The organism is Cryobacterium zongtaii (genome assembly GCF_002909375.1).
Taxonomy (GTDB): Bacteria; Actinomycetota; Actinomycetes; order Actinomycetales; family Microbacteriaceae; genus Cryobacterium; species Cryobacterium zongtaii.
Genome location: NZ_PPXD01000005.1, coordinates 282,105 through 339,537, shown reverse-complemented (window position 1 = coordinate 339,537; position 57,433 = coordinate 282,105). Strand labels below are relative to the sequence as shown.

Below are 57,433 nucleotides of genomic sequence, written 5' to 3'. Positions count from 1 at the left end.
CGAGCGTGAGTCCGAGCACAGTATCGGTTCGCGTCGGTTCGCGAATCGGCTCGGTTGAAGTAGTCAGGCGGGCCTCCTGATGTCTGTTGGCAGCAATTCTTTGTCAATGCCCGCCGACAGTCAAGGCCGTCCAGCCCCTACTCGCAGTCGTCCTTCTTCTCGCAGGCTTCGGTTCCGGTTTTGTCGGTGCCGGGCTTTTCGGGTGTGGCCGGAGCAGGAGCCGGCGTTACAGAAGGCGTCGGCGTGTCGATGTCCTCGCTGTCGTCGCTGTCCTCCTCGTCGTTCTTTTTGTCCTTGTCTTTGTCCTTCTTGTCGTCGTCGTCGTTGCCCTCGTTAGGCGTGCTGACAGGCTCTGGCGTCGGCGTCTCCACCGGCACCTCCACGGGGGTGCTCGCAGCGATCGAGGCCGCAAGGTCGGCCCCGACGAGGTCGATGGCAGTCTGGATCTCGGCGGCCCGGGCCGCGGTGACGGCATCTTCGGCCGACGCGGCGGTCAGGGCGGTCTGCACGCTGCCGAGCTCGGTCTGCGCCGTGAGGAAGTCTCCGGCGGCAGCGGCCGAGGTCACCTTGAGGACTCCGTCCTGCAGGTCGGCCGCCGCGGCGGGATCCAGCGCGGCGGTGGTGCCTGCGCAGCCGGTGAGCAGGCTGCCGGCGAGGCCCAGGCCGGCGACGGTCAGGACGAGCCGGGTGCGGATGGTCCGAGTGGCGGTCATGGGTTCACGCTCTCTTGCAGCTGCTGGAGGTGGGTGCCGAGGTCGCCGTCGACCGCGGGATACGTGGGTGCCTCCGGGGCCGGATCGCCCGGTTGCACCAGGAACACCAGCGCGATCACCGCGGCCAGCGCGACGAGCACCCCGATGATCAACGGTCGCCGGCCGACCTTGGGCTGACGACGGGCCGGCCGTTGGCCGGCGGCCGGCACGCTGGCCCCGGCCGGTTGGAACACCGCCGTGCGGTCCAGCGGTGCGGCCGCGTTCAAACGCTCGGTCTTCGCGGTGTGCTCCGCCATGCCTGCGGAGGGGAGCACCCGGGTGGGTTCGTCGCCGGTGGCCGCGGGCAGCCTCTCGGTGGGGGTCAGCGGTGCGGTCTGCAGGGGCGCCGCATTCATGGGTGCAGTGCCGGCCGCCATCAGCTCGGTTGAGTCGTCTGCCGATGCCGGGATTGCCGCGAGGGAGGACTCAGTCGACCCGGCCGGAACGAGTTCGCGCAGGCGCACCGCGGCATCCGCCGAGGTGAGACGGTCGGCCGGCTCGCGGGCGGTCATGCCGGCGAGCACGGCGCACCACTCGGCGCCGAGCTCCGCGGGGAGCTCCGGCTGGCGCTGCAGCCTGGCCATGGCCGACTCGATCGCTGTGCCCGGGTAGCTGCGAGTGGCGGTGAGGCTTTCGAGCAGAACCAGGCCGAGCGAGTACACGTCGCTGGGCGGCCCGATCGGCTGGCCCAGCGCCTGCTCCGGACTGAGGTAGCCGGCGGTGCCGAGCACCGAGCCGGTTCGGGTGAGGTGAGTGGCGTCGAAAAGCCGGGCGATGCCGAAGTCGGCCAGCTTGGCGTGCGAAACTCGGCCGGGAAAATCCGACGGGGCCAGCAGCACGTTGGCGGGCTTGATGTCGCGGTGGATGATGCCCTTCGCGTGCACGTAGTGCAGCGCCTCGGCCAGGTCGGCGCCCATCCGGGCCACCTCGGCGGGGGCCACAACGCCCTGGTTGATGCGGCTGCGCAGGTCGGAACCATCGACGTATTCCATCACGATGAACGACCGGGTCACGCCGTCGACGTGTTCGGTGCCGGCATCGAACAGGGTCACCAGTGCGAAGTGGTTGAGGCTGGCGAGCACCATGACCTCGCCACTCTGCCGCTGCGGGCCCGAATCGTCGGCGGTGTCCATCCTGAACAGCTTGAGCGCGACAGTGCGCCCCAGCGCCAGGTCGGCGGCTTCGTAAACGGTGGCCATGCCGCCGGTGCCGATCAGCCTGACCAGACGAAACCTGTCGGCGAGGACCAGCCCGATCAGGCTGTCTGACCGCGACGGATCACGAAGCGGTTCGGTCGGTGCAGACAGGGGGAGCCTCCGGGGCGGTGAATCGGGATGCTGGCGGGTGGGTGGCAAATCTTGCGGATAGCCTGCTGCCGGTCAACGGCCAGCCGACTTGCAGCAAGAGAAGGCTAATCTACCGATGTGGAAACCGTGCTGTTATATATCTTGGGCGTAGCCGTGGTCGTCGTGGGCCTTGCGCTGTCCATCGGCCTGCACGAGATCGGCCATCTGGTGCCGGCCAAGCTGTTCGGGGTCAAGGTCACCCAGTACATGATCGGCTTCGGGCCCACTCTGTGGTCCAAGCGTAAGGGCGAGACCGAGTACGGCGTCAAGGCGCTTCCCCTCGGCGGTTACATCTCGATGATCGGCATGTTCCCGCCCTCGAAGGACGGTGCCGCCCGACCCAACAGCACCGGTTTCTTCAACCAGCTGGTGCAGGAGGGTGAACCCGCCAAGAAGCCCGGCGCCCTGAGCACCATGGTCGACGACGCCCGTCAGGCCAGCGCGGACACCATCGGCGAGGGCGAAGACCACCGCGCGTTCTACAAACTGCCGGTTTTCAAGCGCATCATCATCATGCTCGGCGGGCCCACCATGAACCTGCTCATCGCGGTGGTGCTCTTCGCCGTGCTGCTGATGGGCTTCGGCACCACCCAGTCCAGCACCACCGTCGGCAGTGTCAGCGCGTGCGTGCTGCCCGCCACCAGCGACCGGCAGACCTGCGCGGAGGGCGACGAGGTCGCACCCGGCGCCGCCGCCGGCCTCAAGCCCGGCGACCGTCTGGTGAGCATCGACGGCACCGCGATCACCAGCTGGGACCAGTCCACCGAGATCATCCGCGCGTCATCGGGCACGCCCCTGCAGGTGATCGTCGAACGCGACGGTGCCGAGCAGACCCTGGTCATCACCCCGAAACTCACCGAACGCTACGTGACGGATGACGCCAATCAGATCGTCACCGACGCCAACGGCGACCCGCAGACCATCGATGTCGGCTTCGTCGGCATCGGCCCGGCGGGTGAACTCGTGCAGCAGCCCATCACGGCGGTGCTGCCCGCCGTCGGCGAGAACATCTCCGGTGTGTTCCACATGATCCTGAACCTGCCCCAGCGTCTGATCGACGTGGCCAACGCCGCGTTCGGGCCGGGGGAGCGGGACCCGAACGGCCCGATCAGCGTGGTGGGCGTCGGCCGGGTCGCCGGCGAGATCGCCAGCATCGACACCATCCCGTTCAACAGCAAGGCCGCGAGCCTGATCGGCTTGCTCGCCTCGCTCAACATCGCCCTGTTCGTCTTCAACCTGGTTCCGCTGATGCCACTGGACGGCGGCCACGTCGCCGGAGCCCTGTGGGAAGGCATCCGCCGGTGGTTCGCCAAGCTGTTCAAACGCCGCGACCCGGGCCCCGTCGACACGGCCAAGCTGATGCCGCTGACCTTCGCCGTCGTGGTCGTGCTCGGCGGCATGAGCCTGCTGCTCATCTACGCCGACATCGTCAAGCCGATCAACCTGTTCGGCTGAGCCCACGCCACACCATCGGGGCGTTCGGGAAGGGTTCAGCTTCACGGGATCGCGCACGCGTAAGCTACATTCGTGGCCGCTATAAACCTGGGTACGCCCAAAGTCCCCGTAACTCTCGCTCCCCGACGTAAGTCCCGCCAGATCAAGGTCGGTAAGGTCCTCGTCGGCGGCGACGCGCAAGTCAGCGTGCAGTCGATGACCACGACTCCGACGACGAACATCAACGCGACCCTGCAGCAGATCGCCGAGCTCACCGCCTCCGGCTGTGACATCGTGCGCGTCGCCGTGCCGAGCCGCGACGACGCCGAGGCGCTGCCGATCATCGCCAAGAAGAGCCAGATCCCGGTGATCGCCGACATTCACTTCCAGCCGAGCTACGTGTACGCGGCCATCGACGCCGGCTGCGCGGCCGTGCGGGTGAACCCCGGCAACATCCGCAAGTTCGACGACCAGGTCGCCAAGATCGCCGCCGCCGCCAAGGCCGCGGACGTCTCCATCCGCATCGGCGTCAACGCCGGCTCGCTCGAGCCCAGCATCCTGCAGAAGTACGGCAAGGCCACCGCGGAGGCTCTCGTGGAGAGCGCCGTTTGGGAGGCCAGCCTGTTCGAGGAGCACGACTTCCACGACTTCAAGATCTCGGTCAAGCACAACGACCCTGTGGTCATGGTCAAGGCCTACCGCCTGCTCGCCGAGCGCGGCGACTGGCCGCTGCACCTCGGCGTCACCGAGGCCGGCCCGTCCTTCCAGGGCACCATCAAGAGCGCCACGGCGTTCGGCATCCTGCTCGGCGAGGGCATCGGCGACACCATCCGGGTGTCCCTCAGCGCCCCGCCGGCCGAGGAGATCAAGGTGGGCCTGCAGATCCTGCAGTCGCTGAACCTGCGCGAACGCAAGCTCGAGATCGTCTCCTGCCCCAGCTGTGGTCGGGCTCAGGTGGATGTCTACAAGCTCGCCAACGACGTCACCGACGGCCTCGAGGGTATGACGGTGCCGCTGCGTGTGGCCGTGATGGGCTGCGTCGTGAACGGCCCCGGTGAGGCGCGCGACGCCGACCTCGGCGTGGCATCCGGAAACGGCAAGGGCCAGATTTTTGTGCGCGGCGAGGTTATCAAGACCGTGCCGGAGTCCGAGATCGTGCAGACCCTGATCGAGGAGGCCAACCGGATGGCCGCCGAGATGCCTCCCAGCGAAGACTCCCTCGGCGCCCCCGTGGTGACCGTCGGCTCCCGCTAGCCGCACCCGACCCAGCCGCGCGCGCCGCAACTGTTGCCCGTTTTCGAGGCCAGCCCGCGCCGACGGGTGGTCTCCGCGCGCCGTAAAGTAGGTGCGTGCCTATTCGTATGTCGAACTACTTCCTCCGAACCCTTCGCGAAGACCCCTCTGATGCCGAGGTCACCAGCCACCGCCTGCTTGTGCGGGCCGGCTACATCCGTCGTCAGGCGCCGGGCATTTTCGCCTGGCTGCCGCTGGGCCTGAAGGTCAAGGCGAAGATCGAGACCATCATCCGCGAGGAGATGGCCGCCGCGGGCGCCTTCGAGGTGCACTTCCCGGCCCTGCTTCCGCGCGAACCCTACGAGATCACCGGCCGTTGGGACGAGTACGGCGATGGGCTGTTCCGCCTGCAGGACCGCAAGGGCAGCGACCTGCTGCTGGCCCCCACCCACGAAGAGGTCTTCACCCTGATGGTGAAGGACCTCTACAACAGCTACAAGGACCTGCCGCTGTCGATCTTCCAGATCCAGGACAAGTACCGCGATGAAGCCCGCTCCCGCGGTGGCCTGCTGCGCGGCCGCGAGTTCACCATGAAAGACGCCTACTCCTTCGACCACACCGACGCCGGCCTCGAGACCAGCTACCAGGCTCAGCGCGACGCCTACGAGCGCATCTTCACCCGACTCGGCCTCGAATACGTCGTGGTGCAGGCGGATGCCGGCGCGATGGGCGGTTCCAAGAGCGAAGAGTTCCTGCACCCCACCCCGGTGGGTGAAGACACCTTCGTGCGCTCGGCCGGCGGTTACGCGGCCAACGTCGAGGCGTTCCGCACCCTGGCACCCGAGCCGATCGACTTCGCCGGCTTCCCCGCCGCGCAGGTGCACGACACCCCGGACACCCCCACCATCCAGACTCTCGTCGATTCGGCCAACGCCAACCAGCCGCGCCCGGATGGCCGCGACTGGACCGCCGCGGACACCCTCAAGAACGTTGTGCTCGCCCTCGTGCAGCCCGATGGCAGCCGCGAGATCGTGGTCATCGGCCTGCCCGGCGACCGTGAGGTCGACCTCAAGCGCGTGGAGGTGGCCTTCGCCCCCGCCGAGGTCGAGGCCGCCAACGACGGCGACTTCGCCAAGCTCGCGAAGATCCCCGGCCGCCCCGGCCTGGTCAAGGGCTACATCGGCCCGTGGACCGCCGCCGGCGCGATGCTGGGCGCCGAATCGGCCACAGGCATCCGCTACCTCGTCGACCCGCGCATCGTCGACGGCACCGAGTGGATCACCGGCGCCAACGAGGCCGGCCGCCACGTATTCGGCCTCGTCGCCGGCCGTGACTTCATCGCGGACGGCACCGTCGAGGCCGCGGACGTGCGCGCCGGCGACCCGGCCCCCGACGGCTCCGGCCCGGTGGAGTTGGCCCGCGGCATGGAGATCGGCCACGTGTTCCAGCTCGGCCGCAAGTACGCCGAGTCGCTGGGGCTCAAGGTGCTCGACGAGAACGGCAAGCTCGTCACCGTCACGATGGGTTCATACGGCATCGGCGTCACCCGCGCCCTCGCCGTGATCGCCGAACTCAACAACGACGCGAAGGGCCTGATCTGGCCCGAGGCGGTGGCACCGTTCGACGTGCACGTGATCGCCACCGGCCGCGACGAGATCGTCTTCGAGACCAGCGAGGCCGTGACCGCCATGGTCGAGGCATCCGGTCGCGACGTGCTCTACGACGACCGCCGCAAGGTGTCGCCCGGGGTCAAGTTCGGCGATGCCGAGCTGATCGGCATCCCCACCATCGTGATCGTGGGCCGCGGCGCGGCCGACGGCATCGTGGAGCTGTGGGACCGCCGTTCGGGCGAGCGCACCCAGGTGGCCGTCTCGGAGCTGGCCGCCCACTTCGCCTGACCCGCAATCGCGAAAGCGGTCATCCGGTTGCCTCAGCGACGCTGAAGCAACCGGATGACCGCTTTCGCGCGCCGGTGTGGTTAGAGTCGGGCGAAGCGGGCCCTGAAGAAGCAGTAGATGCCGTATGCGATCAGGCCCAGGCCGACCAGCACCAGGATGGCCACCCCGAACGGCAGGGCGGCGAGCGAGCGCAGCGCCCCGTCCAGGCCGGTCGACTGGCTCGGGTCGACCGTGAAGCCTGCCACGATCACCAGGATGCCCACAACACCCACGGCGATGCCCTTGGCGATGTACCCGGCCACGCCGAGGCCCACCGTGACAGTGCCCAGGGTGCCGGCGGGCACGGCGAGGTCCTCGGTGAACTTCTTCGCAACACCCTTGTAGACGAAGTATCCGCCGATCACCAGAATCGCGAGCCCGGCGATCATGAGCAGCACCGGCCCGCCGGGCAGGGCGAGCACGGATGCGCTGGCCGACGCCGTGCTCCCCGATGAGTCCGCCGACCCCGTCAGCGCCACCGTCAGGGCCGTGCCGGCCACGAACAGGTACGCCACACCCTTGCCGATCTCCTTGAGCCGGTGCGCCCAGACCTTCTTCGGATCGGTGCCCGGCACCAGGAAAGCCTGCAGAACCTGCCAGAGGCCCAGCGCCGTCAGGCCGACGACGATGATCCAGATGACGAAGACGCCGCCGGGGGACTGGGCGAGCTGGCCCAGGGCGCCGGACTGATCGGCGCTCTCACCGCCGGCACCGACAGCCAGCCCGATCGCGATGGCGCCGATCAGGCCGTGCAGCAGGCCGTTGACCGCATAACCGGCCTTGGCCAAGGTCTTCAGGTGCGGGTTGTTACCGGCGCTCTGCGCGGCATGACCGGCCGAATTGGCGGCGGACTCTGCATTGGATCGAGTAATCATCGGGATAGCGTAACCGCGCAGGCTGCTGCGGGCACCTGAGCGCCCTCGGTGAGTCCCTGCGGTACCACCCGGGCGGGTGACGGGCGCGCTGGGATTCCGGTACCGTAGGGAGAAGCCCGCTGCGCGGTTTCGCGGCGGCAAGATCTGAATAGAGGAGGCCGGCCATGGACATCGACCTCAGCGTGTTGCGGCTGATGGAGCGCGAGAAAGAGATTCCCTTCGAGGAACTCGTGCAGATCATTGAGCAAGCAATTCTGACGGCCTACCTCAAGCACACCCACCAGGGTGAGCCGCTGAAGCAGGCTGCGGAAGAAGAACCCGGAGCTCGCGTCGTACTCGACCGCAAGTCCGGTCACGTCGACATTTACATTCCTGAGCACGACGAAGAGGGCAACATCATCGGCGAGGCCGTTGACAACCCCGACGACTTCGGTCGCATTGCCGCATTCGCGGCCAAGCAGGTCATCAATCAGCGTCTGCGCGACATCGCGGATGACGCGGTGCTCGGCGAATTCAAGGGCCGCGAAGGCGAGATCGTCGCCGGCGTGATCCAGCAGGGCCCCAACCCCCGCATGATCCACGTCGACCTCGGCACCATCGAGGCGATCCTTCCCCCCGAAGAGCAGGTGCCCGGCGAAAGCTACGTGCACGGTTCGCGCATCCGGGTGTATGTCACGGCCGTCGGCCGCGGCATGAAGGGCCCGCAGATCACCGTCTCGCGCACCCACCCGTCGCTCGTGCGTCGGTTGTTCGCGCTGGAGGTCCCCGAGATCGCCAGCGGTGTCGTGGAGATCGTGTCGCTGGCCCGCGAAGCCGGCCACCGTACCAAGATCGCCGTGCGCGCCACCGAGCCCGGTGTCAACGCCAAGGGTGCCTGCATCGGCGAGCTCGGCCAGCGCGTGCGCGCGGTGACGTCGGAGCTCAACAACGAGAAGATCGACATCGTCGACTACTCGCCGGACCTGGCCACCTTCGTGGCCAGCGCGCTGTCGCCCGCCAAGGTCACCAGCGCTTACGTCATCGACGAGTCGATCAAGGCAGTTCGGGCCCTCGTGCCCGACTACCAGCTGTCGCTCGCGATCGGCAAGGAGGGTCAGAACGCCCGCCTCGCCGCCAAACTGACCGGCGCAAAAATCGACATCCAGCCGGACAGCATTCTGGAGGACGACGAATAGGGGGTACGATGGATCCCGTTAGAACGTGCATTGGATGCCGTTCCCGCGCCTCACGCTCCTCACTTCTGAGGATCGTCGCCCAGAATTCGGACCTGGTGGTTGATGAAACCGCCACCCTCCCTGGGCGAGGTGCGTGGATTCATCCCACCATCGCGTGCTTCCAGGAGGCCGTGAGGCGGCGCGCTTTCGGGCGTGCTCTTCGGGTGACCAGCCCCCTGGACGCAAAACAACTAGAGAACAGGCTGACTTGGCTAATGGATAACTAATGAGCGGCTCGAAATGAGAACCGTCCGTTACTAACGGTCTGCCCCTTTCCGGGTGCAGGCCCGGAACAGGAGAATTGTGGCTGCGAAACCACGCGTACACGAGATCGCAACTGAACTCGGTGTCGACAGCAAGGTAGCCCTTGCGAAATTGAAAGAGATGGGCGAGTTCGTCAAGGGACCGTCTTCCAGCGTTGAACCCCCCGTTGCCCGCCGTCTGCGTGCAGCACTCGAGGCTGACGGAGTCGCCACCGGCGGCGCCGCTGCCACCCCGGCGGCCCCTGCCGCCGCCGCGAAGCCCGCGTCGACCACCACGGCCAAGCCCGGTGGCGCACGTCCGTCCCCGGCACGTCCCGCCGCACCGGTGCCCGCACCCGTGGTCGAGGCTCCTGCAGTGGATGCACCGCCGATGCCCGCCGCGCCGCTCACCGTAGCGGAGCGTCAGGCCGCCGCGACCGAGAAGGCCGCCGCTGCCGAAAAGGCTGCAGCGACCGAGAAGGCCGCCGCCGAGTCCGGCACCGCCGCGACCGAGAAGACGACCACCGAGGCAGCCACACCGGCCGCCAAGGCTGACGGCGACGCGGCTCCGACCGCCAAGCCCGGCGGCAGCGTCCCGCGTCCGGGAGCCCGTCCGGGCAACAACCCGTTCGCCAGCAACCAGGGCATGGGCAAGACTCCCACCCCGCGTCCGGGCAACAACCCGTTCGCGAGCGCGCAGGGCATGGGGCAGCGTCCGCCGTCCACGTCCTCGCCCAGCAACATCCCCCGCCCCGCCGCACCCCGTCCCGGCGCCCCGCGTCCGGGCGGACCCGGCCAGGCACCCCGCCCGACCGGTTTCGGCCAGCGCCCGGGTGGCTTCCAGCGTCCCGGTGGCGCTCCGGGCGGCGCCGGTGGCGCACGCCCCGGCTTCACCCGCCCCGGCGCACCTGCCGGTGCCCCCGGCTTCGGCCCGCCCCGCCCCGCCGGTGGCGGCGGCGCCGGTGGTCGTGGCCGTGGTCCCGGCGGTGGAACCGCTGGTGCATTCGGTCGCGGTGGTGGCAAGAACAAGGCGCGCAAGTCGAAGCGGACGAAGAGGGCCGAGTTCGAGCTGCGCGAGGCTCCGTCGCTGGGTGGCGTCAGCGTCCCCCGTGGCGACGGCGGAACCGTGGTGCGTCTGCGCCGCGGTGCCTCGATCACCGACTTCGCCGACAAGATCGACGCGAGCCCGGGCAACCTGGTCACCGTGCTGTTCCACCTCGGTGAGATGGCAACGGCAACGGAGTCACTCGACGATGCCACATTCGACGTTCTGGGCAGCGAGCTGGGTTACAAGATCCAGATGGTCTCGCCCGACGACGAGGACCGCGAGCTGCTGCTCGCCTTCGACATCGACATCGACCAGGAGCTGGCCGACGAGACCGACGAAGAGCTCGAAGTTCGTCCTCCCGTCGTCACCGTCATGGGTCACGTCGACCACGGTAAGACCGCGCTGCTTGACGCCATCCGTAACGCCAAGGTCGCTGCCGGTGAAGCCGGTGGCATCACCCAGCACATCGGTGCCTACCAGGTCGTCACTGAGCACGAGGGCAAAGAACGCGCCATCACCTTCATTGACACCCCCGGTCACGAGGCGTTCACCGCCATGCGTGCTCGTGGTGCGCAGGTCACCGACATCGCGATTCTCGTGGTCGCCGCCGATGACGGCATCATGCCGCAGACGATTGAGGCACTCAACCACGCACAGGCCGCCAACGTGCCGATCGTGGTCGCGGTGAACAAGATCGACAAGGCAGGTGCGAACCCGCAGAAGGTGCGCCAGCAGCTCACCGAATTCGGTCTCGTCGCCGAAGAGTACGGCGGAGACGTCATGTTCGTCGACGTGTCAGCTAGGAACAAGGTCGGCATCCAGGAAATCCTCGACGCCGTCCTGCTCACCGCAGACGCCGGACTCGACATGCGCGCCAACCCGAACAAGGATGCCCGCGGTGTGGCCATTGAGGCCAAGCTCGACAAGGGCCGCGGTGCAGTCGCCACGGTGCTCATCCAGTCCGGGACGCTGCACGTCGGCGACTCGATCGTTGCCGGTACCGCCTACGGCCGCGTTCGTGCGATGGCCGACGAAAACGGCAACGCCGTTCTCGCCGCCACGCCGTCCCGTGCCGTTCAGGTGCAGGGCCTCTCGAGCGTTCCCCGCGCCGGTGACACCTTCCTCGTTATCGAGGAAGACCGCACCGCGCGTCAGATCGCCGAGAAGCGCGAAGCCGCCGAGCGCAACGCACTGCTGGCCAAGGCCCGCAAGCGCATCAGCCTCGAGGACTTCACCCGTGCACTCGAAGAGGGCAAGGTCGAATCGCTCAACCTCATCATCAAGGGTGACGTTTCCGGTGCCGTTGAGGCCCTGGAAGAGTCGCTGCTCAAGATCGAGGTCGACGACTCCGTTCAGCTGCGCATCATCCACCGTGGTGTCGGTGCGGTCACGGAGAGCGACGTCAACCTCGCCACCGTCGACAACGCCATCATCATCGGCTTCAACGTTCGCCCCGACACGAAGGCGCGCGAACGTGCGGCTCGTGAAGGCGTGGACGTGCGCTTCTACTCCGTCATCTACAACGCACTCGAGGACATCGAGTCTTCCCTCACCGGAATGCTCAAGCCCGAGTTCGAAGAAGTGCAGAGTGGTATCGCCGAGATCCGCGAGGTCTTCAGCTCGTCCAAGTTCGGAAACGTCGCCGGTGTCATCGTGCGTTCGGGAACGATCACGCGAAACGCCAAGGCGCGGGTCATCCGCGACGGCATCGTGGTGGGCGACAACCTGGCCATCGAGTCGCTGCGTCGCTTCAAGGATGACGTCACCGAGGTGCGTACGGACTTCGAGGCCGGTATCGGTCTTGGTAAGTTCAACGACATCCAGATCGGCGATGAGATCGAGACGATCGAATTGAAGGAAAAGCCGCGTAGCTAATAGCTATGGTGGCAAGGGGTCTCCGCTTGATCCCCCCTCAGGGGAAGAGCGGGGACCCCTACCCCGATTCCCCTGAGGGGGGATCAAGCTACGACCCCACTCCCCGAGAAACGCTTCCGTCAATACGATGGTTGGGGAGGGCTTAAGAGCGTTAAGAAGTACCCCGAAATTTTAGGTTCATGAGGAGTTCGACATGGTAGACCCGGCACGCGCTCGTAAGATGGCGGACCGCATCAAGGTCATCGTGGCCAAGCGGCTTGAACGCGGCATCCGCGACCCGAGGCTCGGCTTCGTCACCATCACCGACGTCAAGGTCACCGGCGACCTGCAGCACGCCTCGGTGTTCTACACGGTCTATGGCTCCGAAGACGAGCGCAAGGACAGTGCCGCAGCGCTCAAGGCCGCCACCGGCATGATGCGCAGCGAAGTGGGCAAGAACATCACCGCACGGTTGACGCCGTCGATCGAATTCATCGCCGACGCCATCCCGGAGAACGCCGCACTCATCGACGACCTACTGCGTGAAGCGCGTGAGCGCGACACCCAGGTGGGCGAGATGGCCCGCACAGCCGTGTACGCCGGCGACGAAGACCCGTACGTCAAGCCGCGCGAATACGCCGAGGACGACGACGCCGACGAGGACGGCGTTGCCACCGAAGCGGATGAGCCTGAAGCTGCACCGGCACCGGCACCGACCGGCCGCCACGCCGCCGCGACGGAGCCCGACGCTCAGTAACCTCAGCACTCTGACTTGCCGCAAAAGGCCCCTTGACGAGCTGTCAAGGGGCCTTTTGCGGCAAGTCGGCGACCTGGCTGGCGGATGATGTTGTGGGCGGGCCGCTGCAGACGCTGGAGAAGGGGAGCCGCGGGTCAGGCCTCGGTGGCGGCGATGGTCCAGCCGGCCGAGTGGGACTGGCCGGGGGCGAGGAGCACCAGGTCTTCACCGGTGGAGAAAGCGTCCGGTGGGCAGGTCATCGGTTCGACCGCCAGGCCGATGCGGCTCGGCTCGGGCGCCGGACGGTCAGCGGTGTGCACCTGCAGCCAGGGCAGCTCGGCTCCGAAGCTCATGCGCACGCCGGTGCCGCCCGGGCTGGTCACGGTGACGGATGCCGACCCATCCGCGTCCCGCGCAATCGCGGTGAACGCGTGGTCGATGAAGGTGTCGCCGATCACCCTGGGCGTGCGGAAATCGAACTCCGGCGTGGTCTCGACCGGCACCGTGGCCACGGGGCTGAGCCGGTCCGGGGTGACCGTGAGATAGGCAGCGGCCGGGAACTCCAGTGTCCAGTCGTCGACGATGCCGGGACCGGCCACGAGGTAAGGGTGCGGGCCGGTGCCGTAGGGGGCCGTGGCGGCGCCGACGTTCTCGGCGGTGACCGTGCTGGTGAGGCCGTCGTCGGTGAGGCTGTACGTCACCAGGAGAGCAATGCGGTGCGGATAGCCGTCGCTGGGCACGATGGTGGTGCCCAGGGTCACCGACTCGGCAGTACGCGCCTGCAGGGTCCAGTCAGCCCAGCAGACCAGGCCGTGCAGGGCGTGGGAGCGGCTGGGTTCGGTGAGCGGCAGTTGGTAGTCGACGCCGTCGAAGGTGTAGCTGCCGTCGACCACCCGGTTCGGCCAGGGCGCCAGGACCGCGCCCCGGTAGCCGGGACGCACCTCGTCCTCGGCGAACGGCACAACCAGGTCGCGGCCGTTCCAGGTGAGCAGGCGCAGGCTCGCACCGACGCTGGCGATGGTGGCCGAGTAGCCGTCGTGGCTGATCGTGTACTGCAGCCCGGAGAGAGGCAGGACGGACGCATCCGTGCCAGTGGTGGTGGGGGAAGTGACGGCGGCGTCAGTCATGGGGAAGGACTCGTTTCAGGTAGGCGTTCTGGAACCGTGCGTCGGGATCGACCCGACTCAGGTGGGCGGCGAAATCGTCGAGGCGGGGGTAGGCGCGGCGCAGGCCGGCCGGGGACATCGTGGACACCTTGCCCCAGTGCGGGCGGGGCGCGAACGGCTCCAACGTGTGTTCGATCAGCGGCAACACCGCGAGAATCTCGTCCGTCATCGGCTTCCAGGTGAAGTGGATGGCGAGCGAGTCGCGAGCGTAACTGGGGCTGAGCCAGGCGGTGTCCGCGGCCACGCTGCGGAGCTCGGAGATGTGCAGCAGCGGTGCGATGCGGTCGCCGATCACGCGCAGGGCGGTGATCGCGGCGACGGCGTGCTCGGCCGGGATCAGGTATTCGGACTGGATCTCCTCGCCGTGGCTGGGCTGGAACTCGCTCCTGAAGTGCGCGAGACGCTCATTCCACGGCCCGGGCTCGCGCAACTGCCCCGTCACGCTCTCGGCGGTGACACCGGGCAGCGGGTGCAACGCCACCATGGCCTCGGTGGCGCCGAGAGCGGCGAGGTCCAGCTCGGGGCCGTCCACATCCAGCCGGCGCTTGGACCAGACCTGGTGAGTGTTCTCGCCCCGGAAGGTGGTGAACACGCTGACGCTGTAGCCGCTGGCCATGATGGCGGCCCAGTTCGCCAGGGCCGCGGTCCAGGACAGTCCCTCGTGCACGTACTGGGAGATCTGGAAGTGCGGCTGCACCCTCAGGGTCACCGCGGTGACGATGCCGACGGCGCCCAGGCCCACCACGCAGGCGGCGAAGTCCTGGTCGTGTTCCCGCACGATTTCGACCTGCCCCGAGGCACGCACGATCTCCAGCGCCACGACCGAGGACGCCAACGACCCGTTGCGCACGCCGGAGCCGTGGGTGCCGGTCTGGATGGCGCCGGCGACCGAGATGTGCGGCAAGGACGCGAGGTTCGGCAGGGCCAGGTCGTGTTCGGCGAGGTATGCGCCCACCTGGGCGTAGGTGCTTCCCGCGCCCACCCGCACGCTCACCGCTGCGCCGTCGTCACCGAACTGGAGCGACGGTTCGATGTCCAGCCGGTCGAGGGCGATCAGGGTGCCGACGCTGTCGGCGATCGTGGAGAAGGAATGCCGGGAGCCCAGGGCCTTGATCTGCCCGGCCCCGGCGTCGACCGCCGCGACGATTCGGGAGACCTCTTCGGTCGTCGTCGGGTGCCTGATGTCGTCCGTTGAATACTCGACGTTGCCGGCCCAGTTCTTCATTGAAACCATTTCTGTTGGAGAGAGCGCGGGGGTTCACCCCTGCGAAAGAGCGTACCGCCCGGGTTCGACGAGTACGGCGAGACCGTCGGCGAGGAGCCCGGCCAGGGCCCTGTCGCGCTGCACGGCATCCGGCCACACGGTGTCGATCTCAGCGGCGGTCACCGGATGGTGTGTGGCCCGCAGCTCGGCCATGATCAGTCCGCGCACCTGTCGGTCGCTGCCCTCGAACTTCTTCTGCACGGCCTTCTTCGGTCCCGCGTAGGCCGGGTAGCCGGCCGCACGCCAGCCGCAGGCATCCCGGATCGGGCAGGTCTCGCACCGCGGGCTGCGGCTGGTGCACACGATGGCGCCCAGCTCCATGATGGCCGCGTTGAAGACCGCCGCCGCGACGGGCTCGGCGGGCAACAGCGCCGACATCGACTCGAGGTCCCTGCTGCGGCTGGGCGGTGCGGGTTCGGCCTGCCCGGCCACAGCCCTGGCGATCACCCGGCGGGTATTGGTGTCGACCACCGGATGCCGGTGGCCAAAGGCGAAGACCGCCACCGCCCTGGCCGTGTAATCACCGATTCCGGTGAGGGCCAGCAGGTCGTCCACGTCCTCCGGCACGATGCCGCCGTGCCGTTCCACGATCTGCACGGCAGCGGCGTGCAGCCACAGCGCTCGGCGCGGGTAGCCCAGGCTCGCCCAGGCCCGAACGGCCTCGCCGGGCGGAACGGAGGCCAGGTCGGCGGGTGTCGGCCAGCGTTCTAGCCATTCCGCAAGACGCGGGATCACCCGGCTCACCGGGGTCTGTTGCAGCATGAACTCGCTCACCAGGGTGCCCCAGGCGCTGAAACCGTCGCGCCGCCAGGGCAGGTCGCGTGCATTGTCGTTGAACCAGGCACTGATGCTGTGGCTGAGGGCGGGGCCGGCGTGCGCTGCGCCGACAATGGCACCGTCGACGGGGGCAGCGCTGTGGACTGTGACGTTCATCGGTTCTAACCTAGGCTCGATTCATGAAGCTCGTTTCCACTCCCCGCGTCGAGTACCTGCGTACCCTCTCGTCCGAGATCCTCAATCTGAACGGCCGGGGCCGGGTGATCGTGGCGGTGGACGGCGCCGACGCGGCCGCCCGCACGGCGTTCGCCGACGATCTGGCCGCGGTGCTCGACGAAGCCGACAAGCCCACCTATCGGGCGTCGCTGCGCTACTTCCAGCGGTCCAGGGAAGACGTCGGCCGGTTCGGCGCCGACTCCCCGGAGCGCTTCTTCCGGCACGGTTTCGACTATTCCGCGCTGCGCCGGGTCTTGCTCGAACCGTTCCGGCTCGGCGGCAGCACCGGCTTCGTCACCCAGGTCTTCGACCCCGACCGCGACAGCTGGATCGAACCGACCTGGACCACGGCTCCGGCGGATGCGTTCCTGGTCATCGACGGCGAGTTCATCAACCGCAGTGAGCTGCGGGACGCCTGGAATTACCGCATCCTGCTGGAGAGCGAGGCGACCTCGGAGGCGGACTACCTCTACCAGAAGGAGGAACGCCCCCGACAGGTGGCGTCGGCCGTGATCGACCTCAGTGAACGGCACCGCCCCCAGCGGGTGTTCAGCGACTCCTGCTGAACCGTGCCAGCACGTCGGCGGGGCTGAGGAACGTCCCGCGTTCCTCCACCTCGTGCACCAGGGCTGTCAGCCGGCCGTTCACCGGGGCCGGAACGCCGGCGGCAGCGGCCTCACGCACCACTACGCCGTTGAGGTGGTCCACCTCGGTGCGTTGGCCGCGGGTGATGCTTTGCAGGGTGGAACCCAGATTGGGCACCCTGCCCATGCGGGCACGCATCCGCAGCGGCACCACCTGGCCCGCCCACGCCGGCAGCAGCGAGAAGATCCGCAACCGGCGGTCGCCGAGCGCCTGCATGGCACCGAACCGGATGCCGCGCCGTTTGCCCACCCGCACGGCCTCGCGCATGCTCAGCGTCAGCACCCGGCGCAGGCCCCGGTGGGCGACGACGGCCTGCACGCTCAGCCCGGTGATCGCGGGCAGCGCGTTGAGCATGTTCACGACAAGTTTGGTCCACTGGGCGCCGACGAAATTGTCGATGGCCTGGCAGGGCACCGCCTCGGCGAGCACGGCCTGCCAGCGCCGGGTGGCCGCGTCGGCCGGCCCCGTACCCCGGCCGAGATAGGTGGGCGCGACGGTGGTGACCGTGACCAGGCCGGGTTCGGTGTAGTTGGCCGCGATGATCGAGAGGGCGCCGAAGCAGTCAGAGCGGGGGAGCAGCCGCCGGGCGGTCTCGACCCCGTCGAGGCCGTTCTGCACCACGATCACCGCGGCGCCGTCGAGCACGGCGGCGTTGTCGGCGATCGCGGCCTCGGCATCCTGCGCCTTGGTGCAGACCAGGGCGAGATCGGGTGTCTCGACCAGCCGTTCGAGGGCGGTGGGATGCGCCGTTGCCGGGCCGAACCCGCCCACGAGCCGGATGCCGCGCTCGCGGATCACGGCCAGCCCGGCGCCGCGCGCGGTGACGGTCACCTCGTGGCCGGCCCCGCTGAGCAGAGTGGCGAAGGTTCCGCCCAGGGCGCCAGCGCCGATCACAGCAATTCGCATGACCTCAGCCTAGAAGCCCCGGCCGGGCCACCTCGACTACCCGCGAACGAGGAGGGCGTCCGAGCGAACCGGTGCGGGCTGCGGTGCCTGGTCGACCCGACGACCTGACGGCAGCGCTAGCGCGATCACCGCCGCGACGGCGAGCACCCCGGCGCCGACCAACACGGCGGGCACCGCGGCATCCACGTACCCGGTGGGGGTCAGCGTGCCGCCGTTGCCGGTGAACACGGCGGTGAGTACCGCGACGCCCAGCGCCACACCGATCTCGCGGAAGGTGGAGTTGGTGCCGGACGCCTTGGCATGGTCGTCGGGCACCATATTGGCGAGCACCGCGGTGGAACTCGGCGCGAAGACCAGCCCCATACCCAGCCCGGCCAGGATGAACGCGCCCACCAGCTCGCCGTATTCGACGTCGACCGACATCTGGAGGGCGAGCCAGACCATCGCGATCGCGAGCAGGGCCAGCCCCAGCACGATCGGCAGCCGCGTTCCGGTTCTCGGGCTGAGCATCCCGGTCAGCGGGGCCACGATCATGGGAGCCAGCGTCCACGGCATCGTCATCACACCGGCTTCGAGCGGACTGTGGCCCTGCACGATCTGCAGGAACTGGATGAGGATGAAGATCGACCCGAAGATGCCGAAGCTGAAGGTGATCCCGACCAGGTTCGCGACCGTGAAGCTGCGGTCCCGAAACAACCGCAACGGCAGCAGAGGTGCGGATGCCCGACCCTCCCACCAGACGAAGGCCAGCAGGAGCGCTCCGCCGCCGATGAGCGTCGCGAGCACCTCGGTGCTGCTCCAGCCGGCTTCGTTGCCCCGCACGATTCCGTAGACGATTCCGAAGACCCCGCCGCCGGCCAGCACCAGGCCCACCACATCGGCGCGCAGCCGGGCGCCGAAGCTATTGGGCAATGCCACCAGCACCAGGGGGACCGACAGCAGGCCGAGCGGAACGTTCAGCCAGAAAATGGCTTCCCAGTTCCACCCTTCCACCACGGCTCCACCGATGAGCGGGCCGAGGGCCACACCGAGGCCGGCGATGCCGCCCCAGATCCCGATGGCCGCTGGCCGGAACCGGTCGGCGACCGACCCGACGAGCAGGGTGAGGGAGAGTGGCATGAGCGCGGCGGCGCCCACGCCCTGGAGTGCACGGGCGGAGATCAGCATCCACGGTTCGACGCTCATGGCACAGAGCGCCGATGCGGCGGTGAACACCGCGATGCCGGCCAGGAACACGGTCCGGCGCCCGAAGCGGTCGCCGATTGCGACGGCCATCAACATGAACGTGGCAAAGCTGAGGGAGTAGGCGTTCACCACCCACTGGAGTTCTTCGATTGTCGCCGAGAGGTCGGTGTTGATCACCGGCAGGGCGCTGGTGACCACGAGGTTGTCGAGGGTGGCCATGAACATGGGCAGTGACGCGGCGACGACGGCAAGCCAGACGGGAACCCGGCCGAGGCGCTTGCCGGGCGGGGTGAGGGTGGTGGTCATGGGAGGTCCCTTCGGGAACGGAGCCAGAGAATGTTGTAATTGAATGATTACAAAACAGGAGACTAGTAATCGACTGATAACCTGTCAAGTGTGAACGAGACATCCGGCACCGCAGCCGCCCAGCCCACCGAGCGCATTCCCGCCGCGGAACGACGCGAGCAGATCCTGGCCGCGGCCAGCGTGGTCTTCGGTGAGCGCGGCTATTCCGGTGCGACAACCGACCAGGTGGCCAAGGTGGCCGGCATCAGCCAGCCCTATGTGGTGCGCATGTTCGGCACCAAGGAGAACCTGTTCCTCGAGGTGCTGGCCAGGGCGCTCGAGCGCCTGGTCGCCGGCTTCAGGCAGATCATCGCCGAACCACGCGAGCACGGCGACGACGAGATGGAGCTGCTGGCCGCACGGCTCGGCGGCGCCTACGTGGACCTCATTGAAGATCGCGGCATCCTGCTCTCGCTCATGCAGGCCTTCATCAGCGGGCACAACCCGGTCGTCGGCGCCAAGGCCAGGGCCGGGTTCCTCGAGATCTACCGGATGCTGCGCGACGAGGCCGGCTTCCCGCCGGACGCCATCCGCGGGTTCCTGGCCGACGGGATGCTGTTCAACACGCTCCTGGCCATCCGGCTGCCCGACATCTTCGACGAGGACCCCGACGCCGAGGAACTCATGCGGTGCACGTTCCGTGGCAAGCTCGACCTGGTGCTCGGCGCCACAGCCGCCGAAGCCGCAGCAGATGCCTGACCCCAGCTAAGAAGGATTTCCAGTGAACGCCCCACGCCGCAAGCCCGGCAGCACGACCAGCGGCCTCGTGCTGATCGACAAGCCCCAGGGCTGGACCAGCCACGACGCCGTCGCGCGCACCCGCCGCCTGGCGAACACCCGCAAGGTCGGCCACGCCGGCACCCTGGACCCGATGGCGACGGGCCTGCTGATCCTCGGCATCAACAGCTCCACCCGGCTGCTCACCTACGTGGTCGGCCTCGACAAGGAATACCTGGCCACCATCCGGCTGGGCGCCGCGACGACCACCGACGACGCCGAGGGGGAGGAGCTCACCCGCGCGCCCGCCGAGGTCGTCGACGCCGTGACCGCTGAGGCAATCGCCGCGGGCATCCAGGGCCTGACCGGGGACATCAGTCAGCGGCCCAGCGCCGTGAGCGCCATCAAGGTGGACGGCAAACGCGCCTACGCCAGGGTGCGCGCCGGCGAGGACGTCGAACTGCCCGCCCGTCCCGTCACCGTGAGCGAGTTCGAACTGCTCTCCAGCACCCCGGTCGACGGGTTCCTCGACCTCGAGGTGCGCGTCGTGTGCTCCTCAGGCACCTACATCCGGGCGTTGGCCCGCGACCTCGGCGCGGGTCTCGGCGTCGGCGGCCACCTCACCAGCCTCCGCCGTACCCGCATCGGCCCGTTCGGCATCGACGCCGCCGACCCGCTCGACCGGCTCGATGTGGCCCGCGCCCTGATCGGCCCGGCGGATGCCGCCAGCCGGCTGTTCGGCCGGCTGGATCTGAGCGAGCAGCAGGCCATCGACCTCGGCCACGGCAAGCGCATCGACGCGCCCGTCGGCACCGGAGACGCCGGACCGATCGCCGCCATCAGCCCGAACGGCAGCCTCATCGGCCTCGTCGAGTACCGCGCCGGCCAGGCCAAGTCGATCGTCAATTTCCCGCCAGACGAACCCGCCGACGGCCCCGCCGGCAGCCCCGCCGTCACGGAGGACGCCTCGTGATCGAGTGGTTCACCTACCTGCAGCTGCCGATCGCCACCGCTGCCGGCCTGCTCTGCCTGGGCCTGGGGCTGGCCGGCCGCAAGCCCACCGACGTCAGCATGGGGGCGACCCTGCTCGTCGAGGTGCTCCTGATCGTGCAGCTCGTGGTGGCCCTGGTTGCGCCGCTCACCGGCAACCAGGCCACCGGCAGCCTGCTGGAGTTCTACACCTACCTGGTCAGCGCCATCCTGCTGCCGATCGCTGGGGGAGTGTGGGCGCTCATCGAACGCAGCCGGTGGAGCACGGTGATCCTCGGGGTGGTCTGCCTGTCGGTGGCTGTCATGCTCTACCGGATGCTGCAGATCTGGACCGTGCAGGGCGTCTGAGCCGTGCAGCACGACCGGCACCGTTCGGCCCGGAGATGCTGCGATAATTACTGAGCGATGAATGATCTCAAGACCGACTCCGGAGACAACGCCACCGGTACGACGACTCCCGGCCGGGTGACCGGCATCGGGCGGGTGCTGATCATGGTCTACGGCGTCCTCGCCCTCGCCGCCACCGGCCGGTCCTTTGTACAGATCGTCGGGAAGTTCGACGAGGCCCCGCTGGCGTACACCCTCTCGGCCCTCGCCGCGGTGGTCTACATCGTCGCGACCATCGCCCTGATCAAGCGCGGACGCGCTTGGTACCGGATCGCCTGGGTCACCATCGGCTTCGAACTGCTCGGTGTTCTCGTGATCGGCACCCTCAGCCTGGTCGACCCGCAACTGTTCCCGCACGACACAGTCTGGTCGGTGTACGGCCGCGGCTACCTGTTCATCCCGTTGGTGCTGCCGATCCTGGGCATGTGGTGGCTGGCCCGCCACGCGCCGGAGCGCACCGACCGGAACGGCGTCCCGGCATGACCGGCGCCCAGGCTACGCCCACAAACGTTCCCTCAAACGTGCCCACCACCGCGGGCATGAAGGTGTTCCCCGGTCGCGGCGCCGTCCCGGCCGACTGGCCGGCCTCCGCGGTGAGCATCGGAAAGTTCGACGGTGTGCACGCCGGCCACCGCGCCGTGATCGCAGAGCTCAAGACCCTCGCCGACCGGGAAGGCCTGGCCGCCGTCGTCGTCACCTTCGACAGGCACCCGCTCTCCCTGCTGAACCCCGACAAGTGTCCCGCCGAGCTGGTCAGTGTGCAGCAGAAGCTCGACCTGCTCGGTGGCACCGGCCTCGACGCCACCGTGGTGCTCGCGTTCGACAGGGCGCTTTCGTCACTGCCGCCGGAGGACTTCGTCCGTGACATCCTCGTGAACACACTGCACGCCCGCCACGTGATGGTGGGCCGGGACTTCAGGTTCGGCGCGCGCGGTGCCGGCGACGCCGACCAGCTCACCGAGCTCGGTGGCCGGTACGGTTTCGACGTGCGCCTGATCGACGACGTCACGCCGCAGGGGGAGCGCCGGGTCTCGTCGACGTGGATCCGCGAGCTGCTCTCCGACGGTGACGTGCGGGCGGCAACCCGGTTGCTCGGGCACACCCCCACGATGCGTGGAATGGTTGTGCACGGTGCGGCCAGGGGTCGCGAACTCGGCTATCCCACCGCGAACCTGGCACCGGAGGCAGAGGGGCTGGTCCCCGCGGACGGCGTGTACGCCGGCTGGCTCACAGACAACGGGGTGCGCTATCCCGCCGCCATCTCCATCGGCAACAACCCCACCTTCGACGGCGTGCCGCAGAAGCAGGTCGAGGCGTACGTGCTCGACCAGGAGATCGACCTGTACGACCATGTCGTCGAGGTCGCTTTTGTCGAGCACATCCGCGGCATGGTCGCGTTCACCGGCATCGAGCCGCTGATCAGGCAGATCGAGGACGACGTCGTGAAGACCCGCGCGATCCTGCAGCTCCCGGCCGACTAGCCGGCCGGCTGCTCCGGCGGTGCCTGAACGGGTGGGGTGTCCGCGGGCAGCGGCCCGCGGCCGAACAGGAACAGAATCAGCTCCGACGCCGGTGCCCGCAGCGGCGTGCCGTGGCCGACGCTCCATTCGGCATCCGTCGCCAGCAACCGGCGTGTGCGCAGAACGGCCTTGATCTCGGTGGGGGCGATCAGACTGCGCCGCAGCGCAACCGCGCCACCGGCGGTCGCGTGAATCGGCAGGGTCAGGCCGAGCGGATGCGCCACGTCGAGGCCGTGCACCACGGCCTCGGTCAGCTCGGTGATGCCACCGCGGCCCGAGGCTGCCCTGGCTGCGGCGATCTCCCGCAGCCGCGCCACCAGCTGTGCCGGCTCGGCGGCGGCCGCGGCCCGGCTCACGGCGTCGATGGCGCGCCCCGGGCGCACAAAGTGACCGAGGTACGCGCGGGCGGCGCTGCCGAGGAGTTCGCGCTTTGTGCTGCCAAGCCGCCAGACCAGGTGTCCGGCTACATCGCGCACCCGCCAGCCTGTGCACAGGCTCTGCGCCTCCCACTGCTCGGGCGTCAGCCCGGCGAGCAGGTCGGCGATGGCCGTGACGGTGGCCGCGAGGTGCCCCGACCAGCGCGCGTTCACGCCGGATTCGTTGCCGACACTCCGCAGGCTGAGGGGGAGGAGTCGCGCAAATTCTGCCATGCCGTCCAGCCTAGACTTGCCCGGTGTCAGAATTTTCGCCCCGCCCCCTCTGGACCGGGCGAACCCTGGCACTGCTGGGTATCGTCCTGGTAGCCGCCAACCTGCGCACTGCCGTCGCGGCACTCTCGCCCATCGTCAGCCAGATCTCCACGGACATCCCGCTGACCGCAACGTCCATCGGCCTCCTCGGTATGCTGCCGCCGGTCTGCTTCGCCGTCTTCGGCATCTTCACCCCGGTCTTCACCCGCCGGTTGGGCCTGGAGAACGTGCTGGTGCTCGCCCTCACCGCGATGCTCATCGGGCACCTCACCCGCGGCGGGGCGGGATTCCTCACCGCCCTGATGATCGGCAGCGTGATCACCTTCGCCGGGCTCGGGGTCGGCAACGTGCTGCTGCCGCCGCTGGTGAAGAAGTACTTCCCCGACAGGGTCGGCCTGATCACCTCCCTCTACGTCACCGTGGTGTCACTGAGCACCCTGATCCCGCCGCTGATCGCCGTGCCGGTCGCGGATGCCGCCGGCTGGCGTGTCTCCCTCGGGCTCTGGGTGCTGCCCGTTGTGGTCGCCCTCGTGCCCTGGCTGACGATGTTCGTGCGACACCGGGTGCAAGCCAGCCCGGGGGCCCTCGTCGAGGAAGCGGAGCCGGCGCTGCTCGGTCGGATCTGGCGTTCCTCGATCGCCTGGGCACTGGCCGTGGTGTTCGCGGCGTCGTCGCTGAACGCCTACGCGATGTTCGCCTGGCTACCGCAGCTGCTCATCGACACCGCGGGCGTGACCCCGGCCCAGGCCGGCACTCTGCTCTCGGTCTACGCCGCCATGGGCATCCCCTGCGCGCTGCTGATTCCGTGGCTGACCTCCCGAATGAAAAACGTGGCCATCCTGGTCTACCTGGGGGTCGCCGCTTTCCTGATCGGCGATCTCGGCCTGCTTCTGGCGCCAGGCACGCTCACCTGGCTCTGGGTGGTGCTGGCCGGTCTCGGTCCGCTGTTCTTCCCGCTCACGCTGGTTCTGATCAACCTGCGCACCCGCACCCACGCCGGGTCGGTGGCACTGAGCGGTTTTGTGCAGAGCGTCGGCTACACCCTCGGTGCGCTCGGCCCGCTGTGCGTGGCGCTGCTGCACGAGATCACCGGGGCGTGGACGGCCCCGCTGCTGTTCCTGATCGGCACGGCGCTCGCGATCACCGTGGCCGGCGCGGTTGTCGCGCGCCCGCACCTGCTCGAGGACGACCTGGAGCGCCGGCACCGCTCGTAATCCGCTGCTCATATGAGCAAGATCTGCAACGCATGTTGTACCGGCCGGTCAGCTCCACTTACGCTGGGGCCACTGAGGAAGGCGTCAACGAATGACCGACATCGACGAGCTGCTGTCTATTCGGGCGGCCGAGCTGTACTACGAAGAGGACAAAACCCAGGACGAGATCGGCACGATCCTCCGGATCACTCGTTGGAAGGTCGGCAGGCTGTTGGCCCAGGCCAAGGCGAACGGATTCATCCGCATCGAAATCGTGCATCCCCGCGCCCGCCGGCTCGGCCTCGAACGACAGTTGCGCAGAGCCACCGGCCTCGTCGATGCAATCGTGGTGTCCACTGCCGGTGTCGTCGACGAACTCGACCTGCAGAAACGCACCGCGCAGGCGGCCGCTGACTACCTCAGCGCGCTGCGCCCGGTGCCGCGCACGCTCGGTATCAGCTGGGGGCGCACCCTGCACGACATCTCGGAACAGCTCAAGCCCGGTTGGGCGAACGGCGTCAACGTCGTGCAGATCAACGGCGGCGTGAGCCTGAACGCCCGGCCGGGTACCGCCGCGGCCACCGCCGTCAGCATCGCCCAGAAGGGCGGGGGCCAGTTCACCCTGTTGCCCAGCCCCGCGATCCTGGAACGGGTCGAGACCAAGTTGGCCATCGCCTCCGACCGCTCGGTCGCGGCGGTGCTCGAGATGGGCGCCGGGGCATCCGCCTATCTGTTCAGTGCGGGCCAGGCCGACGCCGGCTCCGCCCACGTCGACAGCGGTTACCTCACCCCGGACCAGGTCGACGAACTGGTGCGCAAGGGAGCCGTCGGCGATGTGGTCGGCCGGTTCATCGACAGTGCGGGCCAAATCGTCGACCCGGCGCTGGACGAGCGCACATTCGGTATCCCGCTCGAGCAATTACGCCGCGCGAAAACTGCCGTCGCCGTGATCGGCGGCCCGCGCAAGCACGCCATCGCCCGCTCCGTCGTCCTCAGCGGCCTGTGCACGGTCCTGATCACCGACGAAGACACCGCCCAGGCGCTGATCGGAGCCGCCTGACCCCTTCGTTACGCCTCGTGGGGACGGTCGGGGTTGTCGTCTCGGAGGAGGTCGGCCAGGGCCTGGTCGATGTCGTCCAGGACCGGGGGCTCGCCCTTGGCGGTGGAGGTCAGCCGAGCGACCAGGGCCTGCGGGTCGTCGAGGTCCGCGGACGTCGGCAGGATGTCGGGGTGCGCCCACAGGGCGTCCCTGGCCTCGTTGCCCACGGCGTCGGTGACGGCCTGCCACATTGCGGCGGCCTCACGCAGGCGGCGGGGGCGCAGCTCCAGGCCCACCAGGGTGGCGAAGGCCGACTCTGCGGGGCCGCCGGATGCCCGGCGCCGCTTGACGGTCTCGTTGATCGCGTCGGCGCGCGGCAGCCGGCTGGTGGCCTCCACGGTGACCACGTCGACCCAGCCCTCCACCAGGGCGAGCATGGTCTCGAGCCGGCCGAGGGCGGCCAGCTGGGCGTCGGACTTGGGCGGGATCAGGGAGCCGTTCACCATGGCGTCGCGCAGTTCCTCGGGGTTCGACGGGTCGAAGCCCTCGGCGAGGGACTCCAGCCGTTCGGTGTCGATGCTGATGCCGTGGGCGAAATCGGTGATCGAGCTGATCATGTGCAGACGCAACCAGCGGGAGTGCCGGAACAGGCGGGCGTGGGCGAGCTCACGCACGGCGAGATAGATCTGCACCTGGTCGATGGGCACGTCAAGGCCCTCGCCGAACTCGGCGACGTTCTGGGGGAGCAGGGCGGCCTGCTGGTCGCTGAACAGGGGGATGCCGATGTCGCCGCCGGAGACGACCTCGCTGGCGAGCTGGCCGACAACCTGACCCAGCTGCATGGCGAACAGGGTGCCGCCGAGGCTACGCATCATCTGGCTGGCACCGGCGAGCATGCCCTTGAGCTCCTCTGGGGCCTGTTCGGTGAGCACGTTGGTGAGCGAATCCGAAATGCTCGTCGCGACGGGCTCGGAAAGCTGGCTCCACAGCGGCATGGTGGCGGTCACCCACTCTTTGCGGGTCATCAGGCGCGGTACAACTGTGAGCTCGGCGACGTTGATCACGTCATCCAGCCAGAGCGCCGCGATGTGGAAGGCCTGCTCGAACTCGGCGCGCTGGGCGTCGGTCGTGCTGAGCTGCCCGGTGGCCGCGCGTTCCTGGCCCTGCTGCAGGGCGATGCCCCAGTTGATGCCGTCGCCGCCGCCCTTCAGGGCGCCCTGCAGCTGGCTCATCAGCGCCGCCACACTGGCTGGATCGTTCGGGAGTCCGGCCGCGCCGGCCAATTGGCCGGGGTCGATGGACGACTTGCCCGACAGGATGTCTCGGAGCATGTCCCGGAATTCGTCTTCTGGGTTCTGACCTTCGTCGGGTCGGGAGTCATCGGCCACTTCAGGCACCTCTCAGTTGCGTCCCTCTACGCTAGCCCGAGAACCCCGGCTAGAACTGGGAAATGACCTACGCTGGGTTCTTGCCTTGTCGCCCGTAGCGAACAGCTTGCGCACTTCCCCTTCATCCTTCTAAGGAGCCTGGTGGCCCTCTTCACCGCTGACCCGCATTCAGGCTCCGACCGACCCCGCAAGGGCTCGCGCACGGGGTGGGTGGTGCTGGGTATCGCACTGGTCACCGGGCTCACCTTGGCGATCGTGCCGTCACCGTATGTCGTGGAGAAGCCCGGGCCCGTGTACAACACGCTCGGATCCGCCGAATACGACGGGGAGAAAACCGACCTCATCACGATCCCGGACGAGACCGTGTATCCGACGGAGGGCACGCTGGACCTGCTCACGGTCTCGGTGCTCGGCAACCCGGACAACCGCCTGAACTGGTTGACGGTCGCGTCGGCCTGGCTCGACCCGAGCCAGGCGGTGGTGCCGATGGAGTCGGTCTTCCCGGCCGACGTCAGCACCGAACAGCGTGACGAGCAGAACCAGGCGGCCATGGTGAACTCCCAGCGGGACGCCATCGCCGCGGCGTTGACCAACCTCGGCTACGACTACCCGACCGAACTGAGCGTGGTGTCGCTGGCCGACGAGGCGCCGGCGACCGGCCTGATCGAGGCCGGCGACCTGATCGAGACCGTCAACGGGGAAGCCGTGGCCGACATCACCGCGCTGCGGGCGGCGCTCACCGCCAGCGGCGCGGACGCCCCGGCCACCATCGGGCTGACCCGCGACGGCGCCGAGCAGAGCGTCGAGGTCACCCCCGTCGACGTCGACGGCAACGTGGTTCTGGGAATCAACGTCAAGTCGGAGTACAAGTTCCCGTTCGACGTCAACATCCAGCTCGACAAGGTCGGCGGGCCCAGCGCCGGCATGATGTTCGCGTTGGGCATCATCGACAAGCTCACCCCGGGATCCATCCATGGTGGGGCGGATGTCGCCGGCACCGGAACCATCGACCAGTCCGGCAGTGTCGGCCCCATTGGCGGGATCCGCCAAAAGCTCTTCGGAGCCAAAGAAGCCGGTGCCGAGTGGTTCCTGGCCCCCGCCGCCAACTGCGACGAGGTCTCCGGTCACATCCCGGATGGCTTGACGGTCCTGGCCGTGAGCACCCTCGACGAGTCCCTCGCGGCGCTGGATGCCATCGGCACCGGAGCCGACACCGGCGACCTGCCGACCTGTCCGGCGACCCGATAGCACGGGCACTTCTGGGTGAGCCCTCAGCGAACTCGGGGTTTGCCCTGAGGGCGGCTGCATAGAATGAGGGTCTGACCCCCGATCTATCAGAGCAAGAGGCCAATTCGTGACCACATCATCCGCTGGAAGCGCTCCACGCCGGAGCCGTGCCCCGCTCGCCATCACGGCAGCGATCATTGCGGGGCTGGTGATCTTGTTCTTCATCTTCGCCGGGCTCTATGCCGACGTGTTGTGGTTCGACCAGCTCGGCTTCCTCAGCGTGCTGACCACGCAATGGATCGCCAGCGCGGTTCTGTTCGTCATCGGGTTCCTCGGCATGGCCGTGCCGGTCTGGGTGAGCATTCAGCTCGCCTACAGGCTGCGCCCGGTCTACGCCAAGCTGAACTCGCAGGTCGATCGTTACCAGCAGGTCATCGAGCCGCTGCGCCGGCTCGCGATGTACGGCATCCCCGCCCTGCTCGGCCTCTTCGCCGGTGTCGCCGCCGCGACCCACTGGCAGACGATCCTGATGTGGCTCAACCGCACCGAGGCGGGCACCACCGACCCGCAGTTCGGCTTCGACGTGTCGTTCTACCTCTTCGACCTGCCGTTCTACCAATCGCTGCTGGCCTTCAGCTCCGCCGTCGTGCTCATCTCCGCGCTGGTCGCTCTCGCCACCTCCTACCTGTACGGCGCCATCCGCGTCACCGGCCGTGAGGTCTTCGTGGCCAAGGCCGCCCGCGTGCAGATCGCCATCACTGCCGCGGTCTACCTACTGCTGCAGGGTGTCAGCATCTGGCTGGACCAGTACTCCACCCTCACCCAGTCGAACGACCTGATCACCGGCGCCGGTTACACCGACGTCAGCGCCACCATTCCCGGGCGGGCCATCCTGGCCGGCATCGCGGTCTTCGTGGCCATCCTCTTCATCGTCACGGCCTTCATCGGTCGTTGGCGCCTGCCGGTAATCGGCACCGCGCTGCTGATCGTGAGCAGCCTGCTGATCGGTTCGCTCTACCCCTGGGTCGTGCAGCGCTTCCAGGTGGACCCGAGCGCGAAGACCCTCGAAGCGCCGTACATCCAGCGCAACATCGACCTCACCCGCGATGCCTACGGCGTCGCCGATGTGGAAGAGATCCCGTACACCGCCACCACCGAGGCCACGCCAGGCGCCCTGCGCGAGGACGCGGAGACCACTGCCAACATTCGCATCCTCGACCCCGCCCTGGTCAGCGACGCGTTCGCCCAGCTCGAGCAGTTCAAGCAGTACTACCAGTTCCCGTCCAAGCTCGACGTGGACCGCTACACGATCGACGGCAAGTCCCAGGACACCGTGGTGTCGGTTCGTGACCTCAACCTCAACGGCCTGAGCAGCGAGACCTGGGTCAACTCATCGGTCGTCTACACGCACGGCTACGGCGTCGTCGCCGCTTACGGCAACCAGCGTTCGGCCGACGGCCAGCCGGTGTTCCTGGAGAACGGCATCCCCACGTCGGGAGCTCTCGGCGAGTTCGAGCCGCGGGTGTACTTCGGTGAGACCTCACCGACCTACTCGATCGTCGGCGCCCCTGAGGGCACCGACCCCATCGAACTGGACTACCCGTCCGGCGAGGACGGCGCCCAGCAGACCTATACCACCTTCACCGGTGACGGCGGTCCCAGCCTGAACGGCCCGTTCAACAAGCTGATCTACGCACTCAAGTTCCAGTCCGAGCAGATCTTCCTGGCCAACGCCGTCAACGACGAGTCCCAGATCCTCTACGACCGCGACCCGATCACCCGCGTGCAGAAGGTCGCCCCGTACCTCACGCTCGACTCCGACCCGTACCCGACCGTCGTCGACGGACGCATCAAGTGGGTTGTCGACGCGTACACGACCTCGGCCAGCTACCCGTACTCCACCGCGGTCAGCCTGAGCGACGCCATCGCCGACACCGAGACGCCCGAACAGCCGTTCGCGCTGGACAACATCAACTACATGCGCAACTCCGTCAAGGCGACCGTGGATGCCTACGACGGCTCCGTGACCCTGTACGCCTGGGATGAAGAAGACCCGCTGCTGCAGACCTGGCAGAAGATCTTCCCGTCGACCGTCGAGCCGATGAGCGAGATGACCGGCGACATGATGAGCCACGTGCGTTACCCGGCCGACATGTTCAAGGTGCAGCGCGCGGTCCTGGGCAAGTACCACGTGACCGATCCCGGTTCGTTCTACTCCGAAGACGATGCCTGGACCACACCGAACGACCCCGTGTCGCCGAGCACCAACACCACCCTGCAGCCGCCGTACTACCTGACGATGCAGATGCCCGGCCAGGATGCGCCGTCGTACTCGCTGTACTCGACCTTCATCCCCAACGCGTCCGGTGAAACCAGCCGGAACGTCCTGACGGGGTACCTTGCCGCCGACGCGGATGCGGGTGCCACCGACGGGGAACGGGCGGAGGGTTACGGCAAGCTGCGCCTGTTGACCTTGCCGAACGACATTACGGTGCCCGGTCCCGGCCAGGTGCAGGCCAAGTTCAACGGTGATCCCACGATCTCCGCCGAGCTCAACCTACTCAAGCAGGGCCAGTCCAGCGTGCTCAACGGAAACCTGCTGACGCTGCCCGTCGGTGGCGGTCTGCTCTACGTGCAGCCCGTCTACGTGCAGTCCACCGGTGAGACCAGCTACCCGCTGCTGCAGAAGGTCCTGGTGGCCTTCGGTGACCAGATCGCCTTCGAGGACACACTCGATAACGCACTCAACGTGCTATTCGGCGGTGAGTCCGGGGCCAACGCCGGCGACACCGACGTGCCGGCCGTGGAAACGCCCGCCCCGGGCGAGGCTCCCGTCGACGGAGGCACAGCCCCGTCGACGACGACCGGTGACCCGGCGACGGATGCTCAGATCAGGTCGCTCCTCGCGGAAGCCAAGCTGGCCGTGACCGAGAAGCAGGCGGCCCTGACGTCGGGTGACTTCTCCGCTTATGGGGTTGCCGACAAGAAGCTGAATGATGCGGTCGCCGAGCTGCTGGTGCTGCTCGACCAGCAGTAGCGTGTAGTTAGTCGCCTCATCCATGCGCGGGTGGTGCGCCGGGGAAACCCGGTCGCACCACCCGCGTTTTGTCTGTGCCGGGTGCGACGCGCCCGGGCGGCGTCCCCGATTCGAGGGCCTTGGGTAACTGTGGTAACTTAGTTCTTGTAGCGCGGGGTGGAGCAGTTCGGTAGCTCGCTGGGCTCATAACCCAGAGGTCGTAGGTTCAAATCCTGCCCCCGCAACTAAAACAAAAAGTCCCGGTCTCGAAAGAGACCGGGACTTTTGCGTTAACCCCCTGACAGGCCGGCCAGCGCCGGAATGCCGATCGGCTCCACCGCCAGAAGCGGCACGATAGCGGTGCGGGCGGCGTACCGGGTGCGGACCGCGTCGATCTCGGGCAGCTCGTTGGCCGCCCGGCGCTTCAGCAGCGCCGAGGTCGGTGACGCCGCCGCGATCGAGTTGTTCACGATCCACGCCCACGGTTCGATGCCGGCACGCCTCAGGTCCTCCTGCAAGCCGGCGGCCTCGAGCACCGGAGTGGTCTCGGCCAGGGTCACCAGCAGTACCTTGGTCTGGGCGGGATCCTGCAGCTTCATCATCGGGGTGACGAAATGCATCGAGGTACCCATCTGGCGGGCGACCTCCCGGTGATAGGACCCCGTCGCGTCCAGCAGCAGCAGGGTGTGCCCGGTGGGGGCGGTGTCGAGCACCACGAATTTGTTCTTGGCCTCCCGGGTCACCCTGGAGAAGGCCTGGAAAACGGCGATCTCTTCGGTGCACGGCGATCGCAGGTCTTCGCGCAGCATGGCCAGGCCCTGCTCGTCGAGGCGGGTGCCCTTGGTGGTCAGGACGTGCTCGGTGTAGCGCTCGATCTCCACGGCCGGGTCGATGCGGGAGACCTCGAGGTTGGTGAGTTCGCCGGCGAGGGTGTCGGTCAGGTGCGCGGCGGGGTCTGTTGTGGTGAGGTGCACGGCGAAGCCGCGTTCGGCCAGGGCGACGGCGACGGCAGCCGCCATGGTGGTCTTTCCCACGCCGCCCTTGCCCATCAGCATCACCAGCCCGTGGCCGTCGGCGGCGATCTGGTCCACCAGAACCTCAAGGCCGGCATCCCCGAGGTGCCCCGCACCGGACGAACTGCCCAGGTGTGCGGGGGCAACTTGTCCGGACGTGGGCAGCTCGGCGGCGGGCTCGGGGCTCACAGTGCTGCCGTCGTGGGGGAGGAGGCCGCGGAGGGCGGGCAGGCCCACCATGTTCGTGGCCATCAACGGCAGGTGATCGGTGGGCAGCGCGACCAGTACGGGGTCGCGGGCGTCGAGCGCCCGCTGTTCCCGCAGGCGGATGGCGGCCGCCAGTGGGTCGTCAACCCCCGCGGGGTGCCCCGTTGCGGGTGAGGGCAGCTCGGCATCCGGGCCCGGCAGCACACCGTTGATCACCAGGTACTGCCGGTCCATGCCGATCGCGGCCAGCTCGGTGTGGGTGCGGGCGGCCTCGGCCAGGGTGGACTGCTGGGCGCGGGAGACGAGCACCAGACGGGTGCGCTCGGGGTCGCCGAGCGCCGCCACGGCCTGCGCGTATACCGCGCGCTGCTTCTCCAGGCCGGACAGCGGGCCCAGACACGACGGGTCGCCCTTGCCTGCGGTGAGGAACTCGGTCCAGTCGCCGGGCAGCTGCAGCAGCCGGATGGTGTGCCCGGTCGGTGCGGTGTCGAAGACGATGTGGTCGTACGCGGCGGTCCAGGCGGCATCCGTGAGCAGGTCGGTGAACTCGTTGAACGAGGCGATCTCGGTGGTGCAGGCGCCGGAGAGCTGCTCCTCGATCGAGGCGACCTCCGCGGCGGGCAGCAGGCCACGCACCGGGCCCACAATGCGTTCGCGGTACTGCTGAACGGCCTGCTCCGGGTCGATCTCCAGAGCGGCAAGCCCGGGCACGGCGTCGATCTGAGTCACGGTGTTGCCGATGCTGACGCCGAACACCTGGCCGACGTTCGAGGCCGGGTCGGTGCTGACCAGCAGCACGGATGCGCCGCCCTCGGCCAGCCGGATCGCGCTTGCGCAGGCGATCGAGGTCTTGCCGACGCCGCCCTTGCCGGTGAAGAACAGGAACCGTGGGGCATCCGCCAGGAAGGCGGTGGAGCTGCGGGTGCTGGTGTCGAGAAGGATGTCGGTGCCGACGGTCATCAGCAGCAGCTTTCGCCGCCGCCGCCGCAGCAGCCGTCAGCGGAGGCACCGGGCTGGGCGGCACTGAGCAGCGACGGCCGGTCTTCGGCCGCGGGGGCGCCCAGGCCGGCCCACTTGGCCAACTCGGGGCGGGACGGGTACCGACCGGTGAGCACGGTAGCGCCGTCGACCATCGTGACGGGAAGACCTTCCTGGCCCACCGTGTGCAGGAAACTGCGCATGGTCTCGTTCTCGGCGAACGCCAGGGGCTCCTGGGCGAGGTTGAACCGGCGCACGCTGCCGCCGGCCGAGGTCGCCCAGTCGATGTCGGCCGACACCGTCACGAGCTGCTGGTCGACGTCGACCCCACAAATGCCGGTGCCGCAGCACAGGCTGGGTTCGAAGATCTGGATGGACGTCATGGGAGCCTCGGTATCCGCCGGGCGATGCGACACGGTGTCGAGCGCATCCGGCCATCCCAGCATATCGACGTGCATCGATTTACACCATTGCCGACCGGCGCCGGGAGCGGTGAACGGGAGGTGAATGGCGCGTGAGCGGCTCAAGACAATTTCTGCACGGGTGCCGCAGCCGGCGTGAATCGTCTATATTGACAGATGTCGATCAATCACCAGCCGAAGGAATCCCCATGTCTGACCTCAGCGCAGGTACGTCCGCCGCCAAGCCCACAGTTCTGTTCGTCTGCGTGCACAATGCCGGTCGGTCCCAGATGGCCGCCGGATACCTGACGGCGCTCTCCGGAGGTCGCGTCGAGGTGCTCTCGGCCGGCTCCGAGCCGAAGGACCAGATCAACCCCGTCGCCATCGAGGCCATGGCCGAAGACGGCATCGACATCGCACACAACGTGCCCAAAATCCTCACGACCGAGGCCGTCAAAGACTCCGACGTCGTGATCACCATGGGCTGCGGCGATGCCTGCCCGATCTTCCCCGGCAAGCGCTATGAGGACTGGGAGCTGGCCGACCCGGCCGGTCAGGGCATCGAATCGGTGCGCCCGATCCGCGACGACATCAAGGCTCGCATCGAGAAGCTGCTCGCCGAGATCCTTCCCGTCACCGCCTGACCACCCGACACCCGACAAGGCGAAGAAAATGGATGTTTCGGACCGTCGCCCCCTTCCCGGCCTCACCTTCCCGGAGGCGTACCTGCACCGTCTTTCCGACGAGCTCTCGCTCAAGTTCTCCGGTATCTTCGGCCTCGAGACCGTGGAACGATACGTGCTCGAGTCGTACACCAGCCTCCTGCGCGGATCGACGGTGCGCGCACACGTCGCCGCTCGCACGGTTCGGTTCGCCACGGACCGGCTCACCGCGCTCGCCCAGGCCAAGGGCGCGATTGCTCGGGACGTCCCCGAGGTGCTCTTCGTCTGCGAGCAGAATGCGGGCCGGTCCCAGATGGCCGCCGTACTCACCGCACACCTCTCCGGCGGGCGCGTTCACGTACGCAGCGCCGGCTCGATGCCCTCCGGTGAGATCCACGCCACCGTGATCGCCGCCATGGCTGAAATCGGCCTGGACCTGGGCGAAGAATTTCCCAAGCCCCTCACCGACGACGTGGTGCAGGCCGCCGACGTCGTGGTGACCATGGGTTGCGGCGACGCCTGCCCGGTCTACCCGGGCAAGCGCTACCAGGACTGGGAGCTGGCCGACCCGGCCGGACAATCGCTGGAAGCCGTGCGGGACATCCGGGACGACATCCGCGCCCACGTCGTCACGCTGCTGACCAGTGTCGGTGTGGAACCCCACTCCCTCCCGGCCTGATCAGACCCGGCTCGCAGCTCAGCCGCCTCGTCGTGGCGCCAGGAATTCGGCTAGTCCGCGTTCGGGGTGTCTTTGTGCTTCGTGAGTTCGGCTCGATCGTCGGCGGAGGACTGACGATCGCTCTTGGCGTGGGAGCGGTCCAGCGCTGCTGCGCGCCGTTCTCCGTGGCCTGAATATATTTCGCTGGTGTCCAGAAAGGCCTCGAGGTCGGCGGCTTCGGCACGCTTGTCAGACTCGACATCGCGGATGTCGGCCTCATCGTCCCGTCGGTGTGCGTCCACCAGGATCTTTTCGATCTTCTGATCTTGGGCGGCTTGGCTGGAGGTTCGAGCCTCGTCCTGCTCGTCCTGAGGGATGCGGGCTGAATCGGGTCCAGCAGCGTCAGCGTTGCCGTGCGGAGTGTCAGTTGGGTTGCCCACAGTGACCATCTAACACCAATGGGTGGTGAGGAGCGACTGGCGACCTCGACCGCCGGCACCGTTCTCGCAACACAGAACGGCCCCGCACGAGAGTGCGGGGCCGTTGTGGTGGTGCAGGTCGAACGGTTGTTGCTGTGACGCGTGGAGCCTACTTGCCGGCCTTGCGGGCGGGCTTCTTGGCGTCCTCGGTCGGAGCGGCAACCACTGCACCGGTCTCGTGCGCGGCGTCAACCACGGCTGCGCGTCCGGCGCGAACCTCGGCGAACGACGTGCCGTAGTACGCGGCTTCCATGAGGGTCTTCATGTCCTCGAGCATCGGCATCCGCGGGTTGGCGGGTGCGCACTGGTCGCCGTAGGCGCCCATGGCGAGCGAGTCGAGGCGGCTGATGAAGTCCTCTTCCGGCACACCCTGTGCCTGGAAGGACGGCTTGATGCCGACCTGGTCGCGCAGCTTCTCGACGGCCTTGGCGTAGGACTCGACGCCCTCGGCCGGGGTGGAGGCCGGGAGGCCGAGGTGCTTCGCGATTTCCTGGAAGCGCTCCGGGGCGATGTAGTGCTCGTACTTGGGCCAGCTGGTCAGCTTGGTCGGTACGGTGCCGTTGTACCGGATCACGTGCGGCAGGTAGGTCGCGTTGACCCGGCCGTGGATCAGGTGCAGCTGCGCGCCGGTGACGTGAGCCATGGCGTGGACTATGCCCAGGAAGGCGTTACCGAATGCCATACCGGAGATCGATGCGGCGTTGTGCATCTTCTCGCGAGCCTTGATCACGGCGTCATCGGTGCTGCCGATGGTGCCCTTGACGCTGGTCTCGATGTTCTCGAAGATCAGCTTGATCGCGTGCAGGCAGAGGCCGTCGGTGAAGTCGTTCGCGTACACCGAGACATACGCCTCAGTGGCGTGGGTCAGGGCGTCGAAGCCGGAGTCTGCGGCGAGGAACGACGGCATCATGGCCGTGAGCACGGGATCGATGATCGCGACGGACGGGATCAGCGCGTAGTCGGCCAGCGGGTACTTGACGCCGGTGACGTCGTCGGTGATGACGGCGAACGGGGTCATCTCGCTACCGGTGCCCGAGGTGGTCGGGATGCAGACCAGCTTGGCGAGCTCACCGAGGTCGGGGAACTTGAACGCGCGCTTGCGCACGTCGAAGAACTTTTCCTTCATGTCGGCGAAGTCGATTTCGGGGTGTTCGTACAGCAGCCACATGACCTTGGCGGCGTCCATCGGCGAACCGCCACCGAGGGCGATGATGGTGTCCGGCTTGAAGGCGCGCATTTCCTCTGCGCCCTTCTCGACGGCGGCAACGGTGGGCTCGGGGAGCACGTTGTCGATGATCTGCAGGGCAACGCGGCCCTCGCGGCGGTTGAGCACGTCGAGGATCTTGTCGACGAAGCCCAGGCGGGTCATGGTCGAGTCGGTGACGATGGTGACCCGGGTGACGTCGCGCATGTCGGCCAGGTAACGGATGGCGTTCGGCTCGAAGTAGGTCTTCGCGGGGATCTTGAACCACTGCAAGTTGTTGTTCCTCCGGCCGATGCGCTTGATGTTGATCAGGTTGATCGCCGAGACGTTGTTCGAGACGGAGTTGTGTCCGTACGAACCACAGCCGAGCGTGAGCGAGGGGATGAACGCGTTGTAAATGTCACCGATGCCACCGAGCGAGCTGGGGGCGTTGGTGATGATGCGGACAGCCTTGACGCGCTTGCCGAATTCTTCGATGATCGCGGGGTTTTCGCTGTGGATCGAGCCCGAGTGGCCCAGTCCGTCGAATTCCACCATCTGCTCGGAGAGCGAGATGCCCTCTTCGGCGTCCTTGGCGTGCATGACGGCGAGCACCGGTGCCAGCTTTTCGCGGGTCATCGGCTCGTGCGGTCCGACTCCGGACACCTCGACCAGGATGATCGACGTTTCTTCGGGGACGCTGAAGCCGGCCTGCTGTGCGATCCACACCGGCGACTTGCCGACGACGTTCGGGTTCAGCTTGGCGCCGGCGCAGTTCTCCGAGTTGGCCTGAACGCCGAAGATGAACTCTTCGAGGAGGGCCTTCTCTTCTGCGTTGGTGCGGTAGGCGTGCAGGATCTTGAACTCGGCCATGGCCTCGTTGTAGAGGGGCTCTTCGATGATGACGGCCTGCTCGGAAGCGCAGATCATGCCGTAGTCGAAGGCCTTCGAGAGCACGACGTCGTTGACGGCACGCTTGAGCTTGGCGCTCTTCTCGATGAAGGCGGGCACGTTGCCGGCGCCGACGCCCAGGGCGGGCTTGCCGCAGGAGTACGCGGCGCGGACCATGGCGTTTCCACCGGTCGCGAGGATGAGTGCCACACCAGGGTGGTTCATCAGCAGGGTGGAGGCCTCGAGGGACGGCTGTTCGATCCACTGGATGCAGTTGGCGGGTGCGCCTGCTGCGATGGCGGCGTCGCGGACGACGCGGGCGGCGGCTGCGGAGGACTCCTGCGCGGCGGGGTGGAAGCCGAAGATGATGGGGTTGCGGGTCTTGAGCGCGATGAGCGACTTGAAGATCGCGGTGGACGTACAGTTCGTGACCGGGGTGATGCCACAGATGACGCCGACGGGCTCGGCGATCTCGGTGATGCCGGTGAGCTCGTCGCGGCTGATGATGCCCACGGTCTTGAGGTTCTGCATGCTGTTGGTGACGTGCTCGCACGCGAAGAGGTTCTTCACGGCCTTGTCTTCGAAGACTCCACGGCCGGTCTCAGCGACGGCGTGCACGGCGAGCGTGGCGTGCTGGGACAGCGCGGCGACGGAGGCCTTCTTGACGATGTAGTCGATCTGTTCCTGGGTGAAGTCCGCGTAGTCCTTCAGCGCGACGTTGCCGGCGGCAACCAGGGTGTCGATCTTCGTAGCTATGGGAGTGGCGACTGGTTGGTCTGTGATCGTCATAGTTTTCCTCCTGGACAACCCGATCTGGGATCTTTGTCTCTGGTTCAAACATAGGCTGCCGGAACGCCCAAAACACGGGCCAAAGGTCCCACGTGCACTGCCTTTCGGCGCCCGTTCAGCATCCGTTCGCCCTGCACCGCAACTGTGCCCCGTTCGGACAATTGCGCCCGGTGCGCCGGACGCACTTGTCCGGTTCGGGAACAGTTGCGAGCGAGGGGGCGGCCGGGGCGCTGGTCAGCCGGCCAGGCCGCGCACGGCGGCGACGGCCTCGTGCACCCGGGTGGCTGCCTCGGTCAGCTCCGCGGCGGTGGTGGTGGCCGACAGGGTGAACCGCACAGCGGTCTGGGCGAGATCGGCGGGGATGCCCAGGGCCGTGAGCACGTGTGACGCCTCGTCGCTGCCGGCGGCACAGGCCGACCCGCTCGAGCAGACGATATCGTGGCGTTCGAGCTCGAGCAGCACGGCCTCGCCGCCGGTGCCTGCGAAGGTGAACGAAGCATGGCCGGGCAGCCGGTGCAGCGGGTCCCCGGTCAGCGCCGCGCCGGGGGTGCTCTCCAGGACCGCCGCGACGAAACCGTCGCGGAGCACGGTCAGGGCGGGCGCGAGCTCCCGCCGTTCGGCCTCGGCCAGGTCGAGGGCCACCGCGAGCCCCACGGCCCCGGCCACGTTCTCGGTGCCGCTGCGCCTGCCGCGCTCCTGGCCGCCGCCGTGCAGCACCGGTTCGACCTGCAGGCGACCGCGCAGGTACAGCGCGCCGACGCCCTGGGGCGCGCCGAGCTTGTGTCCTGAGATGCTCAGCGCGTCGACGCCGAGGTCGACGGCGTTCAGCTCCAGCCAGCCGGCGGCCTGCACGGCGTCGGTGTGGAACGGCACACCGGCCGCGCGGGCGATGGCGGCGAGTTCCCGGATGGGCTGCACAGTGCCGATCTCGTTGTTGGCGTAGTGCACGGTGACGAGGGTGGAGTCGGGCCGAAGAACCCTGGCGAGCTCGGCGGGATCGACCCGGCCGGAGGCATCCGTGGTCAGCAGGGTGATCTCGAAGCCGTGCAGCCGGCGCAGATAGTCGCAGGACTCGAGCACGGCCTCGTGCTCGAGGGCGGTGGTAACGATGTGCCGGCCGCGCGGGGAGCCCAGGGCGAGGCCCTTCACCGCGAGGTTGGCGGCCTCGGTGCCGCCGCCGGTGAGGGTGATCTCGCCGGGCCGGCAGCCGAGCACCCGGGCGATGCGGGCGCGGGCGGCCTTCAGCGTGGCGGCCGCGGCCTCACCCACCCGGTGGTGGCTGGACGGGTTGCCGAAGCCGCGGGTCATGACCGGCCAGATGGCTTCGGCGACCTCGCGGCGCAGCGGCGTCGTCGCGGCGTTGTCCAGGTAAATCATGGCTGCTCCGGGTTCGGGGAACGGGTGGTCAATCCTCGGTGAGGATCACCACGTCCAGGCCCAGGTCGAGCGAGCGAACGCTGTGGGTGAGGGCGCCCACCGAGATGACGTCGACGCCGGACTCCGCGATGCGTCTGACGGTGTCGAGCGAGACGCCGCCGCTGGCCTCCACGATGGCCCGGCCGGCGACCAGGCGCACGCCCTCGCGGAGGCTGTCGGCGTCGAAATTGTCGAGCATGATGGTGTCGATGCCGGCCGCGAGCACGGGTTCGATCTGCTCGAGGGTGTCCACCTCGACCTCGAAGTGGGTGGTGTGCGAGAGCTTGGCGCGTACGGCCAGCAGCGCCTCGGTGAGGCCGATGCCGCCGGCGCTCAGCACAGCAAGGTGGTTGTCCTTGGCCATCACGGCGTCGGAGAGGCTGAACCGGTGGTTGTGGCCGCCACCGTCGCGCACGGCCTGGCGTTCGAACGCGCGCAGGCCGGGTGTGGTTTTGCGGGTGTCGACGATGCGGGCCGCGGTGCCGGCGGTCTCAGCCACGTACCGGGCGGTGAGGGCGGCGATGCCGCTCATCCGCTGCACGAAGTTCAGTCCGATCCGTTCGGCCTGCAGGATGCCGCGGGCCGGGCCGGACGCCTCGGCGAGCAGGTCGCCCGCAGCGAAGGCGGCGCCGTCGGTGACGTGGAGGTGCACCGCGATGCGTGGGTCGACCAGTCGGAACGCCGCAGCGAACACGGCCCCGCCGCTGAACACGCCGGCTTCCCTGGCCACCAGCTGGGCGGTGGCGACGGCGTCGGCGGGGATCAGCATCTCGCTGGTGAGGTCGCCCCACGGGGCGTCCTCGTCAAGGGCGGCCCGCACGACGGTGTCGATGGAGTGTGTGGTCAGCATGCGATGGCCTCCGAAGGCTGCGATGGAACTGTGAGAAGAGGGCGGGTCGACGCCGGGTGCCGGGTGAAGCGCGGCCGGGCGAGTTCCAGGCGGCTGTCTGGGAAGTCAGCGCGGTGGTGGGCGCCGCGGGATTCCTCGCGGGCCAGGGCTGCGGCCACGATCAGGCGGCCGAGGTCGAGCAGGTTGCCCGTCTCGAGCTCGGCGACAGTGGCCCTGGCCCGGTCGACGGCCCGCCACCCGGCCAGTGTCACGGCGGCCCGGGTCAGGCCAGAGCCGGACCTGTGCACTCCGGCGGCCTCCCAGAGCAGCTCCTGCAGGGTGCTGCGCTCGACGAGCGTGCCGGCCTCATCCGGGTCGCTGCCGAGTTCGGCAACTGCCTCGAGGTCGTCGAACAGCGGCGGTCGCTGCTCCTCAGCGTCGAGCGCGCGCACGGCCCGATCGGCGAAGACAGCGGCTTCGAGCAACGAGTTGGATGCCAGCCGGTTCGCGCCGTGCGCTCCGGTGCGGGCCACCTCACCCACCGCGTAGAGGCCGGCCAGCGAGGTGCGGCCCCAGCAGTCGGTGGCGACTCCGCCCATCCAGTAGTGCGCGGCCGGAGCGACCGGAATCGGTTGCACCGCCCAGTCCAGCCCGGCGGCGCGGCAGGCGGCCGTGATGGTGGGGAACCGGCTCTCGAGCAGGTCACGGCCGAGCCCGGTGGCGTCCAGCAGCACCGGGGCGCCGCCCTGCTTTTTCATCTGGGCGGCGATGCTGCGCGCCACGATGTCGCGGGGCGCGAGCTCGGCATCCGGGTGGATGGCCGGCATGAACCGTTCACCGGTGCTGGTGAGCAGCACGGCGCCCTCGCCGCGAACGGCCTCCGACACCAGCGGGGTGCCGGGCACCGCGAGCGCGGTCGGGTGGAACTGGTAGAACTCGACGTCGGCGACGGCAGCGCCGGCCCGCCAGGCGGCGGCGACACCGTCGCCGGTGGCGATGGCCGGGTTGGTCGTGTGCCGGTATAACGCTCCCGCGCCTCCGGTGGCGAGGATCACGGCGTCGGCGGCGACCGCGTGCTGGGTGCCGTCCGGCCCGAGCAGCATCGCGCCGGTCACCCGGACCGTGCCGGGGCCGTCGGTCACGATCAGGTCGACGAGCATGGTGTGTTCGTGGATGGTGATCTGGTCGCCGCCGAGGGCGTGGGCGCGCTTGGCGCGCTCCTGCACAGTGGCCACCAGCGCGGTCTCGATGGCGGCGCCGGTGGCGTCGCCGCCGGCGTGCAACACCCTGGACCTGGAGTGCGCGGCCTCGAGCCCACGGGTGATGCCCGATTCGTCGCGGTCGAAATCGACGCCGAACCGGATCAGGTCGCGCACCCGGGCCGGGCCTTCCTCGCAGAGCACCCGCACGGCAGCGGGGTCGCAGAGTCCGGCGCCGGCGCGCAGGGTGTCGAGGATGTGCGCGTCGGTGGAGTCGTCGGGGAACAACGCCGCGGCGATGCCGCCCTGGGCGTAGCGGGTGTTGCTGTCGGAAAGGGCGGCCTTGGTCACCAGGGTTACCCGGTGGCCGGCATCGGTTGCCCGCACCGCGGCGATCAGCCCGGCGAGGCCGCTGCCGACGACCAGCACGCGCGTCATGGTCAGGCTCCGGTCACGACGGGGGCGACGGGACCGGCGGCGGGCGGCTTGGCGGCGAGCATCCGTTCGAGCGCCACCCTGGCGTGCCCGGCGACGTCGTCGGCGACCGTGATGCGGTTGAGCACCTCCGCCGGCACGCCGTCGCCGCCCACGAGAGCCTCCAGTACCCAGGCCAGGTAGCCGGAGTGGATGCGGTACATGGTGGAGCACGGGCAGACGACAGGGTCGAGGCAGAAGATGGTGTGCTGCGGGTACTGGGCGGCGAGGCGCTGCACGAGGTTGATCTCGGTGCCGATCGCGAACGTCGACCCGGCCGGTGCGGCCGCGATGGCCTTGGCGATGTAGTCGGTGGAACCGTATTCATCTGCCGCATCCACGACCGCCATCGGGCACTCGGGGTGCACGATCACGCGCACGCCCGGGTGCTCAACGCGGGCAGTCTCGATCTGCTCGACGGTGAAGCGGCGGTGCACGCTGCAGAAGCCGTGCCAGAGGATCACCTGCGAGTTCTCGAGTTCGGCCTCGGTGTTGCCGCCGAGGGCCTTGCGCGGGTTCCACATCGGCATCCGCTCGAGGGGAACGCCCATGGCCTTGGCGGTATTGCGGCCCAGGTGCTGGTCGGGGAAGAACAGCACCCGCTGGCCGCGCTCGAAGGCCCACTTCAGCACGGTCTCGGCGTTCGAGGAGGTGCAGACAATGCCGCCGTGCTCGCCGCAGAAGCCCTTGAGCGCCGCGGAGGAGTTCATGTAGGTGACGGGGATCACCGGGACGCGCCCGTCGGCATCCGGTTCGGTGCCGTAGAGCTCTTCGAGCTGTTCCCAGCACTCGGTGACGGAGTCGATGTCGGCCATGTCGGCCATCGAGCAGCCGGCGGCGAGGTTGGGCAGGATCACGGCCTGCTCGGGGCGGGAGAGCAGGTCGGCGGTCTCGGCCATGAAGTGCACGCCGCAGAAGACGATGGCTTCGGCATCCGGCCGGCTCTGGGTGGCCACGGCGAGCTGGAAGGAGTCGCCGATGAAGTCGGCGTGCTGCAGCACCTCTTCGCGCTGGTAGAAGTGGCCGAGCACCACAACGCGGTCGCCCAGGGTGGCCTTGGCGGCGCGGATCCAGTCGCCCAGTTCGCCGTTGGAAGCCGTGCGGTAGCGCGCGGGCAGCTCGCCCTGGCGGGGGGATCCGGCGGGGATGACGTCGCCCATCGAGGAGCCGGGGCCGTAGCCGGGGGCCTTGTCGTCGAAGTACCACGGGTCGACGGCGAGGTCGGGGGTGCAGGTGCTGCCCGTGCTCTTGCCCGTGCTGATCAGACGGATGGTGCGGTCGACCGATGCGATGGTCATGTCGTGCTCCTCGGGGAGTGCGGGGTGGTTTGGAGGGGAGTTTCGGGCCAGCCGACCGTGGAGCCCAGGGGCCCCTCGGCGATGGAGTGGGAGTCGTTGTAGCGGTAGAGCCGCGGCGGCCGGTGCGGTACCCCGGCCAGGCGGAGCCCGGTGTCGACGACGGTCCCCGTCGACTCGATCATGCGGCGGAAGTTCGCCGGGTCGAGTGCTCGGCGCAGGACCGCCTCGTGTACGTCGCGCAGCTGGGCGAGGGTGAATGTCTCGCCGAGGAAGGCGTGCGCGATGCGGGAGTATTCCACCTTGGTGCGCAGACGCCATAGCGCGTACTCGACGATGTGGTTGTGGTCGAACGCGAGCTCGGGCAGCCGGTCGGCCGGGAACCACTGCACGTTCTCATCGACGGCGGCGAGGTCGGCCTCGGTGGACTGCACCAGAGCCCAGTACACGATCGAGACGACGCGGCTGCCCGGGGAACGGCTGAGATCGCCGAACGTGTACAGCTGCTCGAGGTACTTGGGGGAGAGTCCGGTGGTTTCCCGCAGTGTGCTGGCCGCGGCGGTGGAGAGCTCCTCCTCGGGCGGCAGCCAGCCACCCGGCAGCGCCCACAGGCCCAGGTACGGGTCCCTGGTGCGACGGACCAGGGGAAGCCAGAGCGTCATGAAGCCGGACTCGACGTCGGGCCGGAGCGCGAAAATGACCGTCGAAACCGCAAGCACAGGCGGGTGTAGATCGGTCATCGGGCATCCTTCGAGTAAAGGTCAATATGACTCTAACGTGAGGTCCATCATATAGTCATCGTGACCAGAAGTCACACCCGGGGCTCACGGCATCGTCAACCTCGTCATTTCGATGAGGATGGTGCGGTTGATCGTGCGGGACGACACGATGGCGAAACCCGCCTCGCGGAGCACGGCAAGGTCGGTCCCGGCCGCCGTTCCTCGGCTCCCCACATTCTGCAGGAGCCAGACTCTATCGGTTGCAGCCAGCCGGAACGCGGCCACCTCGAGCGGGAGTGTGCGGTCCCACAGCCCGTCGGTGTTCTCGAACGACTCGTCGCGCGTGATGTCGTTCAGCCCGACGAACGCCGCCGGATAGAGGTGCCCGGCCAGGCGCGGTCGCCGCGACGGCCTGGTGCTCTCGTCAAAGACGACGGCATCGCGTGGTCGGGCCTCTGCGCGCAGGATGTCGGCCGTCTGGCGCCAGTCGCTGCCATGGTCCTTCGCGAAGTCCGAGCGTTGCGCGAGATAGCCGGGCGCCGCGAGGGTCACCACGAGCAGCAGGGCAATCGCCCGAGCCCAGATCGGCCGAAGCCCCACGATGCCCACGGCCATCAGGATGGCGGCCGCCGGCGCGCAGATCGAAAGGTAGCGATAGGCGTACATCGGCGTGATCAGGTGGGTGCCGATCAGCAGGGTGGTACTCGGCACGACCAGCCAGGCCAGCAGGACGACCAGTTCGGCCCGCGGCACCCGACCGGACCCGGCGTTCACGCCGACGCCCTGGAACCGGGGGACGAACGCGGTCAGGCAGCCGACCGCGATCAACAGCCAGGCGAGGGCGGCCAGAGCCGGAGTGCCGAACCACTGCTGGACGGCGGCGTCGAGCGGGCTGGCCTGTGCGCGTCGGGCCAGGAAGGCGATCTGGTCACGCTGGGTGTGGGCCAAAATGATGATCGGTGAGGCCACCGCCAGCGCGGCGCCCACCCCGCCGGCCCACGTCAGCACGGTGACGCGTGGGCTGTGCCGGGTCAGCAGGGTCACCAGCAGCCCGTGCACCGGCACCAGCAGCGCGATGTAAACAAACACGGCGATGCCCGCGGCGAGCAGCACCGCGTAGCCGGACCAGAGCGCCAGGGTCAGTGTGGCGGTGGTGGGCCTGGACCGCACGATGTGCACGAGGAGCACTGTGCACCACACCGCGATCATGGTGGCCAGGGCCGTGGACCGGGCCTCAGCGCCCATATACGTCACTCGGGGGAGCACCGCGAAGACGAGGGCGGCGAACAGGGCGACGCGCGGGTTGACGAGCATCCGGGCCAAGACAGCGGTGCCGGCCGTCGCGGCGCCGATGGACAGGGCGCTGAGTAGTCGGGTAGCGAACTCCGACGCCCCGAACACGTCGATCCAGCCGTGCAGAAGCAGGTAGTAGACACCGTGCACGGCATCGACCGTGCCGAGCATCCGGAACAGCGACTGAAGCGACCGCTCGGCGGAGAGTACGCTGGCTGCCTCGTCACCCCAGTAGGACGGCTGCCAGGACCCGGCCACCGACACCAGGAAGCCGACCAGGCCGAGCAGGGCCGCGGTAGCGGCGAAGCCGCGCCGACCGTGTCTCGTCGGCTCCGGGGCCTCGACGAGCGGAGAGGCGAGAACAGTCGTCACGTCCAGACCCTAGAACCCTCCAACGTTTACCGACGAGGGGCCTCGGTGACCTGGAAGGTTCCCAAAGTGCCGCTAGGGAACCTGCCGCGGCAGCCGGATCTCGACCGCGAGTCCGCTGCCGGTGTTGCGCAGCAGGACCGTGCCGTTGGCGCGCTCGACGATGGCGTGCACAATGGCCAGACCCAGGCCCGATCCGCCGGAGCTGCTTGACCGGGCGTTGTCCGGCCTGGAGAATCTGTCGAACGCCAGCGGAATGAAATCCTCCGGCAGGCCGGGGCCGGTGTCGATCACGGTGATCAGCGCGCCGGAGCCTGAGCGGGACAGTGAGACGGTGACGCCGCCGTGGCCCGCCATCGCCGTGACGGCGTTAGAGATGAGGTTGTCGAGGAGCTGGCCCATATTCGTGGCCGAGACGCCGTAGCGACCCTCCGGATCGTCATCGTCGATGCGGTAGACGACCTCGAGTTCGTGGCCGTCCCGCACCACCCGCGCCCGGTCGACCGACGCCGTGATCTCGTCGACCAGACCGGTCCAGTCCGTCTCGGGCGGCGACTGCACGCTCTCCAGCTTGCTCAGCTCGAGCAGATTGGTTGCCAGCCGGCTCAGGCGTCCGGCTGTTGCCGATGCGTCTCGGATGTCGCGCTCGAGAGCAGGGGCATCGCCGGAGTCGAGGTGGGCCAGCTCGAGCTGCGCCTGAAGCACCGCGAGCGGGGTGCGCAGTTCATGACTCGCATCCGACACGATCTGTTTTTCGCGGTCCACGCCGCGCCGGAGCCGCTTGATGAAGTCGTTGAGGGTTCGGGCGAGCTCGCTCACCTCGTCCTTGCCGGCTGGAACCCGCAGCTGCGCCGAGGAGCCCGTCGTGCTCAGACTCTCGGCTTCCTCACGCAGGCGGGTCACCGGGCGAAGCGCCGCGCCGGTGAGCAGCCAGGAGGCCAGTCCGAACCCGGCGGTGAGGATCACCGTGCCCAGCACGAGCACCCCGGTGAGCTCATCGAGCAGCAGGGTGGGGGCCTGCTGGCTGCGGGCGGCTATGACGAGCCAGTCGCCCGAATCCGAGCTCACCGGCGTCGCCGAGACCAGGTAGGTGGCGGCGGGGGTGGTCACGGTCTGCGGTTCGGCGCCCAATTCGATCAGGGCGTCGAGCTGCCGGTCCAGGCTGCGCGGCAGCGACGACTTCCGTACCGTACCGGTCGGGTCGACGATGGCCAGCAGCTGGCCCTCGCTCGGGCTCTGGATGGCCTCGGCGGGGTTCGTCGCGAGCTGACCCAGCAGGGACTCGGCGTCGTTGCGCAGCATGGTCTCGTTCGAATCGGTGAGAATCGATTGCACCTCGAGGCGGACGAAGAATGCGGCGGTGCTGAACAACAGGGTCGCGACGAGAAGGCTTCCCAAGGTGATCCGCGCGCGGATCGACAGCGCAGGCAACCAGATGCCCCGGGGGCCACTCACCGGGAGGGCCGCCTCATCCGGCGAGCTCCACGGCGTAACCGGTGCCTCGCACGGTGACGATGCGCACGCCCGCGGCATCGGTATCGATCTTCCGGCGCAGATAGCTGATGTACTGGTCGACGATGTTGGGGTCGATGTGGTTCGTGCCGTTCCAGATCTCTTCGAGAATGGTGGTGCGGTCGACCGTGGTGCCTGCCCTGCTGCAGAGTAGCCGAAGCAACGCCACCTCCTTGGGGCTCATCGACACCGCACGCCCGGCCACGGTCACCCGCAGGTCGCGGGAGTCCAGCACTATGTTGCCGATCTCCACCGTGGTCGGCGCGCCCATCGACCGGCGGCGCAGCAGGGCCCGCACCCTGGCGGAGAGCTCGGCGAACGCAAACGGCTTGGTGAGGTAATCGTCGGCTCCGCTGTCCAGGCCGAAAACCCTGTCGTCGACGGTGTCGCGTGCGGTCAGCAGCAGCACGGGCATGGTGTTGCCCGACTCGCGGATGCGGCGGCAGATCTCAAAACCCGACATCTGGGGCAGCATCACATCGATGGCGGCCAGGCCGAAGCCGTCCCCATTGAGGGCGATGAGTGCGTCGACCCCGGTGGAGACCCGCACCGTCTCGTACCCCTCGGCCTGCAGTCCGCGTTCGATGAGGGCACCCATCTGGTCATCGTCCTCCACGACCAAGATCTTCATCCGTCACCCTTCGCTCGCACCAGGGTCTCATGCTGGCACGTTGCGTGACGCTTCGCTCGCGACCTGCCGACGGCAAGCTGGGAAGCCGCCGCTAGGCTGACGACATGGTGGATGCGCGCGCGAGCGACGAACTCGGGGTGGCCGTGGCGCAGTTCGCGCCCGGCGCTGATCAGGCGGCGAATCTGGCCGCGATGCGCTCGCTGGCCGGTACCGCCGTGGCGCGAGGGGCGGGCATCGTGGTGTTCCCCGAGTATTCATCGTTTTTCGAGAGCCGGTTGGGTGACGCATCCGTTGCCGCCGCCGAAGCGCTCGACGGACCGTTTGTGACCGCGCTAGGTCACCTGGCCGCCGATCTGGGCGTGCACATCGTGGCCGGCATGCTCGAGCGCACCGACGACCCCCACCGGGTGCAGAACACTCTCGTCGCCGTCGACCCCGCCGGGCTGGTCGTGGCGCGGTACCGCAAGCTGCACCTCTACGACGCGTTCGGGTCACGGGAATCCGACCGGGTGCTTGCCGGTGTCATCGAAGCGCCGGAGACCTTCGTGATTGCCGGTCTCACGGTGGGCCTGCAGACCTGTTACGACATCAGGTTCCCCGAGGTCACCCGCCGTCTTGTCGATGCCGGCGCCGACCTTGTTCTCGTCCCCGCGGAGTGGGTGCGCGGACCGCTCAAGGAGCAGCACTGGCGCACTCTGGTCACGGCGCGCGCACTCGAGAACACCGTCTATCTCGCGGCGGCCGACCATGCGCCGCCAAGCGGCGTCGGCGCGAGCATGGTGGTCGACCCGATGGGTGTTGAGCTGGTCACGATCGGGGAAACGACGGATGTGGCCGTCGGCTGGATCTCCCCTGCCCGGCTTGCCGAGGTGCGACGGGTCAACCCCGCCGTTGCCCTGCGCCGCTTCGGCACGGTGCCGCTCTAAGCGCTCATTCTGGCGCAGCCACCGACGACTTCGGCAACGCGGAGGCCGACTTCACCGCGAACGACACATCCATCCCACCCGCGTGATTGGAATCGATGGCGCGTTCTTCGCTGGTGGCGATCAGCCCTTGCGAGCTGTTGGCCGAGCGCGTCAACTGTGCGATCCACTCCGGGTTGAGAGTCGGGGTGTGGCCGCCGGTGAACTTGAAGTACAGCGGTATCGCCGGATTCATCCATGCCGAACTGCGTCCGTCGCCGACCTCGATGGCGTTGCGCCAGGAGAAAAGGAAGCTCTCGCCGCGGCGGAGTTTCTGCACGATCACGACTTGCAGATGAGTCAGGATCCTGTCGTCGAATTCAACGACGACCCGGTCGTAGGACAGGGTGCCCATGAGTTTTCACGTTCACTTCCAGATTGGCCACGCTCGGTGCCGGGAACGGGTGAAAGCGATGATGGGGCACTGACAGAAGAACCGGAGGATCCCTCAACTCTCCTCTGCTGCCCGGCAAAGCGCAAGGAATTCGGGCGAATGCAGAGCCGTGAGCGTGTCGACCGGACGTTCGACGTGGCCGAAGTGGCCGGTGCCGGTGAGTACCGTGACCTCGAGGTCGGCGATCACGCGGGCCAGGCGCCGGTCGTCGTCGTCGCCGACGAAGACATCACGGTCGCCGTGCACCGATCGCACCGGGCACTCGATGCGGGCCCAGGACGCCTCGGCGTTGTAACGACCGGCCCGGCCGGCGGCCAGAGTGAACGAGCGTGGCCGCGTCTCGGCGGCCAAAGCGGACAGCACGCTCTTGTCGACCCGGCGGACGTTGCTGAACAACGGAGCCACCGCGGGGCGCAGCAAGCCCAGCCGATTCAGCCCGGCTGCCAGACCGCGGCCGGCCGCGCCGCACGCCGAGAGAACCCTCATCACGCCGAGCAGGGCCGTGAAGCCGGGCAGCACGGCGAACCGGGACAACGGATGCCGCACGCTGTCGATGACACCGAACGTCGTCGCGGACACCAGTCCGACAAAGGTCGTCTGCCCGGGTCTGCTCGCCGCGAGCTCGAGGGCGACGAACCCGCCCAGCGAGTGCCCGATTACACGCCAACGCCGATACCCTAGGGCGCGCGCGATCTCGGCTACGGCCGCGGCGAGGGACTCAATGGTCTCAGCGTCTTCGTCGATTGCCAGGGGAGTGTCGCCCCAGCCGGGCAGGTCCGGGATGATCAGGTTCTCGAGCGGGGGCGCGGGCAACCGGTCCGCAGCGCGGATCAGCGGCGTCCAGGTGGTCCACGATCCGGCCGCACCGTGCAGCAGGATCGTCGCGGTGCCGGTGGAGCCCGTCGCTGTTCGCCGACCATGCCGCACCGCGACCGGACCGAGGGGCGTGTCGATCAGGCTCGTGCTCAGGCCCAGCCGGCCGGAGTCGTTTGACAGCGCAAACGGGCAGTAGCCCAGGTCGGTGTCGAAACCTGCCGGGACGGCGGTGGCGGTGCTCATAACAGGGGTTCGGTACGGCCGGCGGCCCGGATTGGCGGCCGGCCAAGCCTGAGTTCCGGCTGATCATTTGCCGCGGCCGGAATACCCTGCCCGGTCGCAGAGTTTGCTGAACGGGACGCGTGTTCGACAACGGCGGCACAGCCGCGCATCCACTGCGTCCCCATCCCACAGATATAAGGAGCACCACGTGAGTCTTTTCACCCCGCTGAACCTCGGCGCCCTCGAACTGCCCAACCGAATGGTCATGGCACCGTTGACCCGGATGCGGTCAGGGGTTGACGGCATCCCGGGTGCGCTCAACATCGAGCACTATCGCCAGCGGGCCACCCTCGGCTTGATCGTGTCAGAGGGTGTCTACCCCGATAAGGCTGGCCAGGGCTTCCCAGGCCAGCCGGGCCTGGTCACCACGGAACAGATCGCCGGCTGGGCCAAGGTCGCCGACGCCGTGCACGCCTCCGGTGGCCGCATCGTGGCCCAGGTCATGCACGCCGGTCGGGTTTCCCATCCCGAGATCACCGGAGGGCTCCAGATCGTCGCCCCCAGCGCCATCGCCATCCAGGGCGAGAGCCACACCTACAAGGGCAAGCTGCCCTACCCGGTGCCGCGCGCACTGACCGGCGAGGACCTGCCCGGCATCATCGACGGCTTCGTGCAGGCGTCCCGCAACGCCGTCGCGGCCGGCCTCGACGGAGTCGAAATCCACTCAGCCAACGGGTACCTGCTGCACGAATTCCTCTCGCCGGCCTCCAATCAGCGCGATGACATCTATGGCGGCTCCGCCGAGAACCGGGCCCGGTTCGTGATCGAGGTCGTGACGGCCGTCGCCGCGGCGATCGGCGCCGACAGGGTGGGCATCCGCATTTCGCCCCAGCACAACATCCAGGATGCCGTCGAGACCGACGACGCCGACGTCCTGGCCACCTACGGTGCGTTGGTCGACGGCCTGGCGCCGCTGGGACTGGCCTACCTCAGCGTTCTGAACCGCGACCCCGCGGGCGAGCTGGTGCGCACGCTGCGCAGCCGGTTCGGCGGCCCGCTGCTGGTCAACACCGGATTCAGCGCCGTGACCACCCGCGAGGAGGCCATCGCCCTGCTCGACGACGGTCTCGGCGACGGTGTCGTCGTCGGTCGTGCCGTGATCGCCAACCCCGACCTCGTGCGCCGCTGGCTGGAGAACCTGCCGGTCAACGAGCCCAACCCGGCCACGTTCTACGGCCCGGATGCCGTCGGGTACACCGATTACCCGGCCTACGCGAGCTAGCCTCTCCCGCGGCACGCCCGCGCGCTGAAACCGAAACGGCCCCCTGCTGCAGGGGGCCGTTTTGTGCGCCGAGAGGTGACTACAGGTGGGCGAGACGCGCGGCGGCGTCCTCGAGCACGTCGACGCGCTTGCAGAACGCGAACCGGACGAGCGACGCGTACTGCGCCTTGTGCTCGGGCAGGCAGAACGCCGAGATCGGGATCCCGACCACCCCGGCCAGATCGGGCAGCGCGCGGCAGAACTCGACGGCGTCGGGATGGCCGAGGGGCGCGGCATCCGCCACGATGAAATACGAACCCTGCGGCACCGCGAGGGTGAACCCAGCCGCGCCGAGCCCGCCGGCCAGCACATCGCGCTTGGCCTGCAGGTCGGAGGCGATGCCGGAGTAGTAGGCGTCGGGCAGATCGAGTCCGATCGCCGTGGCCGGCTGGAACGGGGCGCCGTTGACATAGGTGAGGAACTGCTTGACGGCGAGGATCGCCGTGACGATGGCCGCCGGGGCGCTCAACCAGCCGATCTTCCAACCCGTCGTGCTGAAGGTCTTGCCGGCGGAGGAGATCGTGACGGTGCGCTCACTGGCACCGGGCAGGGTCGCGACCGGCAGGTGGGCGACGCCGAAGGTGAGGTGCTCGTAGACCTCGTCGGTCACGATGAGGGCGTCGTGCTTATGCGCGAGCGCAACGATCAGTTCGAGGGTCTCGCGGGTGAAGACCGTGCCGGTGGGGTTGTGCGGGTTGTTGATCAGGATGATCCGGGTGCGGTCGGTCACGACAGCCGCCAGCTCATCCAGGTCGGGCTGAAAATCGGGGGAGTGCAGCCGCACCGATCGATGCACGCCGCCGGCCAGGGCGATCAGGCCGCCGTAAGCGTCGTAGAACGGCTCGAAGGTCACCACCTCGTCGCCCGGTTCGAGCAGCGCCAGCAGGGTGGCGGAGAGCGCCTCGGTGGCGCCGGCGGTGACGAGAACCTCGGTGCCGGGGTCGACGGTCAACCCGTAGAAGCGCTGCTGGTGGCGCGCAATCGCCTCGAGCAGCACCGGTGCTCCCCTCCCGGGCGGGTACTGGTTGACGCCGTCGCGGATGGCCTGACGAGCGGCTTCGAGCACGACGGCAGGACCGTCCTCGTCGGGAAAACCCTGACCCAGGTTGATGGCGCCGGTGCGCATGGCGAGCGCGCTCATTTCCGCGAAAATACTGGCCGAGACGGTGCCGTCGGCGGCGAGGAGCCCGGCGCCTCTGGCGGTGCGACGCCAGGCGCCGCCGATCGTCATGTGGTGACCTGCTGCATACCCCAAATTTACGACATCCCGCCGGCCCAACTCACGCACCCGCCCGTCTAGCCGGATTCCCCCCGGGTGTGCGCAACTCCTGCTCTTCCTGATTCCGTGTCAGGCCGCACCCCGCGAACACCGGTGCGGATGCGCGACCAGCGACGGGTTGCCGGAGTTGTGCAGGTCCACGGCAGGGTTCTGGGTTGTGGATAACTTGCACGCGGGGGAGGGCTGCTGTCATACGGTGGCGGGATGGTGATCGTGGGTGGTGGGCGACGAGGTGTCGGACGGATGGCTACTGCTGCCTGTGTGGGTGGTCTGCTGTTGGGTGCGGCGGGCTGTACGGCGGCGCCGAAGCCCGCGCCTCCGTCGCCCACGCCCACGATCACCCCCATCTTCGCTTCCGACGAGGAGGCGCTCGCCGCGGCCACCGAGGCCTACGCGAACTACCTCAGAGCGTCAGACGAGATCCTCATGGATGGCGGACTAAACCCCGAGAGGATACGAGAATTCACTTCAACGGAGCTGGCGAAGTCAGAAATCGGTAGTTATCGTGAAGCTCAGGCGCAGAACCTTCGAAGCACTGGAGGCAGTGCATTCTCGAATTTCACCATTCAGTCAGTTGAACCTGGGCCGGGAACCAAGGACGTGGTGACGGCGTACGTGTGTTCTGACGTCTCTGTCGTGGATGTACTCAACGAAGCCGGCGAGTCGGTAGTTTCGGCCGACCGTCCAGACAGGACTCCATTTGAGATTACTTTTGATCTAACAGAGAACAGCACTCCACGACTTGTAGTGGCGAGCGCCGCGGTGTGGAAGGGCGACGGAGTCTGCGGATGAGGTACCTGGTGGTGACTCTCACGGTGATGACCCTGCTTTTGTTGGTAGCTCCCGCCGCTGCGACGGCCGACAGCGGAGGCTGCAATCGATTGACGACTCAGACGGGCGTCTGCCCGGGCGCCTCGGTCGGCGACGGCGGGGTCGACCTCAGCGCAGACCGGGAGGTCAACACGCCTGGACGTCAGGGGTCTGGTTCCGGCAACGGCCGCGACGGCGATGGCGGTGGCGGCTCGGGAGGCGGCGAGTGGGATGGGCTCCCTGACGGAGTCAGCCTGGTTCCCGGGGGAGTCCCCGTCGACCGGGGCGACGCATCCGGCGGACTGGGCACGGGTCCGAGGCGCCAACCGATAGTGGCGCCGGCCGACCCCGCGGTGCCGGTGTGCCAGCCTCAGACGCCGTGCGATCCCGATCTGGTCGTGCGTGTCAGTGACCTGGTCAGTATCCCGGCCGACCCGCCCACTCAAGGGATGGAACCCAACGGTTGGCTCGTCGTCGGCGTCCCGGCCAACTTCTTCGCCACGGCGTCGGCCCATGTCCGGTCAGGGACCCTCCTCGGCGCCTCGGCCGAGGTGCGGTTCACCCCGGTGGGATTCCGGTGGGATTACGGCGACGGAACGTCGCGAACGTCGGCTTCGGGCGGAGCGACCTGGGCGGCCCTGAACCTTCCCGAGTTCTCAGAAACCTCAACTAGTCACGTGTTCGAGAGCACCGGCACGCTGTCGATCGGGCTGGTCGTGTCATATTCGGCCGAGTATCGCTTTGCCGGTGCCGAATGGCGCGACGTGCAGGGTCTGGTGCTGGTGCCGACCCGCCCGATCACCGCGATCGCCGACCGCGCCGGCACTGTTCTTGTGGCCGAGTCCTGCCTCGGCAACCCCGGCGGCCCCGGCTGCTGAGAGGCATCGGGCCGCTGCAGGACCACGTCGTTCCGCGAGCCGGGCAAGGTCACGGCTTCATCATTGATTGCTCCCAGTCTGCGCATATCAAACGTTCAGCTTTAGGCGAGAAGCTAGCTTCGCTTGGAAGGAGCACACCATGACCGACAACACTCAGGACCCGGGCACCACCCCCGACCAGCCTCAGGACAACGCACCGTTCGAGGTCAACTCGTCGGGTGAAGCCGCAGCACAACCCACCGCAGCACAGCCCACAGTTCCACGCGCCGCCGACAACCAGCCCACCGAGGTGCTCGGTTCGGGAGACGCCACGGTCGCTGCCCCGGCGCCCACGGCAGCTGAGCACCAGGCCGCCGCGCAGCAGGCAGCAGCGCACCAGGCCACAGCCCAGCACGCTCAGGCAGCACAGCCGACGCACCCCTACACCCAGGCGCCCCCCGCCTACCCCACGGATGCCTTCGGCCGCCCGATTCCGGGCCCGGACGGGTCCACCCCGATTTACGCCCCCACCCCGGCGCAGCAGCAGGCCTACGCCAACGCGAACGGCTACCCCGCGCAGCCGTCGGGTGCACCGAAGGCGCCCAAGGACCCCAACCGCCGCAAAGGCAACGTGGCCTTCGTCGCCGCGCTCGCCATCGCCGCCCTGGTCGGCGGGGTCTCCGCAGCCGGTGTTTCCGCTGTCGTCTACTCCAGCCAGAGCAACGGCACCCCGGCCAGCGAGGCCCAGGGCCCGAGCACAGTGGTCGTCAACAACACCGACAGCGTGAACGAGATCACCGCCGTCGCCGCCAAGGCGTCGCCCAGTGTCGTCACCATCGAGGTCGCCGCGGGCGACTCCGGCGGCTCCGGCTCCGGCGTCATCCTCAGCGAAGACGGTTACGTCCTGACCAACACCCACGTCGTCACCCTCGACGGCGCCGCCGCAGACGCGACCATCCAGGTGAAGGCCAGCGACGGCAAGCTGTACGCGGCCACCCTGATCGGCACCGACCCGGTTTCCGACCTCGCCGTGATCAAGCTCACCGACGCGTCAGACCTCACGCCCATCACCTGGGCGGACTCGAGCGATCTCAACGTCGGCGACACCGCCATCGCAATCGGCGCGCCACTCGGCCTGTCCGGCACCGTTACCAACGGCATCGTGAGCGCCCTGAACCGCAGCATCACCGTGGCGTCCTCCGCCGCACCCACCACGCCCGACGAGACCACGCCAGACGAGGGTGACGGCAACTTCTTCAACTACGACCTGCCCAACCGGGACGGTTCGACCCCCGACACCCCGGACACCCAGGCCACCCAGAGCAGCATTTCGCTCGCGGTGATCCAGACGGATGCCGCGATCAACCCCGGCAACTCCGGCGGAGCCCTGCTCAACAGCAAGGGCGAACTGATCGGCATCAACGTCGCCATCGCCAACGCCGGTGGCAGCTCGACCGCCACCACCGCCGGGAGCATCGGTGTCGGCTTCTCGATCCCGGCCAACCTGGCCAAGCGGGTGTCGGATGAGATCATCGACACCGGATCTGCCACGCACGGCCTGCTCGGCGCCAGCGTCACCGGCGCCACCAGCACCGACAGCGACACCGTCGGCGCCCTCATCAGCGAGGTGTCGTCCGGCGGAGCCGCCCAGAAGGCCGGCCTGAAGGCCGGTGACGTCGTCACCAATTTCAACGGTGTTCCCATCACCGACGCGACCGACCTCACCGCCCAGGTGCGTACCCTCGCAGCCGGAGCCACCGCCGACCTCACCTACGTGCGTGAAGGCGAATCGGTGACGGTGTCGGTCACCGTCGGCGAGCTCACCAGCTAGCCCGGATCAGCTCCTTCCTTCCTCCTGCGCCGCCGGTCCTGCACCGGCGGCGCAGTTGTGTCCGGGGCCGCGGCCGCCAGCTCGGAGGCGTGCCACAGGTAACGCGGACCGAGTGAAAAGACTCGGCTGCTAGGCTCAGGCGATTGCCCGAATGAGTGGAAAGATGGCCAGCCCAGTGCACGAGAGCGCAGACACAGTGCTGATCGGCGTCTCGTACATCATGCCCGTGCTCAACGAGGCCAGCCATGTACGAGCGGCGGTCCAGAGCCTGCTCGAGCAGGACTACGACGGCCCGTTCGAGGTCACCCTGGCCCTGGGGCCGAGCATCGACGGCACCACCGAACTCGTCGAAGAGATGGCCGCGGTGGATCCGCGCATCCGCGTCGTAGCCAATGAAGTCGGGTCGACGCCGGCCGGCCTCAATATCGCCATTCGCGCCTCCACCTTTCCTGTCGTGATCCGCGTCGACGCCCACTCGGTGCTTCCGCGCGACTACGCCCGCATCGCCGTCGAGACGCTTCAACGCACCGGCGCCGACAACGTCGGCGGCATCATGGATGCCCAGGGCACCGCCCCGTTCCAGCAAGCCGTCGCCCGCGCCT

51 protein-coding genes and 1 tRNA gene (2 of these 52 only partly in view) are annotated in these 57,433 nt (G+C 68.3%); 26 read left to right on the top strand and 26 right to left on the bottom strand.

What is annotated here, in order from left to right:
• From C3B61_RS03860 to C3B61_RS03850, 3 genes are all read right to left on the bottom strand, one after another.
• Positions 1-19: the 5' portion of a serine/threonine-protein kinase gene (locus C3B61_RS03860; RefSeq protein WP_244285823.1), read on the bottom strand. The gene continues 1,181 nt to the left of window position 1, outside the view; 19 of the gene's 1,200 nt are visible here — the first part of the coding sequence; it begins with the start codon at positions 17-19; the stop codon falls past the left edge of the window.
• A gap of 118 nt (positions 20-137) precedes the next feature.
• On the bottom strand, positions 138-713 hold the full coding sequence (locus C3B61_RS03855; protein WP_103459601.1) for a hypothetical protein: 576 nt from the start codon (positions 711-713) through the stop codon (positions 138-140).
• Positions 710-2,107 (bottom strand): serine/threonine-protein kinase, encoded by a 1,398-nt coding sequence (locus C3B61_RS03850; protein ID WP_244285822.1) that lies wholly within the window; start codon positions 2,105-2,107, stop codon positions 710-712. Before C3B61_RS03850 ends, C3B61_RS03855 begins: the two co-directional genes overlap by 4 nt.
• A gap of 69 nt (positions 2,108-2,176) precedes the next feature.
• Between C3B61_RS03850 and C3B61_RS03845 the strand changes: the two genes are divergently transcribed.
• From C3B61_RS03845 to C3B61_RS03835, 3 genes are all read left to right on the top strand, one after another.
• Entirely contained in the window at positions 2,177-3,553 is a 1,377-nt protein-coding gene (locus C3B61_RS03845; protein WP_198416817.1) for a M50 family metallopeptidase, read from the top strand.
• 72 nt (positions 3,554-3,625) lie between these two features.
• Complete coding sequence (gene ispG, locus C3B61_RS03840) at positions 3,626-4,786, top strand: flavodoxin-dependent (E)-4-hydroxy-3-methylbut-2-enyl-diphosphate synthase (protein ID WP_088455497.1); 1,161 nt, start codon at positions 3,626-3,628, stop codon at positions 4,784-4,786.
• Between the two features lie 107 nt (positions 4,787-4,893).
• Positions 4,894-6,663, top strand: coding sequence for a proline--tRNA ligase (locus tag C3B61_RS03835; protein WP_103459600.1), 1,770 nt, complete (start codon positions 4,894-4,896; stop codon positions 6,661-6,663).
• 80 nt (positions 6,664-6,743) lie between these two features.
• Here the strand turns inward: C3B61_RS03835 and C3B61_RS03830 are convergent, their stop codons facing one another.
• Positions 6,744-7,577, bottom strand: coding sequence for a DUF1206 domain-containing protein (locus C3B61_RS03830; RefSeq protein WP_088455499.1), 834 nt, complete (start codon positions 7,575-7,577; stop codon positions 6,744-6,746).
• A gap of 164 nt (positions 7,578-7,741) precedes the next feature.
• On the opposite strand from C3B61_RS03830, the gene nusA reads away from it, so the two are divergent.
• The 4 genes from nusA (at position 7,742) to rbfA (ending at position 12,692) form a co-directional block, all read left to right on the top strand.
• Entirely contained in the window at positions 7,742-8,752 is a 1,011-nt protein-coding gene (gene nusA, locus C3B61_RS03825) for a transcription termination factor NusA (RefSeq protein ID WP_088455500.1), read from the top strand.
• An 8-nt stretch (positions 8,753-8,760) separates the two neighbouring features.
• A complete protein-coding gene (locus C3B61_RS03820) occupies positions 8,761-9,018 on the top strand; it encodes a YlxR family protein (RefSeq protein ID WP_088455501.1) in 258 nt (85 codons plus the stop codon).
• A 76-nt stretch (positions 9,019-9,094) separates the two neighbouring features.
• A complete protein-coding gene (gene infB, locus C3B61_RS03815) occupies positions 9,095-11,956 on the top strand; it encodes a translation initiation factor IF-2 (protein ID WP_103459599.1) in 2,862 nt (953 codons plus the stop codon).
• A gap of 193 nt (positions 11,957-12,149) precedes the next feature.
• Positions 12,150-12,692 (top strand): 30S ribosome-binding factor RbfA, encoded by a 543-nt coding sequence (rbfA, locus tag C3B61_RS03810; RefSeq protein ID WP_103459598.1) that lies wholly within the window; start codon positions 12,150-12,152, stop codon positions 12,690-12,692.
• Between the two features lie 134 nt (positions 12,693-12,826).
• Here the strand turns inward: rbfA and C3B61_RS03805 are convergent, their stop codons facing one another.
• Genes C3B61_RS03805 through C3B61_RS03795 form a run of 3 tightly spaced genes read right to left on the bottom strand, consistent with a single transcriptional unit; the run spans position 12,827 to position 16,034 of the window.
• Positions 12,827-13,798, bottom strand: a complete 972-nt coding sequence (locus tag C3B61_RS03805; RefSeq protein ID WP_103459597.1) for an aldose 1-epimerase family protein — start codon at positions 13,796-13,798, stop codon at positions 12,827-12,829.
• Positions 13,791-15,062: a D-arabinono-1,4-lactone oxidase gene (locus C3B61_RS03800; RefSeq protein WP_103459596.1), complete on the bottom strand. Its 1,272-nt coding sequence runs from the start codon at positions 15,060-15,062 to the stop codon at positions 13,791-13,793. The genes C3B61_RS03805 and C3B61_RS03800 overlap by 8 nt, the downstream gene beginning before the upstream one ends.
• Positions 15,063-15,095: 33 nt before the next feature.
• On the bottom strand, positions 15,096-16,034 hold the full coding sequence (locus C3B61_RS03795; protein WP_103459595.1) for an HhH-GPD family protein: 939 nt from the start codon (positions 16,032-16,034) through the stop codon (positions 15,096-15,098).
• Between the two features lie 23 nt (positions 16,035-16,057).
• Between C3B61_RS03795 and C3B61_RS03790 the strand changes: the two genes are divergently transcribed.
• Positions 16,058-16,660, top strand: coding sequence for a nucleoside/nucleotide kinase family protein (locus tag C3B61_RS03790; RefSeq protein WP_088455508.1), 603 nt, complete (start codon positions 16,058-16,060; stop codon positions 16,658-16,660).
• Here the strand turns inward: C3B61_RS03790 and C3B61_RS03785 are convergent.
• Together C3B61_RS03785 and C3B61_RS03780 are read right to left on the bottom strand one after the other, a co-directional pair.
• Positions 16,644-17,645: a ketopantoate reductase family protein gene (locus tag C3B61_RS03785; protein ID WP_103459594.1), complete on the bottom strand. Its 1,002-nt coding sequence runs from the start codon at positions 17,643-17,645 to the stop codon at positions 16,644-16,646. The two genes, C3B61_RS03790 and C3B61_RS03785, sit on opposite strands and share 17 nt — an antisense overlap.
• Before the next feature lie 36 nt (positions 17,646-17,681).
• On the bottom strand, positions 17,682-19,136 hold the full coding sequence (locus C3B61_RS03780; RefSeq protein ID WP_103459593.1) for an MFS transporter: 1,455 nt from the start codon (positions 19,134-19,136) through the stop codon (positions 17,682-17,684).
• A 90-nt stretch (positions 19,137-19,226) separates the two neighbouring features.
• Here C3B61_RS03780 and C3B61_RS03775 point away from each other — a divergent pair, with 90 nt between their 5' ends.
• Genes C3B61_RS03775 through C3B61_RS03755 form a run of 5 tightly spaced genes read left to right on the top strand, consistent with a single transcriptional unit; the run spans position 19,227 to position 22,750 of the window.
• The gene (locus tag C3B61_RS03775; RefSeq protein WP_103459592.1) at positions 19,227-19,874 is read left to right on the top strand and encodes a TetR/AcrR family transcriptional regulator; all 648 of its coding nucleotides are present in this window, start codon (positions 19,227-19,229) and stop codon (positions 19,872-19,874) included.
• A gap of 22 nt (positions 19,875-19,896) precedes the next feature.
• Positions 19,897-20,865, top strand: coding sequence for a tRNA pseudouridine(55) synthase TruB (truB, locus tag C3B61_RS03770; RefSeq protein ID WP_103459591.1), 969 nt, complete (start codon positions 19,897-19,899; stop codon positions 20,863-20,865).
• On the top strand, positions 20,862-21,230 hold the full coding sequence (locus tag C3B61_RS03765) for a hypothetical protein (RefSeq protein ID WP_103459590.1): 369 nt from the start codon (positions 20,862-20,864) through the stop codon (positions 21,228-21,230). The genes truB and C3B61_RS03765 overlap by 4 nt, the downstream gene beginning before the upstream one ends.
• A gap of 57 nt (positions 21,231-21,287) precedes the next feature.
• Complete coding sequence (locus tag C3B61_RS03760) at positions 21,288-21,752, top strand: hypothetical protein (protein WP_088455514.1); 465 nt, start codon at positions 21,288-21,290, stop codon at positions 21,750-21,752.
• Positions 21,753-21,808: 56 nt separating this feature from the next.
• Positions 21,809-22,750 (top strand): bifunctional riboflavin kinase/FAD synthetase, encoded by a 942-nt coding sequence (locus C3B61_RS03755; RefSeq protein WP_103459658.1) that lies wholly within the window; start codon positions 21,809-21,811, stop codon positions 22,748-22,750.
• Here the strand turns inward: C3B61_RS03755 and C3B61_RS03750 are convergent.
• Positions 22,747-23,439, bottom strand: coding sequence for a maleylpyruvate isomerase family mycothiol-dependent enzyme (locus C3B61_RS03750; RefSeq protein WP_103459589.1), 693 nt, complete (start codon positions 23,437-23,439; stop codon positions 22,747-22,749). The two genes, C3B61_RS03755 and C3B61_RS03750, sit on opposite strands and share 4 nt — an antisense overlap.
• A 23-nt stretch (positions 23,440-23,462) precedes the next feature.
• Between C3B61_RS03750 and C3B61_RS03745 the strand changes: the two genes are divergently transcribed.
• Together C3B61_RS03745 and C3B61_RS03740 are read left to right on the top strand one after the other, a co-directional pair.
• The gene (locus C3B61_RS03745; protein ID WP_103459588.1) at positions 23,463-24,692 is read left to right on the top strand and encodes an MFS transporter; all 1,230 of its coding nucleotides are present in this window, start codon (positions 23,463-23,465) and stop codon (positions 24,690-24,692) included.
• 91 nt (positions 24,693-24,783) lie between these two features.
• Positions 24,784-25,731, top strand: coding sequence for a sugar-binding transcriptional regulator (locus tag C3B61_RS03740; RefSeq protein ID WP_103459587.1), 948 nt, complete (start codon positions 24,784-24,786; stop codon positions 25,729-25,731).
• A gap of 8 nt (positions 25,732-25,739) precedes the next feature.
• On the opposite strand, the gene C3B61_RS03735 is transcribed toward C3B61_RS03740, so the two are convergent.
• Positions 25,740-27,098, bottom strand: coding sequence for a zinc-dependent metalloprotease (locus C3B61_RS03735; protein WP_425266408.1), 1,359 nt, complete (start codon positions 27,096-27,098; stop codon positions 25,740-25,742).
• A 141-nt stretch (positions 27,099-27,239) separates the two neighbouring features.
• Here C3B61_RS03735 and C3B61_RS03730 point away from each other — a divergent pair, with 141 nt between their 5' ends.
• The 3 genes from C3B61_RS03730 to C3B61_RS03720 all read left to right on the top strand — a co-directional run bounded on the left by C3B61_RS03730 (position 27,240) and on the right by C3B61_RS03720 (position 31,586).
• Positions 27,240-28,346, top strand: coding sequence for a YlbL family protein (locus C3B61_RS03730; protein WP_088455519.1), 1,107 nt, complete (start codon positions 27,240-27,242; stop codon positions 28,344-28,346).
• A gap of 106 nt (positions 28,347-28,452) precedes the next feature.
• Entirely contained in the window at positions 28,453-31,362 is a 2,910-nt protein-coding gene (locus tag C3B61_RS03725; RefSeq protein ID WP_174776310.1) for a UPF0182 family membrane protein, read from the top strand.
• Positions 31,363-31,512: 150 nt separating this feature from the next.
• Positions 31,513-31,586: transfer RNA gene (locus C3B61_RS03720), tRNA-Met, on the top strand.
• A gap of 45 nt (positions 31,587-31,631) precedes the next feature.
• On the opposite strand, the gene arsA is transcribed toward C3B61_RS03720, so the two are convergent.
• Positions 31,632-33,521, bottom strand: a complete 1,890-nt coding sequence (gene arsA / locus C3B61_RS03715; RefSeq protein WP_103459586.1) for an arsenical pump-driving ATPase — start codon at positions 33,519-33,521, stop codon at positions 31,632-31,634.
• Positions 33,521-33,922: an arsenite efflux transporter metallochaperone ArsD gene (arsD, locus tag C3B61_RS03710; RefSeq protein WP_103459656.1), complete on the bottom strand. Its 402-nt coding sequence runs from the start codon at positions 33,920-33,922 to the stop codon at positions 33,521-33,523. The genes arsA and arsD overlap by 1 nt, the downstream gene beginning before the upstream one ends.
• Before the next feature lie 227 nt (positions 33,923-34,149).
• On the opposite strand from arsD, the gene C3B61_RS03705 reads away from it, so the two are divergent.
• Positions 34,150-34,584 carry an arsenate reductase ArsC gene (locus tag C3B61_RS03705; RefSeq protein WP_088455521.1) on the top strand — a complete coding sequence of 145 codons (435 nt, stop codon included), beginning with the start codon at positions 34,150-34,152 and terminating at the stop codon, positions 34,582-34,584.
• Between the two features lie 28 nt (positions 34,585-34,612).
• Positions 34,613-35,281: an arsenate reductase/protein-tyrosine-phosphatase family protein gene (locus C3B61_RS03700; protein ID WP_088455522.1), complete on the top strand. Its 669-nt coding sequence runs from the start codon at positions 34,613-34,615 to the stop codon at positions 35,279-35,281.
• A gap of 50 nt (positions 35,282-35,331) precedes the next feature.
• Here the strand turns inward: C3B61_RS03700 and C3B61_RS03695 are convergent, their stop codons facing one another.
• The 10 genes from C3B61_RS03695 to C3B61_RS03650 form a co-directional block, all read right to left on the bottom strand.
• Positions 35,332-35,700, bottom strand: coding sequence for a hypothetical protein (locus C3B61_RS03695; RefSeq protein ID WP_133160226.1), 369 nt, complete (start codon positions 35,698-35,700; stop codon positions 35,332-35,334).
• Between the two features lie 148 nt (positions 35,701-35,848).
• On the bottom strand, positions 35,849-38,602 hold the full coding sequence (gene adhE / locus C3B61_RS03690) for a bifunctional acetaldehyde-CoA/alcohol dehydrogenase (protein WP_174776223.1): 2,754 nt from the start codon (positions 38,600-38,602) through the stop codon (positions 35,849-35,851).
• 234 nt (positions 38,603-38,836) lie between these two features.
• Positions 38,837-39,979, bottom strand: a complete 1,143-nt coding sequence (locus tag C3B61_RS03685) for a cysteine desulfurase family protein (RefSeq protein WP_103459584.1) — start codon at positions 39,977-39,979, stop codon at positions 38,837-38,839.
• A 28-nt stretch (positions 39,980-40,007) separates the two neighbouring features.
• Positions 40,008-40,868 carry a carboxylating nicotinate-nucleotide diphosphorylase gene (gene nadC / locus C3B61_RS03680; RefSeq protein WP_103459583.1) on the bottom strand — a complete coding sequence of 287 codons (861 nt, stop codon included), beginning with the start codon at positions 40,866-40,868 and terminating at the stop codon, positions 40,008-40,010.
• The gene (gene nadB, locus C3B61_RS03675) at positions 40,862-42,484 is read right to left on the bottom strand and encodes an L-aspartate oxidase (RefSeq protein ID WP_103459582.1); all 1,623 of its coding nucleotides are present in this window, start codon (positions 42,482-42,484) and stop codon (positions 40,862-40,864) included. Before nadB ends, nadC begins: the two co-directional genes overlap by 7 nt.
• 2 nt (positions 42,485-42,486) lie before the next feature.
• Positions 42,487-43,818: a quinolinate synthase NadA gene (gene nadA / locus C3B61_RS03670; protein ID WP_103459581.1), complete on the bottom strand. Its 1,332-nt coding sequence runs from the start codon at positions 43,816-43,818 to the stop codon at positions 42,487-42,489.
• Positions 43,815-44,555, bottom strand: coding sequence for an NUDIX hydrolase (locus tag C3B61_RS03665; RefSeq protein ID WP_088455528.1), 741 nt, complete (start codon positions 44,553-44,555; stop codon positions 43,815-43,817). Before C3B61_RS03665 ends, nadA begins: the two co-directional genes overlap by 4 nt.
• An 84-nt stretch (positions 44,556-44,639) precedes the next feature.
• Positions 44,640-46,199: a glycosyltransferase family 39 protein gene (locus tag C3B61_RS03660; RefSeq protein ID WP_103459580.1), complete on the bottom strand. Its 1,560-nt coding sequence runs from the start codon at positions 46,197-46,199 to the stop codon at positions 44,640-44,642.
• Positions 46,200-46,271: 72 nt separating this feature from the next.
• On the bottom strand, positions 46,272-47,594 hold the full coding sequence (locus C3B61_RS03655; RefSeq protein ID WP_165791119.1) for a sensor histidine kinase: 1,323 nt from the start codon (positions 47,592-47,594) through the stop codon (positions 46,272-46,274).
• A gap of 70 nt (positions 47,595-47,664) precedes the next feature.
• Positions 47,665-48,339: a response regulator transcription factor gene (locus tag C3B61_RS03650; RefSeq protein WP_088455531.1), complete on the bottom strand. Its 675-nt coding sequence runs from the start codon at positions 48,337-48,339 to the stop codon at positions 47,665-47,667.
• Between the two features lie 104 nt (positions 48,340-48,443).
• Between C3B61_RS03650 and C3B61_RS03645 the strand changes: the two genes are divergently transcribed.
• Positions 48,444-49,265: a carbon-nitrogen hydrolase family protein gene (locus C3B61_RS03645; protein ID WP_103459578.1), complete on the top strand. Its 822-nt coding sequence runs from the start codon at positions 48,444-48,446 to the stop codon at positions 49,263-49,265.
• A gap of 4 nt (positions 49,266-49,269) precedes the next feature.
• Here C3B61_RS03645 and C3B61_RS03640 read toward each other — a convergent pair whose 3' ends face one another.
• Complete coding sequence (locus tag C3B61_RS03640; RefSeq protein WP_240632395.1) at positions 49,270-49,656, bottom strand: DUF7882 family protein; 387 nt, start codon at positions 49,654-49,656, stop codon at positions 49,270-49,272.
• A gap of 93 nt (positions 49,657-49,749) precedes the next feature.
• Positions 49,750-50,754 (bottom strand): alpha/beta fold hydrolase, encoded by a 1,005-nt coding sequence (locus C3B61_RS03635; RefSeq protein WP_103459577.1) that lies wholly within the window; start codon positions 50,752-50,754, stop codon positions 49,750-49,752.
• A gap of 187 nt (positions 50,755-50,941) precedes the next feature.
• Here C3B61_RS03635 and C3B61_RS03630 point away from each other — a divergent pair, with 187 nt between their 5' ends.
• Positions 50,942-52,015, top strand: a complete 1,074-nt coding sequence (locus C3B61_RS03630) for an alkene reductase (protein WP_103459576.1) — start codon at positions 50,942-50,944, stop codon at positions 52,013-52,015.
• Positions 52,016-52,094: 79 nt separating this feature from the next.
• Here C3B61_RS03630 and C3B61_RS03625 read toward each other — a convergent pair whose 3' ends face one another.
• Positions 52,095-53,285 carry an aminotransferase class I/II-fold pyridoxal phosphate-dependent enzyme gene (locus C3B61_RS03625; RefSeq protein WP_103459575.1) on the bottom strand — a complete coding sequence of 397 codons (1,191 nt, stop codon included), beginning with the start codon at positions 53,283-53,285 and terminating at the stop codon, positions 52,095-52,097.
• Between the two features lie 291 nt (positions 53,286-53,576).
• On the opposite strand from C3B61_RS03625, the gene C3B61_RS19615 reads away from it, so the two are divergent.
• The 4 genes from C3B61_RS19615 to C3B61_RS03605 all read left to right on the top strand — a co-directional run.
• Positions 53,577-54,125: a hypothetical protein gene (locus C3B61_RS19615; RefSeq protein ID WP_165791118.1), complete on the top strand. Its 549-nt coding sequence runs from the start codon at positions 53,577-53,579 to the stop codon at positions 54,123-54,125.
• A gap of 89 nt (positions 54,126-54,214) precedes the next feature.
• Positions 54,215-55,021, top strand: a complete 807-nt coding sequence (locus C3B61_RS19395) for a hypothetical protein (RefSeq protein ID WP_133160225.1) — start codon at positions 54,215-54,217, stop codon at positions 55,019-55,021.
• A 139-nt stretch (positions 55,022-55,160) separates the two neighbouring features.
• On the top strand, positions 55,161-56,831 hold the full coding sequence (locus C3B61_RS03610; RefSeq protein WP_103459572.1) for a S1C family serine protease: 1,671 nt from the start codon (positions 55,161-55,163) through the stop codon (positions 56,829-56,831).
• A 163-nt stretch (positions 56,832-56,994) separates the two neighbouring features.
• On the top strand, positions 56,995-57,433 hold the 5' portion of the coding sequence (locus tag C3B61_RS03605; protein ID WP_244285821.1) for a glycosyltransferase family 2 protein. It continues 623 nt past the right edge of the window; only the first 439 of its 1,062 coding nucleotides appear in the window; the start codon lies at positions 56,995-56,997; its stop codon lies beyond the right edge, outside the window.

Bases quoted from the DNA above. Each gene is read 5' to 3' on its own strand.
- C3B61_RS03755 (WP_103459658.1), top strand. From the start codon at position 21,809: ATGAAGGTGTTCCCCGGTCGCGGCGCCGTCCCGGCCGACTGGCCGGCC.
- C3B61_RS03785 (WP_103459594.1), bottom strand. From the start codon at position 17,645: ATGCGAATTGCTGTGATCGGCGCTGGCGCCCTGGGCGGAACCTTCGCC.
- C3B61_RS03855 (WP_103459601.1), bottom strand. From the start codon at position 713: ATGACCGCCACTCGGACCATCCGCACCCGGCTCGTCCTGACCGTCGCC.
- C3B61_RS03610 (WP_103459572.1), top strand. From the start codon at position 55,161: ATGACCGACAACACTCAGGACCCGGGCACCACCCCCGACCAGCCTCAG.
- C3B61_RS03800 (WP_103459596.1), bottom strand. From the start codon at position 15,062: ATGAAGAACTGGGCCGGCAACGTCGAGTATTCAACGGACGACATCAGG.
- C3B61_RS03635 (WP_103459577.1), bottom strand. From the start codon at position 50,754: ATGAGCACCGCCACCGCCGTCCCGGCAGGTTTCGACACCGACCTGGGC.
- nadB (WP_103459582.1), bottom strand. From the start codon at position 42,484: ATGACGCGCGTGCTGGTCGTCGGCAGCGGCCTCGCCGGGCTGATCGCC.
- C3B61_RS03750 (WP_103459589.1), bottom strand. From the start codon at position 23,439: ATGGCAGAATTTGCGCGACTCCTCCCCCTCAGCCTGCGGAGTGTCGGC.
- C3B61_RS03830 (WP_088455499.1), bottom strand. From the start codon at position 7,577: ATGATTACTCGATCCAATGCAGAGTCCGCCGCCAATTCGGCCGGTCAT.
- C3B61_RS03820 (WP_088455501.1), top strand. From the start codon at position 8,761: ATGGATCCCGTTAGAACGTGCATTGGATGCCGTTCCCGCGCCTCACGC.
- C3B61_RS03700 (WP_088455522.1), top strand. From the start codon at position 34,613: ATGGATGTTTCGGACCGTCGCCCCCTTCCCGGCCTCACCTTCCCGGAG.
- C3B61_RS03760 (WP_088455514.1), top strand. From the start codon at position 21,288: ATGAATGATCTCAAGACCGACTCCGGAGACAACGCCACCGGTACGACG.
- C3B61_RS03650 (WP_088455531.1), bottom strand. From the start codon at position 48,339: ATGAAGATCTTGGTCGTGGAGGACGATGACCAGATGGGTGCCCTCATC.
- C3B61_RS03645 (WP_103459578.1), top strand. From the start codon at position 48,444: ATGGTGGATGCGCGCGCGAGCGACGAACTCGGGGTGGCCGTGGCGCAG.
- C3B61_RS03805 (WP_103459597.1), bottom strand. From the start codon at position 13,798: ATGACTGACGCCGCCGTCACTTCCCCCACCACCACTGGCACGGATGCG.
- C3B61_RS19615 (WP_165791118.1), top strand. From the start codon at position 53,577: ATGGCTACTGCTGCCTGTGTGGGTGGTCTGCTGTTGGGTGCGGCGGGC.
- C3B61_RS03740 (WP_103459587.1), top strand. From the start codon at position 24,784: ATGACCGACATCGACGAGCTGCTGTCTATTCGGGCGGCCGAGCTGTAC.
- C3B61_RS03780 (WP_103459593.1), bottom strand. From the start codon at position 19,136: ATGACCACCACCCTCACCCCGCCCGGCAAGCGCCTCGGCCGGGTTCCC.
- C3B61_RS03640 (WP_240632395.1), bottom strand. From the start codon at position 49,656: ATGGGCACCCTGTCCTACGACCGGGTCGTCGTTGAATTCGACGACAGG.
- C3B61_RS03790 (WP_088455508.1), top strand. From the start codon at position 16,058: ATGAAGCTCGTTTCCACTCCCCGCGTCGAGTACCTGCGTACCCTCTCG.
- C3B61_RS03795 (WP_103459595.1), bottom strand. From the start codon at position 16,034: ATGAACGTCACAGTCCACAGCGCTGCCCCCGTCGACGGTGCCATTGTC.
- C3B61_RS03625 (WP_103459575.1), bottom strand. From the start codon at position 53,285: ATGACGATCGGCGGCGCCTGGCGTCGCACCGCCAGAGGCGCCGGGCTC.
- arsD (WP_103459656.1), bottom strand. From the start codon at position 33,922: ATGACGTCCATCCAGATCTTCGAACCCAGCCTGTGCTGCGGCACCGGC.
- C3B61_RS03705 (WP_088455521.1), top strand. From the start codon at position 34,150: ATGTCTGACCTCAGCGCAGGTACGTCCGCCGCCAAGCCCACAGTTCTG.
- adhE (WP_174776223.1), bottom strand. From the start codon at position 38,602: ATGACGATCACAGACCAACCAGTCGCCACTCCCATAGCTACGAAGATC.
- nadC (WP_103459583.1), bottom strand. From the start codon at position 40,868: ATGCTGACCACACACTCCATCGACACCGTCGTGCGGGCCGCCCTTGAC.
- rbfA (WP_103459598.1), top strand. From the start codon at position 12,150: ATGGTAGACCCGGCACGCGCTCGTAAGATGGCGGACCGCATCAAGGTC.
- nadA (WP_103459581.1), bottom strand. From the start codon at position 43,818: ATGACCATCGCATCGGTCGACCGCACCATCCGTCTGATCAGCACGGGC.
- C3B61_RS03685 (WP_103459584.1), bottom strand. From the start codon at position 39,979: ATGATTTACCTGGACAACGCCGCGACGACGCCGCTGCGCCGCGAGGTC.
- C3B61_RS03835 (WP_103459600.1), top strand. From the start codon at position 4,894: ATGTCGAACTACTTCCTCCGAACCCTTCGCGAAGACCCCTCTGATGCC.
- nusA (WP_088455500.1), top strand. From the start codon at position 7,742: ATGGACATCGACCTCAGCGTGTTGCGGCTGATGGAGCGCGAGAAAGAG.
- arsA (WP_103459586.1), bottom strand. From the start codon at position 33,521: ATGACCGTCGGCACCGACATCCTTCTCGACACCAGCACCCGCAGCTCC.
- C3B61_RS03665 (WP_088455528.1), bottom strand. From the start codon at position 44,555: ATGACCGATCTACACCCGCCTGTGCTTGCGGTTTCGACGGTCATTTTC.